This window comes from Synechococcus sp. PROS-7-1 (assembly GCF_014279795.1).
GTDB lineage: Bacteria > Cyanobacteriota > Cyanobacteriia > PCC-6307 > Cyanobiaceae > Synechococcus_C.
The window spans coordinates 2,082,491-2,136,689 of the sequence record NZ_CP047945.1 but is presented as its reverse complement, the minus strand read 5'-3'; the positions used below and the strand labels follow the sequence as shown (position 1 = coordinate 2,136,689).

Genomic DNA, 54,199 nt, shown 5'->3' with positions numbered 1-54,199 from the left:
ATCCCAGCGCGGGGCTGCAGGTCTGCCCTTGAACTGCGCGAGCGCTGCGTCAACCCCATCGGCACTGGTACCGCTCATCAAGCCGAGCACGCGCATGATCGAGAGCTGCTCAGGTTCGGGGAAGATTCTGAAGGTCTTCTGTGAGGCCCATGACGACCAGCACATGGCCGTTCAGAAGAATGTGCGAGGCGGGCGGATTCACCAGCAGTTCCCCTGCAGGGCCTGCAGCAAGAACGTTCACCCTGTGGTTTTTGCGTAAATTCAGATCGCGCAGTGACCGGCCCACAAAGCGTTCAGGAACTTTGATCTCCTCAATCGAGTGATGCTCATCGAGCTCCAGCCGCTCCATCAAATTGGGGCGAACAAGCTCGATCCCCAAACGTTCACCCTGCATCCGTGAGGGGAACACCACTCGATCAGCGCCAACCCGCTTCAGCATCTTCTCGTGCAGGTCGCTTGTGGCTCTTGCAATCACCTGTCGAACCCGGGTTCCTGCGCTGTCCTTCGCGATCAGAGTGGCCGTAATGCTGGCCTCGATCGGTTCACTGATGGCCACCACCACGGTGTCCATATCGAGGATGCCTGCTTCACGCAGTGACTCCTCATCGGTGCAATCCACCACCCGGGCTTCGATGGAGGGTTCGAGCTGGCGTAGTTCCTCAATCGCCTTGGAGGAACGATCGACGGCCAGCACTTCAGCGCCGTTCTGCATCAGCTGACGACAGACCGCGCTGCCGAAACGCCCGACGCCGACAATCCCGAAGCTCTGTGGGTCGCTATCGATGGACTGTGACCAATTCCACCAGTCCCTCATGACGGCCTCTCCAAGGAACCTCGCTCAGACATAGAGATCCTCACGGGGATAACCAACACGATTTTGGCGTTGGATTTGGTTGTGCTCGAAGCTTTCCCAGATGGCGCTGAGCAAGAGCAGGATGCCGAGCCGGCCTACGAACATACCCACGACCAAGATCAGCTGCCCAAGGTGACCGAGTTGTTCGGTCACGCCGAGATCGAGGCCCACCGTGGCGAAGGCAGAGATGCATGTGAACATCAGTTCCAGAAACGACAGCGGGTCTTCGCCCGTGGGGTCACTGATCAGAGCGAGTAGCAGGGCCATCATCAGCACGAACAGCAGGGAGGCCACCGTGATGCTCACAGCCCTCAGCACCACCTTGTCGGGAATCTGGCGATGACGGATCACAACATCATCGTGGCCGCGGAGGGTGGAGCGGGTTGTGGCCATTAATGCAGCCACCGTGGTGGTTTTGATGCCCCCGCCAGTCCCTCCGGGACTGGCACCGATGAACATCAGCGTCATCAGGAGCAGCAGGCCTGAATCCGAAATGCTCTGGATCGACAGAGGCACTGTTGTGAAACCTGCTGTGCGGGCACTCACTGAGCTAAACAACGTACTCATCACTCTCTCCTGCCAGCCCATGGTGGTGAGGGCGTGGCCTTTGGAAAGGGATTCAGTCAGCGTCAGTCCAACCATGCCGATCAGGATCAGGAGCGCTGATGTGCGGAGCACAAGCCTGGTGTGAAGACTCAGGTTTCGACGTTTAAGCCGTTGCCTGTTGCTCCAGAGATCGTTGGTCACTCGCCATCCCAAGCCTCCCAACACGATCAGAAGCATGATCACCGCATTGACCACGCGATTGGTCCGGTAGCCCTCGAGGCTGTCGCTCCAAAGGCCAAAGCCTGCATTGTTGTAGGCGGAAATGCTGTGAAAGAGAGCCGCCCAGGCCCTGGAACCTCCCGCAGGCAGATCTGAGAATCCGAAGGTGTAAAGCACAAAAGCTCCCATCAGGATCAGCACGGCTGCCGTGAGCGCAATGCTTCTAAAGGTGCTGCCGATGCCGCCGACGCCGAATTGATCCAATGTCTGCCCCCGATCCAGTCTTCGGCGAAGGGAGGCCCCACGCACCACGAATCCCTGCAGAAAGGTGGTGATGGCCATCAATCCCAGTCCGCCCACGAGAATCATGAAAGCCAACACCCCTTGGCCGAAGGGTGTTAAGTCGCGACCGACGTCGATCACCGTCAGTCCAGTCACCGTGACGGCGGACGTTGCTGTGAAAAGCGCTTCCCAGAGCCCCACAGTGGTGGCTGAGCAAACGGGGCTTGCCAGAAGAAACGTTCCGGTGGTGATCACCAGCAGGCCCGTCACCACCGTGAACTGAGGCACGGAGAGGCGTCGATACCAGGCCTGGGTTCGGTGAATGGCCTTGGGTAGAGGCATCGGCTTCATGCGCCCCCCATCTGGTTGAGGATCAGCCAAGGCACGAGCAGGGTCATCAAAACTGTGAGTCCCAGTCCGTAGCGGGCCACGTCAAAGAAGCGGTAACGCCCTGGTCCGAACACCATCAGATTGGTTTGATATCCCATCGGTGTGAGGAAGGACTGGCTTGCTCCGAAGAGAACAGTGAGCAGAAGGGCTTGGGGCGGCAGGTTGAGGGGGGCGGCCAGTTGGGTCGCCACTGGAATCAGCAGGGCGACGGATGCGGCGTTGCTGAGGACTTCCGTGAGCAGCGTGGTGCTGAGGAAAATCACAAGCAAGGCGCCGTAATCAGGCCAGTTCACCAAAAGCACACGCAGGGAGGCGGCCAGTCCATCGGCAAGGCCTGTGCGCTGCATGGCCACACTGAAGCTTGGGAGCGCTCCCAAGAGCAGGATCACATCCAGACGGATCGATCGCAGCATCTCCCCAGAGCGCAGACAACCTCCAATCACCATCAGCACCACAGCGAGAAGCACTGAGGCCACGAGTGGAATGGATGTCAGTGTTGGCAGCAACAGCATGCCGGCAGTAATTGCGATTGACAGCGGCTTGCGGCGAACCGTTGGCAGGTCGTTTTCCAGCTCGTCCAGAACGAGGAGATCATGGTTGGACTGCAGGCCTCGAATGGCATCCACTGGCGCTTGAATCAGGAGCACATCGCCTTCTTTGAGAACGGCTTGTCCAAGTCGCTCCTGGACGGTCTGCTGGCCGCGGCGCAGGGCCAAAACTGTTGCGTTGTAACGCTGGCGAAAACGCAGTTCGCGCAAACTGGCACCTGCCAGTGTTGAGCCAGAGGGGAGCAGGACTTCAACCATCGTCTGTCCCCCTTCCTCAGGGGGATGGGCCAGGGAATCTGCGGCTAACAAAACTGTTTCATCCTGCTGAAGCCGCAGGAGGTCATGGCGTGTGATCCTCAGCAGGAGTCGATCACCCGCCTCCAGTTGGCGATCAGCGAGGGGAGGCATCAGCCGTTCTCCCTCCCGCTGCAGCTCGAGAACATCCACATCAAATCGCCTCTGCAGCCTGCTGTGGCGGAGTGTTTGACCCACAAGGCTTGAGCTGCCCGGGATGGTGACTTCAGTGAAGTAACCCTCAAGGTTCTGATCGGGCGTCAGCGAATTGGCCTCGAGTCCGCGATCAGGTAGGAGTCCCCGGGGGGCCAGGAGCATGTAGGCAACTCCTGTAAGCCACACAGGAATTCCGATGCTTGTGAAGCTGAAGAGTTGAAGCGGCCCATATCCAAGCTGTTCACTGATGTCGCTTGCCAGCAGATTCACCGAGCTGCCAAGCAGGGTCAGGGTCCCCCCCAGCAGGGTGGCGAAGGACAGGGGGAGCAGCACCCTCGATGGCGCCACCCGCCGTCGCCGGCACCAAGCCTCCAGGACTGGGAGAAGAGTGGCTACAACTGGTGTGTTGGGCACGACCCCGGACACGGGTGCCACCACCAGACCGAGCAGCGCGATCAGTCGGCGGGGGGAGCGGATCCGGTCGGATGCGATTTGCTCTCGCAGTCGATCGAGGGCTCCGCTGCGGAAAAGGGCCGCGGAGACCGCAAACAGACCCATCAGTGTGATCAGGGCGGGGCTCCCAAACCCGGCCAACGCTTGAAGGGGTGTCAGGACACCCCCGATCATCAGCAGCGCCAAGCTGAGCAGCCCCACTAGCTCGGGAGCAATGACGCCGCTGATGAAGAGAGCAACGGCCAGCACAAGCACCGCAAGGGTGATCTGAGCATCCCCGTTTTGAAGAGCGGCACTGAGCTCAGCCATGGGCGCGTGCGCTGGTCTGGTGGAAGGGGGCTTCGCAGACTTGTTCTGGTGAGGTCTCCCAGAACGTTTGCTCGAGCCATGCTCGCAGACCTTTCAATCCTGTCCCCTGGGTTGCTGACAGATAGAGGGCATGCGGTTCAAGCGTTCTGATCAAATCGAGTTGCGAAGCTTCGCAGCGATCGATTTGATTGGCGATCACCTGCCGCGGTTGGTGGCACTTCAGCCCATCCAGAATGGAATGCACGGCACTCAGTTGGCCTTGCCAGTCCGGATCTCCGAGATCCACCACCAGAAGAAGCTGATCGGCTTCTCGGGTTTCTTCAAGCGTGGCCATGAACGCTTGCAGCAATGGTCCGGGCAGCTCTCGAATGAATCCGACTGTGTCAGTGATCAGAAGCTCTTTGGGGGCAGAGCCTGATTGCGGAAGACACAACCGCCTGGTGGTGGGGTCCAGCGTTGCAAAGAGACTGTTTTTCGCTTCCACAGCACGCTCTTGATCAAGGGCGCAGAGCGCATTGAGAAGCGATGACTTTCCAGCATTGGTGTAGCCCACCAGCGCAACTCTCGGAAGCGTGCTGCGCTGTTGCCGCAGCCGGGCGCGATGCGCCCCCAGCTGCCGCAATTCCCGGCCCAGATGCTCGATGCGGCGGCTGATGGCACGGCGGTCTTTCTCGAGTTGGGTTTCCCCCGGTCCCCGGGTGCCGATGCCACCTCCTTGGCGCGACAGGCTGAGACCGCGGCCGGCCAGGCGTGGAAGCCTGTAGCGCAGTTGGGCCAGCTCCACCTGAAGTCGGCCGGCCGCGCTCGTTGCGCGCTGGGCGAAAATATCCAAAATGAGTTCGCTGCGGTCCATCACAGGGCAATCCAGAAGCCGCTCGAGGTTTCTGGATTGCACGGGGGTTAGTTCTCTGTCTGTGATCACGAGAGACGCAGTATGGCGGCGCACATCAATGGCAGCCTCCTGGAGTTTTCCCGTTCCCCAGAGAGTCTGTGGATTGATCTGGCCGAGGCGCTGACGACACACCGCCACGGGGCAGGCACCGGCACTGCGTGTCAGCCCCTCGAGTTCAGCGAGCTCGCGCTCATTGACGTCAGGGTCTGCGCCAATCAGTGTCAGCAGCAGGACGCGTTCCTCCTGTTGACCAGGCGGGTCGATAGTTTTCTCATCACCGGACAGCTCGGAAATGGGCTCCGTCGTTTCAGCTGCACAGAGCGCAGACAGCGCGTTGATGGCATCACATCGCCAGCCGATCGCGGCAGAGGCATCGGTGCGCCAGATCGCTGCAGGTCGCGTTCCTGAAGTGGTGGCGGCTGCTTGGAGCCGAAGCCAGATGCTGGGGGCAACATCCAACGCGACAACGGCCTCGCGTCCTTCCGGTTTGAGATCCACTCCTTGTGTGCCTGGCAATGCACTCACCAAACGCCAACGCTGGCGGCGTCGCGTTCCTCCGGAAAGATGGCCATCAAGCCGATCGGACTCTCCTAGGGGGCCAACCCAAAGCAGCCTGCTCACGCCGCGTGCATCGATCAGAAGATGCAGAGACTGCTTGAGTTCGAGGGTGAGTTCAGCCAGACGCTCGAGGGTGAACAGATCGGCGCCAACGTTCTGCGGATGACGCCGGTGGCTGAGCCTTTCCAGCTGACGTAGCTGGGATGGCCTGAGGCCGCGCGTGCGTCCTGCTAGGTGGGCCTGCTTCAAGAGCTGAACAACCAGGCCCCTGCAGAGCGGAGTCCGAGTGAAAGTCCTGGCATGCGGGTGAGGTACGCCAAGCGCCTCAAGTTGAAGGCAAGGGGCCCTGCCAAGGTGACACCCATACCGGTGAGTGTGGCGTCGCCGATCCCCAGGCTGAGCATTTCACCGAGATCCTGAAAAACAAAGGGATCTGGAGTGTTGCCGTCCCGACGTGCCTGGAGGCTGCGGGCCGCGGCTTGCCCTTGCTGGATAGCGACCTGCGCCGATAAGGGCCAGGGAGATTGACCTTCGTCGATGGAGTGCTGTCTGGCAATGTCTCCAAGGACAAGAACGTCGGGTTGGCCAAGAAGTCGCAGGCTTCCATCCACGGGCAGGCGCTTGTGATGAGGTGCAACGGAAGGCAGCAAATCAGGGATGTTGGGCCGACTGCCTGCCGTCCAGATCAGACCGTCGTGGGGCTGCTCCATCTCGCCGTCAACGCCACTCCATCGCACAGCATTTGGAACCACATTGAGAACGCGTGTCTTCAGATGAACTGTGATGTCACGTTTTTGCAAGGCGCGCTCAGCTTGCTCTCGGTTGAAGGCCCGTGAGCGAGCCAGGATCTGCTCTCCCTGTTCAACGAGATGAACGCGGGCTGCCCCTTCCAGCAGGTCAACGAGTTTGCACGCGAGTTCGACGCCCGTGGGACCAGCCCCAACAATCACGAGCGTGCTTGTTCCGGAGGGACGGTTGCGCAGGTCTCTCAAGCGCGCATGAAGTGGCGGAAGGTCTTCCAAGGCATGGAAGCGCAAGGCGTGCTCGCGGACGCCAGGGATTCCGAAGTCATCCGGCACTGCTCCAGTGGCCAGCACCAGTTGGCTGTAGGGCAACTGGTGACCACCTGCTGTTGTGACGACGTGATCTTCAAGGTTGACGGAGCAGACCGAGTCCTGAATGTGGCTGATCCCCCGCCCTTGCAAGAGTTGCCCGTAGTCGGGGGCGACTTCCCATCCCTGCAGCTCCCCGCTGAACAGTTCGTAGAGGAGGGGGACAAAGACGAACCTTGATCGGGGTTCGATCAAGACGAGGGGTGGGCGGGGATGCACCCTGCTGAACGCTTGCAGGGTGGATAGCCCTGCGAATCCTCCGCCAACCACGAGGATCGGGTGCTCCTGCGGATTGGGTGCTTGCGTCAATGGATCCGCATGTTCTTGCTCCGACCTTAGGCAGGCCCCCGGTCACCCCGGCGTATGAGAATGCACTGATGAGGAACGGCATCATTCCGATGACTAGCGCTGCCGCCGGCTTGGACTCCGGCGGTGAATCCGCCCAGCTGACGCTTCAGAGGGAGGCGCTTGAGGCACTGGAGCCTGCGCAGCGGTTGCAGTGGGCGCGGGAGCAATTCGGGTCGGGATTCGCAATGACCACGAGCTTCGGGATCCAGTCGTCCGTGCTCTTACACATGCTGGCAGGCTTGCCAGGCGCTGAATCGGTGCCGGTGATCTGGGTGGATACCGGCTATTTACCCCCAGAGACCTATCGCTACGCCGAAACCCTCTGCGACCGTCTCGGCCTCGAACCCGTCGTTGTTCAGTCGTCTCTTTCCCCAGCAAGGATGGAGGCCCTTCACGGGCGACTTTGGGAAACAGGAAGCGACAGTGACCTTGATCTCTACTTGCGCCTACGCAAAGTTGATCCCCTCGAGAGCGCTCTCGATCGCCACGCTGTGCGCTGCTGGGGGAGTGGGGTGCGCAGCGGACAGACCGACCTGAGAAGCACGATGACGGTGCTTGATCCGATTCGTGGTCGCCTCTCCCTGAGGCCGCTCCTGCATTGGACCAACAGAGACATCTTCTATTACATGCAGGAGCACGAGTTGCCCCAGCATCCTCTCTTTGATCAGGGCTATTCCACCGTTGGTGATTGGCATTCCAGTGCTCCAGACGGTGTGGATGCCGAGGGACGCAGCACCCGGTTTGGTGGCCAGAGACAGGAGTGCGGCATTCACGTGCCTGGGGTGATGGGTGACGGCATTTGAGGAGGTGAGTCCCCAGCGATGCCTGCTGATCGGTAATTCACGCTGGCATTGGGCCGAACGCGCTGAATCATCTCCATGGAGTTTTCGCCACACCGATCCGATCGTTGAACCACTGCTGGATGCTTCAGTCCCTGATCGGTGGGCTGCCGTCGGAAAGGTCCCTGCTGCATTCTCACGCCATGGTGACCAGCAACTTCAGCTTGATCAGGTGCCTCTGAACGATGTGCCGCCCTGGCTGGGCATCGACCGTGCTCTCGCCGGATGGGGGGCCTGGCTTCGATCCGGCGGCGGTGACGATTTGATGGTGGTTGATGCAGGAACGGTGCTCAGCCTGACGCGCGTCACCTCCGCTGGATGCTTTGGCGGAGGATGGCTCTGCGCGGGGTTGCGTCTTCAACTGCAGGCCATGAGTGAGGGGACTGTCGCCCTGCCCGTGGTGGAGCCTGATGTGCCCAGCATCGATGTAAGCCCGAACCTCCCGGCTGACACAGCGAGTGCCATGACCCAAGGTGTTCTTCAAAGCCTGTTGGGTTTGATCCAAGGTGCTCATCGCCGTTGCCCTAGCACTGTCTGGCTTTGCGGAGGCGACGCCCCGCTTCTTTTGCCCGAGCTGGTAGCCCGGGGTGTTGATGTCCAGCACACCCCGGATCTTGTGATGGAAACCTTTGTCGACCTCGTCAGCTAGCTGAGGCCAAGGTCTTTAAGGATCTGGTCCGCCATGACTTCTGCTTTCACTTTGCGGTAAATCAGCTCAAGATTCCCCTGAGCATCCACCACGAACGTGTGGCGCATCATGCCCATGTACTCGCGGCCCATGAACTTCTTGAGCCCATAGCTTTCATAGGCGCTGGCGACGACGCAGGGCTCGACGTCAGTGAGCAGGGTGAAGGGCAGCTCCTGTTTGCTGATGAAACGAGTGTGCGATGCGGCATTGTCTTTGCTGATACCCAGCACCCGAATGCCATGGGCCTCGAATTGGTCCCATCGATCGCGGAAATTGCAGGCTTCCTTGGTGCACCCTGGCGTGGCGTCCTTCGGGTAGAAATAGATCACGACCCTCTGGCCTTTGAGTGATGACAAGGTCACAGGCTCTTCTTTCTCGTTCGGAAGCGTGAAGTCCGGGGCTGGATCACCGATCTGCAGGGTCATGGATCAGGGATGGAGTGGCGGAAGCGTAACGGCCCTTTGGTTTCGGCGGATGTCCGCTCCGCTGCCCTGCGATGCAAGCTGTTTATCGATGCAGGAACAGCAGTGGTCGTCGCGCCTGCCAAAAGGTCGCTCCGATGTCTTCATCCATTCGCGGGTCTGGATGCGAGCGTGTCTAGCTGATCGCTTCAGCCTGTCTCCCAAGGCGGTGCCTTTGCAGGCGCCACCTGGTGAACCCCCTTCTCTGCCGAGCGGCTGGGGTTTCCTGAGCCTGAGTCATTGCCGTGATGCCCTCCTGCTGGGCTGTTCTGAGCATCCAATTGGTTTGGATCTCGAGCGCCGCGACCGGATGATTCCTGCGGCCTCGATTCTGCAACGGTCGTATGGCCACGAGGAGCGGAAACGGCTGCAACACCTATGTGTTGAAGACCTCCGACAGGCTGTGTTGAAGCACTGGTTGATCAAGGAGGCCTCGATCAAGTGGCAGAAGGGGTCGATTGCCCGTGATTTGCGCTTTTGGGAGGTCTGTCCTGGGATGAGCAGCGTGGTTCATCAACGCAGCCATCAAAAGCTTGCCGCTGTGCTGCATGGCTATGAATCCTGGGAGTTCGCCGTCGTGGCGGCAGATCAACAAGTTCTGCAATCCATCGCCCTCTGCCTAGCCTGAAGCCAAGCGTTTTTGCCTCGAGTTCAGTGCCTGCCGCCGGCTTGTCCAGCCTTCCGATCCTGGCCAGTGCAGTGGTGCTGGCCGGCTTCGGATTCGCGGCGATGGTGAGCTCTCCATCCAGTCAGGGTTTGGAGAGTGCTTGGAATGGTGCAGACCCCAACTACAGCCGCTTGGATGAAAGGGACGCCACGTTGCATCAACGCAGGGGAGTGGAAGATCTGCTCGCGGCATTCACCAAAGGACAGCTCACACGCCATTACTGGGGACATTTCGCGCCCACGCTTGCCGATCTCGGCCTCACGGCTGATTCGTCTCTTGGGGTTCGCGTTGAGAATGTTGAGGGTGCAACCCGGCTCTGGCTGACTCCTCGGCGGGGTTCCGAGGCCTATCTGGCTCAAGTCAACTTCAACGGCGAAAAGCTTGAACGACTTCATTGCAGGGGGACTTCAGGGGGTGAAGTTGAACCAAAAGCAGATCAATGTCCCCCTGGGTGGAAACCCCTAAAAGAGCCAGCCCTTTAAGAGTTTCAAGAAGAGATTCGCAAGTCTCGCGAGATTCGCGAGCCCCAAGATGCCTGATCCTGTTTGCGCGAGTTTTCGCGACTTCCCGTGCTGATCCTGGGATAGATGTTGGCATTCGTATTTCTTGCGGCTAGGTTTAAAAGGACGTCTTTTCTCGCCGTCCGTGCTCACCCGATTCGCTGCTGGCGCTCTCGCCGCCGCTTCCATTTCCACTCTGGCTGTCGCCGCTGAAGCTGGCACCAAGCGCCCTGTGCGCTGGGTGTCCGGTGGTGCTGTCTGGACCACCAAGTCCAAAGCCTTCAAAAAGTTCTTCAAGAACGGTGAAATCACCGATCGCGCTCTTGAAGCCGGCATCAACAACTCCGGTTGGACTGCCGATGAGATCCAAGAGGGCATGACCAAGACCTATGAAGTTGATCTGGTGGGCGTGTCCCGCTTCCTCTACTCCAAGGATGGTGTCAAGTTCCTGAAGGACCAGACCCGCTCCTACTTCCCCTACTGGCAGAAGAAGAAGACCGCTGTTGTGGCTCTTCGCTCCGCCATCATCCTCGACGCTGCTGACGGCAAGATCTCCTCTGCCGGCATCATGAAGCAGCTGCCCGTTGCCTTCCGTCTGAACGACAACGGCTCCTCCGATGGTTCCCAGAACGTCTGCAAGGACGGCCTTGACGGCGCTCAGGCCACCTCACTGCTGTCCTGGTATGTGTTCCTGCCCGCTTGTGTGCAGGCCAACCAGATCCTCCCCGCAGCTCCTGCTCCTCGCTCCGCAGCTCCCGTTCGCGGCCTCTGGTGATCCACTGAAATCTTTTGATTTCACTGCATCGCATAAACCCCGGCTTCGCCGGGGTTTTTTTATGTCTCTCAGCGACGGCGACCATTGATCCGCCAGTGCTTCAGCCGCATGGGCAGCTGTTGACCGTGACATTTCATCAGTTCATTGTTCAAAGTGACGAGAGCCGAGGAATGGCCACTGGTCTGGCCTTCAACGGCCAAGCGGTAAGGCCGGCCTTCACCCAGCCAGCGGTTCATCAAGGATTGGTCCAGACGAAGGGTGGAGGATTCCTGCCAGTTGGTGCTTTCAAGGCTCCAGCCGCTGGCTTCAAGGCGTTGCCTTAGGGCTTCACGCTCCGATGTCTGGCTGAGCCATTGGGCTTCCAGTTCTTGCAAGCGATTCAGCGCGTTGACGATCTCGGGGGCTAAAGCACCCTGGCTGTGCTCCAAGAGAGCCGAAGCAGGGCCAAGTTCAGATTCACTCAGCAGAAGGCGAAGCTGAGCTCCTGTTGATGTCCGTTTGGCGATGCTGGGCCACAGCTCCATCAGTGTTGACGACTTGAGATCGTCCTGATTGAGGCGTCCGCCGATGATCTCAAAGTTGTGGTTCTGGCTGAGAGCATCGAGATCGCTCGGTTTGCCCATCAGGGTTGGCCTCTGCAGGGGATCCAGCAGGTTGAGCTGAGCTTCCAACCGCGGCTGATCTGTTGCTGAACCGCACAGAATCATCACTCCCCCTTCTGCCACAGCGGCCAAGGGGTCCAAGCTCCAGAGCAGCGACCGGCCACCGAGCATCAAGACACGATCGGTGCGACGCCAGTTCAAATCAGCCCAGAGTCGTTTGCGGAGGGTCTGGAGCCGTTCACCATCAACAGCCAGTTGCCGTTGAAGCCAACGTTCGAGCTGGGGTTGGTCGGGGCCGCTGCTCACCAGAAGTGGATGGGCATCGTCGGCTTCCACTGCGGCGGCGAACTGGGCTGCTCGGCGCTCGAGGATCCGTTCCCGTCGCTGACCTTCCCATCCTTGGTGGCTTGGTCCCCAGAACGCTTCTCCCTGAAGTGCATCGGGTAGGTATTGCTGGGCGACCCAATGCTCCCGGAAGGCATGGGGATAGCGGTATCCCTGGCCATCGCCGAAGGCGTCCCCATCACGATTGGCATCCCTTAAGTGGGTGGGGACGTCTTGGCGCTGGGCGCTCCGAACCTGTCGAAGAGCCTCGAAGAAGCCACTGGTGCTGTTGCTCTTATCGGTGCAGGCCAGGTAGAGAGCTGCCTGGGCCAAGGGGTAGAGGCCTTCGGGCAGGCCAATGCGTTCAAAGGCCGCGGCACAGGCTTCCACAACCACCACGGCCTGAGGATCGGCCAGGCCGACATCCTCACCAGCAGAGATCAGCATGCGCCTGAAAATGAACCGGGGGTTCTCTCCCGCCTCGATCATTCGAGCTAGCCAGAACAGAGCCGCATCAGCATCGGAGCCCCGGATCGACTTGATGAATGCGCTGATCGTGTCGAAGTGGGCATCCCCCTGCTTGTCATAGAGAACAGCCCTCTGCTGAATGGATTCCTCGGCAATTCCCAGGTCGATGCGGATCACGCCGTTGTCATCTGCTGGGGTGCTGTCCACCGCCAGTTCCAGGGCATTCAGAAGACTGCGCGCATCACCGGATGCCACATCCACGAGATGGGCCGCGGCCTCCGGCTCGAGTTTGATCTTGCGACCGCCGTAGCCACGCTCGGGATCCTTCAAGGCGCTCTCGAGGAGCTTGGTGAGGTCGTCGGGCGTGAGCGCCTGAAGACGGAACAGACGGGAGCGGCTGACAAGAGCCTTGTTGACTTCGAAATAGGGGTTTTCAGTGGTGGCACCGATCAGGGTGAGCGTGCCGTTTTCCACCCAGGGGAGCAGCGCATCCTGTTGCGCACTGTTGAAGCGATGCACTTCATCGATGAACAGGATGGTGCGCAGACCATGGCGTTCCAGTCGCTGTCCGGCTTCGCTCACCTCGGTACGCAAGTCCTTCACCCCGGCGAGAACGGCATTGAGGGAGCTGAAATGGGCCCTGGTGTGATTGGCAATGATTCGGGCCAGGGTCGTCTTCCCGACACCCGGTGGGCCATGCAGGATCAAATTGCCGACACGATCTGCAGCGATGGCACGGCGTAGTAATCGGCCCTCCGCAAGGATCGCTCCCTGGCCGACGAATTCATCGAGATTGCGCGGGCGCAAGCGATCCGCGAGGGGAGCCTGTCGCCGCAGCAAGGCCTCCCGTTGATGACTGAATAGATCGGAATGCTGCGATCCGCTCAAGACCGTTTGATGTGCATGAGCCGATTCTTGCCCTAAACGGCCCAGCCAGCTCTTGAATCGCGGTCATAATGCGCCCGACCGTGAATAAATCGTGCGAGCGCTATCTTCCTGCCTGGCCTTGGCACTGACCACCGCTGCACTCAGTGCCTGTGGCGGAAAGGGTGGGGCGCAGAGACCACTGCCCGAAGTGCAGCAGGCTGCAGTAACCGAAGCGTCTTTCACCGACGACATCGACACGGTGAGCACGCTGGAGGCCAACGATCTGGTTCAGCTTGCAGCGCAGGCCACGGGAAGGGTTCTGGAACTGAAGATCGCGCAAGGCGACAAAGTCGAGCCGGGGCAACTGCTGATGGTTCTGGACCAGGCCCAGGAGCAGGCGCGACTGGCTTCGGCTAGGGCTCAGGAACAGAAAGATCTGCTTGAGCTGAAGCGCTACGAGTTTCTTGTCCCCCTGGGAGCAGCCGAGGCGTCTGAACGTGATCAGCGCCGAGCCATCTACATCGCCTCCCGCGCGCAGGTGCAGGCACAGGAAGCCACCCTTGCCTACAGCAATTTGAAATCACCGATTGGCGGCACGGTGGCAGACGTCTCCGTGAAGGTGGGCGATGTGGTGCGTTCAGGAGACCCATTCACCAAGTTGATCCGCAACAACACACTGGAAGCGCGTGTGGAAATTCCCTCCACCTCAGCAACCCGCGTGAAGGTCGGTTTGCCCGTGCTGCTCAGTCTTCCCGGCACCGATGAGGTGATCGCCAAGAGCACTGTGCTTTCGGTGGATCCCAACATCGCCTCGGACACTCAGGCGTTGCTGGCCCTCGCCGTGTTCCCCAACCCTGACGGGAAACTGCGCAATGGTCAGCGTCTGCGAACGCGTTTGCAGCTCGAGGAACGCAAGGAACCTTCCGTGCCGTTTTCCGCTGTGACCCAATCCTCCGGGCAGAGTTTTGTGTTCCGGCTCGGCACCTTCAAGGAACTCGAGGCCCAGCCTGGAAAAGCTGATCTTGCCCGCATCAAAAAGGGAATCGAGGTCGGCAAGATTCCCTCTACAACACTGTTTGCTTTGCAGACTCCGGTCACCCTTGGGTCCCTCCAGAACAACCGTTATCCCGTCACCAAGGGACTCAAACTTGGCCAGAAGGTCATCACCAGCAATTTGCTGAGTTTGCGTCACGGTGTGCCCGTCAAGGTGAAGGGCTGAGGATCTAAATCATGTCTGCATCCAATAATTTCATTACGCGACCTGTTCTCACAACGGTCTGCAGCATTCTCATTGTGATTGTTGGCTTGATTGCCATCCCAATCCTGCCGATTGAGAACCTCCCGGATATTGCACCTCCCACGGTGAAGGTGAGAGCGACTTACACCGGTGCCGATGCGGTGTCGGTAGAAGAAGGTGTGACCACCGTTCTGGAGCAGCAGATCAACGGTGTGGAGAACATGGATTTCATCAAATCCAACAGTTCTTCCGATGGTGTGAGTGCGATCGATGTTGCCTTTGCCAGTGGCACCGATGGCGACATCAACCAGGTGAACGTTCAGAACAGGGTGTCGCTGGCAGAACCGCAGCTTCCCGAGGAGGTGCGAAAGGCTGGAGTCACCGTTAACAAGGCATCCAATTCCATCCTGCTGGTTTACAACTTCGGAAGCGCTGATCCCGACCAGATTCTCTACAGCGCGGAAACAATCAGTGGTCTTCTCGATCTCAAGCTCACTGACTCGATCAAACGGGTCACCGGTGTGGGTGACCTCACTTACTTCGGCAATCGCAAACTGGCCTTCCGTCTTTGGCTCGATCCAAACAAGTTGTCCACATTTGGCCTCACCTCCACGGATGTGGTGAACCAGCTCAGCAGTCAGAACCGACTGGTTCCAGCTGGGCAGGTGGGCGGTGAACCGTCGCCGAAGGGGCAGGAATTCACATTCACCGTTCAGCTTCAGGGGCGTCTGCGCAGCGTTGAAGAATTTGAAAACATGATTGTCCGGACGGCCGATGAAGGTGGTTTGGTGCGGTTGCGCGATGTGGGCAGCGTGCAGCTTGGTGGTGAGTCCTATGCGGTTAGCGCTACGGATCTCCAGGGAGTGCCATCGGTGGGCCTCGCTGTTTATCAGCTCACAGGTAGTAATGCTCTGGAGGTGTCAGACGGTGTCAAGAAGGTGCTGGCTGAATTCGAGAAGACCATGCCGATTGGCATGAAGATGGAGAAGATCTACGACAACACCGACTTCATCACGGCATCGATCAAAGGAGTCGTGAATTCCCTTCGGGATGCTGTGATTCTGGTGGTGCTGATTCTTTTTCTGTTTCTGCAGAACTGGAAGGCCACCCTGGTTCCTGGAATTGCAATTCCGGTCGCATTGATTGGAACCTTCGGGCTTGTTTTGGCCTTTGGTTTCTCCCTGAATCAGCTCACTCTCTTCGGCCTTGTTTTGGCCACAGGTCTCGTCGTTGACGATGCGATCACGGTGATTGAAGACACGTCCACCAAAAAGTCGGAGGGACTGAGCGCACTTGAAGCTGCCAAATCCACGATGGACGAGTTGTTCTCAGCCATCATCGCCACCTCTCTTGTGAAGTTCGCCGTGTTCTTGCCGGTGCTCTTCTTCCCAGGTGCGACAGGAACGATTTACAAGCAATTCGCAGCCACGGTGATTTTCTCGATCGCCATTTCCACCTTCAACGCCCTCACCTTCTCGCCGATGCTCTCGGCACTGTTGCTGGCGCGGGAATCGAAGGACCCAGGTCGCAAGGTTTATGCCATCGCCGGAGCCGTGATCGGTTTCACCTACGGACTTCTGGTGGTGGGTGATGGTGCGGCGCTGGTGTTGGTACCGACCATCGTTGGCGCCCTGATCGGGTTGCTCCTCTCTCGCTTTCTTCAACGTCCAGCTGTTCTCCCCTTCACCATCGGTGGAGCTATTGCCGGGTTGGTGCTCGTGGGTGTGAGCCGGATTCTTCCGGTGATTTTCTACCCCGCCTTGGGCCTCACTCTCGGTTGGTTCACTCCGGTGATCTTTAGCAACTTCAATCGCTTTTATGCGGCGATGGAAACCCGCTATTCCTCTGCTCTGAATTGGGCCCTGGAATCACGCCGGCTTGTGATGGGGATTCTGGGCGTCGGCATCCTCCTCACCGCTGTTGCGTTCCGCGCGATCCCCGGGGGCTTCGTCCCGATTGAGGACCAGGGCTATGCCATCGGTGTTGTCCAGGCTCCTGAAGGTGTCTCCACCCAAATCACTGAAGCCATCAACCAGAAGGTGGCCGCTGTCTTGAGAACCGAGAAAGACATCACAGCCGCATCGGTGTTCAGCGGAGCCAGCCTCGATGGAAACAGCCCGAACAAGGGTCTGTTTTTCTTTGGTACGAAGAATTGGTCTGATCGCAAGGAAAGAGATCAGAACGTGGGCGCCATCGTTGAGCGACTCAATCAGAAACTGGCTGCTTCGATTGATGGTGCACGGGTCATCGTGGTTGAGCCACCTGCCATCCCTGGTTACGGAACCGGAGGCGGCTTTGAATTCCAGCTGTTGGATCAAAGCGGGGGTGCCTACAACCTTGCTGATCTCTATGCCACGGCTGGACGCCTTGTGCAGGCAGGCAATGCTGATCCTGATCTCAACAGGGTCTACACCCTTTTCTCTCCTGAGTCTCCCCAGATCGAGATCAAGGTTGACCGTGAGCGCATGGCGGCCGTCGATGTGGATTTTGGCTCTGCGATGCAGACCTTCAGCGTCAATTTTGGCGGCCTGTATGTGAACGACACCTTCCAGGAAGGCAAGGTGCGACGCGTTTATGTGCAAGCTGATGCGGAGAGCAGGGCCACACCGGAGAAACTCTCATCGATTTACGTGAAGGATCAGGCCGGTGAGCAGATTCCGTTGTCCGAGTTCTTCACCGTTCGCGAAACTCTCGGGCCAACGGTTGTTCCACATTTCAACCTTTACCGGGCGATCAAGATCGAGGGCACGCCAGCCGCTGGTAAGAGTTCCGGCCAGGCGATCACCGCCATGAAGGGCACGTTCGAAACGTTGAATCCCCAAGGGCTCAGTTTCGATTGGACGGGTATTTCCCGTGAAGAGGTCAAAGCGGGAGCTCTGGCGGTCGTGATTTTTGCCCTGGGCATCCTGGCGGTGTACCTGGTGCTCTCGGCTCAATACGAAAGCTATTCAGATCCGTTGATCATCCTGATGACGGTACCGACGGCAATGCTCGGGGCCCTGGTGTTTCTGGCGCTGCGGGGTGAGGTGCTGAATGTGTACGCGCAGGTGGGCCTGGTGATGCTGATCGGGCTTGCTGCGGGTAACGGCATCCTGATCGTGGACATGGCCAATCAGCGCATGCAGGCCGGCGCCAATGCTCTGGACGCTGCACGCTTTGCCGCAGGATCCAGGCTCAGACCGATTCTGATGACGGCGATTTCATCGTTATTTGGTTTTATCCCTTTGGTGTTTGCCAGTGGTGCTGGCGCTCGCAGTCAGACATCGCTCGGTGCGGTGGTGTTCGGCGGTTTGCTGATTGCCACTGTGCTGTCTCTCTTCGTTGTTCCGGTCTTTTACGTGGTGATGAAGACCCTCTTGGGTCAGGCGGAGGGCCAGGCAGAAGCGGAGGTCAGCTCATGAGCCAGCCTCCAGAATTCAATGGCTTCAAAGTGCTTTGGTCGGCGTTTATCGGTGCAGGAATCGGCCTTGTGCTCGCGTTTTTCCTCGAAACCTTCATTCGCAACACCCCTGCGGATCTGTCCAACAATCGCCTCACCTATCTCTACGGCGTCGTGGTGGCATCGGCGGCCCTGTTCGGCTCATCCATCGAGAGCATGCGCCAACTTCAGGAAGCATCACCTGAAAAGGAGTATCACCACAAGCAGCGCGGTCGTCGCAAATAAAAAAAGCCCCCCTGGCGGGAGGCTGGGTTGGTTGCGCGCAGATGCCTCGATCAGGTGATCACCGTGGGCTTGTCCATGCCGGTGCGCGTCTTGATCTCAGCCAGAGCATTGATGCCGCTGATCATGTCCGCAAGGGCGATCTGAGGATCCTGGTTGAGGTTGCCGCCACTCGCGACATAGCTCTCTAGATACACACGGATCGTGGCCCCCTTGGTGCCGGTACCCGAGAGACGCACCACCACCCGGCTGCCGTCTTCGAGAAGGATGCGCAGTCCTTGCCCTTTCGTCACGGACTTGTCGATCGGATCGCAATAGCTGAAATTGTCAGCGCTGCTGATGCTGCGACCTGCAAAGGACTGTCCCGCGAGCGAGGGCAGCATGGTTTCCAATCGGTCGTAAAGACCATGGGCCGCGTCGCTGGGAACGGCTTCGTAATCATGGCGGGAGTAATAGTGCCGCCCAAAACGACTCCAGTGGTTGTTCATGATCTCGGCCACGCTGCAGCGGCGTTCGGCCAGGATCTGCAGCCAGAACAGCACGGCCCAGAGGCCATCTTTCTCGCGCACATGGTTGCTGCCGGTGCCGAAGCTTTCTTCACCGCAGAGCGTGATCTTGCCGGCATCGAGAAGATTGCCGAAGAACTTCCAGCCCGTGGGAGTTTCGTAGCAGTCGATGTTGAGATCCTTCGCCACCACGTCCACCGCAGCACTTGTGGGCATGGAGCGCGCCACACCGGCGAGTCCGCCGGCATAGGCCGGTGCCACCGTGGCGTTGGCGGTGAGCACAGCCAGGCTGTCGCTTGGATTCACAAAGCAGCGCTGGCCCAGGATCATGTTGCGATCACCGTCGCCGTCGCAGGCCGCACCGAAACGGAAGCCATCGCCATTCAGTAAGAGATCCGCCAGTTCATGGGCGTAGGTGAGGTTGGGGTCGGGGTGTCCACCGCCGAAGTCCTCGAGGGGTGTGCCATGGCGCACGCTTCCAGCCGGTGCACCGAGCAGTCCTTCCAGCAGGCGACGGGCATAGGGGCCGGTCACGGCATGCATGGCATCGAAGGCCAGGGGAAAATCGCCGCGGATGAGGTCGCTGATCCGATCGAAATCGAAAAGCTGCTGCATCAGCTCCACGAAATCATCAACGCCATCGATCACCTCCACGTCCATGGCGCCGATGGAATGCTTCCCGGGGGCCTCAAGGCTGGGGGTTTGGGTCTCAACGATGGCGTATTGCTCGAGAGTCTTGGTGCACTCGAAGACGGCATCCGTGAAGGAGGCAGGGGTCGGGCCTCCGTTGGCACCGTTCACCTTCACTCCGAAATCCCCATCGGCACCACCCGGGTTGTGACTGGCCGAGAGGATGATGCCGCCGATGGCCTGACGCTTTCGGATCAGGTTGGATGCCGCTGGAGTGGAGAGGATGCCAGCGGTGGTGACGATCACCTTGCTGAGACCGTGAGCTGCGCCCATGCGCAGAATCACGTCGATCGCCCGGGTATTGCCGTAGCGACCGTCGCCCCCAAGGACCAAGGTGCCGCCCTGAACCCCTGGCAGGGTGCGGAACACGGCCTCAACGAAGCTTTCCAGATAATGCGGTTGCTCGAACTGGCGGCTGCTTTTGCGCAGTCCGGACGTGCCGGGTTTCTGATCAGTGAAGGGAGCGTCCAGACGAACAAGGGTGTGCGTCGGTTCGGCCGAGGCGGATGCGGTCATCCCATCAGGCAGCGGTTCACCGGGAACCTAAACACGTCTGAAGCCGTAAGGGGTGTTCGGCACAACCAGTTGTTGCAGCTACCTTTGATTCATCAGGGACAGTGGCGTCGTATGCAAATCGATCACCCGAATGCCGAACCTCTGTCGGAGGAGCAAAAGGCAGTGCTTGATCAATTCCGCAAGCGCCTGGAATCCATGGTGTCCAGCCATGGTCTGACCAGTGAGGACATGAACGAATTGATCCGAGATCTGAAAAGCCACCCTCTGATTAGTGCGCAGTTGCTGGACGAAGCGCGTTCAGAAGTTTCTCGGCTTCTTCCTGGCCAGCGTTTCAGTTTCGACTGGTCTTAAGAGACTTCAGGCCTTTCCAGGCGATGGGGCGGCTTGTTTCTTGGGCTTGACCGGTTTGGCGCAGACCACTGTGAGGCGACGTGCTGGCCTGTCGATGCTGTCGCGCCGCTGGAAGGAGTTCGGAGTCGCAGGGGTTGATGCCTGAATGAGCTCCCATACAGCGTCCTTGCAGGCCGCGGGCAGTCGGGGGTGGTCCATCAAGGGGTCTGCTGTCTGCCGGGTTGCATCGCAGAGTTCAGCATCGTTCTCCCGGGAACAGGCGTAGGCCTGCAGTTGAAGCGAGCGCAGCTCGTCTTTCGTGGGAAACGGCACGTAGTCAACATTTGCTTGAGCGGCGGGAACCCTCAACACCGCGAGGCTGAGCAGAAGAGTCAGGAAGCGCAAGGTTGAGAGCAGGCCGAGGCTGTCATTCTGCCTCTGATGTCAGAAAATTGGATCCTTCGAGGATCGTCTGGCAAGCGCCTGCCAATGCGTCCTTGAGAGCCGGTATGTGGTGTTTGAAGCCATGTTCGGCTTGAGCGATCCACACCATGTTGATGGATTCGGACAGTGCCAGCCCTGCGACCAGGTTCTTGCCGCCGTAGCGGTCGTCCTCACCCTGAATGATGAACACGGGCTTGCGGACGTGTTGGAGGTGGCGAAGCCGGTCCCAGTGGCTGCCCTCCTTCTGAAATGGATAGCCGAGAACCACGCAGCCAGCTGCTTCTGTTCTATCGAGCGCTTTGGTCACGATGGCTCCTCCCAGTGACTTCCCCACCAGAATCAGAGGTTGGTCATAACGCCGCCGTAAGCGATCGCATCGCTGGATCAGCTGTTCACAGAAAGCATCGACTTGGTGGTCCGTCAGCTCGCGTTTCATTTGGTTGATCTTCTGACCGCTGAAATCGCAGCGGATCACCGTGAATTTCTCAGCGCAAAGCCTGCGGGCGACTCCTTTGTTGAATGGGCTGTAACAGGGGTCGGTCTGACCTGGAATCTGCAGGACGATCGCTCTGGTTTCGTTGTTGTTGCCGTCGACGAAGCTGATGCGTCCTGCCAGAAAGCGGAGATAGAGACCGCGGGCGCTGAAGTTGCGCCGAATTAAAAGCCAAAGGGCCCGTCGGACCTTGCCGGCGAACGTTCGCTCAGACTCTTTCTTCACCACTCCCCAACTTGCTCTGCTGCCGTTCTATTTTGCGGCCTATGCGCTTGGTGGTGGCCATTTCTGCTCCCAGCCATGTCCGATTGATTGCTTCGGTAAATTGTGTTGCTGTTTAGGGTCCCTGTGGCCTGGGGTTTTCCGCGAGACGTTGTTAAATCAAAGGTTTAATTCGACAAAGGTTTAGGCCGTTATTCTTGGGGGCTAAATTTAATCTTAAGTGGTCGATATTGTTTTTCTGGTTTGCTTTGAGGTGCTTTCTGGGTCGGCGGTGGGGGGGGGGGATCGTTGGGTTGTTGATTCATAGATTGACCGTTCTGTAATCATGCGCTGTTGAGCGCAGAGTGACCAGCATTCGATCAATTGAATAGGTGATTAAGAGGATGGCTAAAATGCCTACCGCGGTCTCTAGTATGCAGATGCTTTGGTAGCCAGCTGTGAGTAGGGGATTGCTTTTGAGGTTTTGCGTGACCTGGTCAAATCCAAGATCGACAAGTTCAAAGAAGGCAGCGGCAAGGCTGAAAAGAGCCAGGATGAATAGTCGACTGATTCGCTCTTCTTTTTTGAGGACAGATGTGTGCCTGCTGAGATTGATTTGAAAATTGCAGATCAGGAAAAACATCGCAAATAGGGCGAGGTGCATGACCTCTTTTTGCATGTAGACCTCAATAATTTCGACGGTGATGACCGTGATGGCTGCCACGGCTAGGAACAGCCTCAGGGTGCCCAGTAGGGCGAATAATGTTCTTTTGCTGATGGTCCCATGGGTGAATGAGGTCATCGTCAGGCTTGGGGAGAGCCTTTAGTCTGCTTCGAGTCCTCGGCAAGGTGCGTTTGGTCAATTAAAAATTCAATTTTGCCTTTGATGGCCGCTTGGCCCGAAGCACATTTTTGTCGGCTGCGATCTGCTCCATTCTGTTGACATTGTTCGACTTTCTTGTGCGCTAGTTGTTCACGCGGCTTCCCTGACCTCAAGATTGGATTGTTCGGGATGTTGGTCGCGATCTCCTCTGCTGTTTTTAGCTTCTTTCTTCACCACTCCCGCACTTGCTTTGCTGCCGTTCGAGCTTGCGGCGCATGCGTTCGGTGATGCCCAGGTCTGCACCGCGCCACATGCGATCGATCTCTCGGGTGAAATGGGCTGCCAGTTCGGGTGAGTGAATCACCAGCAACGTTTCGTCGTTCTGATGGGCAGCCGACGGTGACCAATTGAAGGATCCTGTGATCACTTTGCGCTGGTCGATCACCGCGAACTTGTGGTGCAGCTTGTCGCCGCGGGCGAGGCGCGGGCTGCCGACTCCCCTCAGGGGCTTTGCCAAGGGGCGGTTGCCCTTTTCCAACTTGCAGAAACGATCAGGGAGTGCCACCCCGAGTAAGTCGAGCACCTCCGAAAAAGAGCGACTGGCGAAGCCCGGGTCCGCCAGCAGCCGGATCGCCACTCCGGATTGAACACGTTGGGCCAACACATCCGTCAGCGACTGGGCTGAGAACACGAACAAGGCCAGATCAATGCTGCGCTTTGCTGCGCTCAGGTGTTGTGCGATCAGTTGGAGGCCATGGTCTTCCGAGCGCTTGTTGTGGGGAGCGAACAGCACATCCATCCGTGTTCCATCGACCATCACGCTTTTGACAGGCCGGCTCGGTTTTCCTCTGCCAAAGCGACTGTTCTGCAGGCCTCCCGGACCATCCCCCCACAGGATCTGAAATTCCTCTTTGAACACAGCAGCCAGCTCGGTGCTTGTGATGCTCAGCAGATGATTCACATTCCCGCGGGTACGCGGTGCTCCACCATCACCGTGGACGCCAGAGCTTGTGAAGTTGGCACTGCCGGTGATCACCTGGCGCTTGTCGATCACCATGAACTTGTGGTGCATCAGTCCACTGCCGCGGCTGCCGTCCTCGGTGTCGTCGATGACGGGCACTCCTCCCTGAAGAAGCAGCCCCACGGCATCACCAGCGCGACGCTCCGGTGCTGTCACCACGCCATCGCCGTCAAGGTCGGCAAGGGCTTCCAAACGTCGCAGTCTCTGACGAGCGTGGGCTGGCAGATCTGATTCATGCAGGTCTGCCCAGGGTGCGCTGTAGCTGTTTTCAAGCACCACTCTCACGATCACGCCGCGCTGGTGGGCTCTCACCAGTGCGGAGGCTATTTGCGGAAGCGTGAGCTCCTGAATAGCCACCAGCAATTCCTTGCTGGCGCCATCGATCTGTTCGATCAGGTGCCGTTCAAAATCATCGCCATTGCGCCACTGGTCCTGCAAAGGTGAGCGGTAGCGGCTGTTGTCGCGATGGTTGAAGCGAACCTCGATTGCAGCTGGCAGCGGCAGCTCGCTTGGAACCCTGCCGATCACAACTCCGGGCTGGCTGCAGCCAAGCAGTGTGAAGGCCAGTAACGCGATTGGGCCGTGGTTCATCACGCTGGAGCGGATGACAGCAGGGTTCCCCCTCGCTGGCTCAGTGGGGCATTTCAGAGGTACGCAGCATGGTGACGAACCAAAGACTGCTCAGCACTAAGGCGAGGCCGACACCAGCTCCAATCCCAACCTTGGCCATCGTGAGTGGAACGGCCACCGGGAAAATCATGGCCCCTGCTAGAGGGGTGATGGCTACGAACCAGCGCAGCGGGCGATTGGTCATCCCCACCCAATCAGAACCACTCAGCTTTGGCTTCGCTGGCGGGGTTGCTGTTGTCTTCTGGAGTCACCCGTTCGAAGTTGAGCGTGATGTTGCGCTTCTGCTCTCCATCGGCAGCTGTCGCTTCGATGGGGTAGGCCTGCTCGCCGTCGCGGAACGGCACCTGAATGCGGAAGGTGCCGTCGCTGGAAAGAGGTACCTCTTCGCCCCCGATGGTGAGGCGGGCGGAGGGGTCAGTTGCGCCGTACACAATCAGTTCAGCATCAGCGACCAACCAGAAGCTGCGCTGACGGGGTGCGACACCGCCGAGGCCTGACTCATTGCGTCCGCTGGCCCAGAGTCCTGCGCCGGAATCGCTGAGCCCACGCTGATCACTCGATTGGGAGTCGAGCTCATGCAGGACTTCGGAACCCACCCGGCGACTGCGGAAGTGGGTGGTGGCACTTTGGTAGAGACGCTCATGCAGGCCACTGTCACTGGTTTCGATCGGAGTGGTGATCGGCTGAGGAGCCGGCACACTGGCGTCGAGGCTGAAAGGTACGAACTGATCGAGGATCTGATCGCTGGGATGGAGAGCTGGCACCCTGGCAACCGATGAGAAGGCCAAGGAAATCCAGTTGCTGCCGGCACGGAATCCAAGCTCTACTCGGTAATCGCGGTCGCAAAGTGGAACAGGCAGATACCACTCGGTGCTGTGGCTATCGACCGGAACTTCCTGAAGGGTATGAGGATGGGAGGAACCATCCTGCAGCCCGGTGACATCAGCGAGGCGCAAGCTGAGGTGAGAGGCACCTTCGCTTTGGGCCTGCCGGCGGTCTGCATCGGAGATTTCCCAAAACACGTAAGCCCATTGGGGATCGCGTGGCAGGAAGACAACCCGTGTATTCGACTGAGGACGGGCCGGCGCATTGAGTTCAGCTTCAATCGCCTTGAGGTCGCCGCCACGGCGCTCTTGCCTCTCGGCGATGGCTGAAACCAGATCTTCTTTGCTCTTGCGGCTGTAGAGAGTCACACCCAGATCACTCGCCATCTGACGCAGCTGACGTAGTGTCAGACGGGCAAGATTCGTAATGGCTTGCGTCACTGAGCGGTCTCCCGAGTTTCTTTGGGATCAGTCTGCAGGCAAATTCCTTTTTTCAAACAAACGGAGTCCCTGGGGTCAGGATCCTCTGACTGCAGCTGGTCTAGGCCTAAAAAAAAACGGGGCACAGGCCCCGTTGAACAGCGTGATGGCTGGAGGATTTCAGCGTCCGACGCTGCGGTAAGGAACCTTGGAGAGATAGTCGATGTCGGCTGATCCACTGGGTGACGCCCCAGTTGCCCTGGACAGGCCACGCACCCAGGGAAGGTAATCCTCCGGGAAGCCACCGCGGATGCGCTTGGCTCTCGGCGGCAGAGCCTTGGCTGTGCCGGTGTAAACGACCTGAGGGAAGCCCAGGATGCTTCGGTAGTACTCGTCGTAACGGGGCGTGGTGATGTTGAAGGGGGTCTCACCGAGTTCGCGCCCTGGAAGGACCCGGTTGCGCTGATAAGGGACCGTGTCATATCCAAAGGCGTTGAGGTATTCCTCGCTGTCGAGAAGGGCATCCACCATGCCTTCGACGCCCTTGGTCGCGATCACGATCGACCAGGCAATCTCTTCGGACTTTCCATGGGTCTTGCGGCCAAGCACCTTCTCAACCAGGTGGCGGACCACCTTGTAATTGGAGTTGAGGTTGTAAAAGCTGCGTTTGAAGGTGTCGGAAAGACAGAGTCCCCGGATGAAATCCCTGACCGTGATCTGGCCGTTACGCAGCTGGGACTCAAGAAAGGTTTCGCGATCGCTCTTAAACGCGTGAAAAAAGATCTGGCGATAGGCCGACTCGATCACCGTCTTGAGGTTCTCCGCATCCATGGAGATATCCATCTGGCGCGAACGCTGGTTCTCGTCAGAAGCAACCCTGATGGCAGCGACTCGGTTGTTCTGCGTGGTCGGGGCGTACTGCAGAAGGGGGAGTGCCACGCGTTTTGGAATCCACTGGCGTGATCGTAGAAGTGTGAGTCAACGCACTCCTCGACAGCCCTCCTGCGCCTCACAGTCCGTAACAGTGAATCTCACCAGCCGAACGGTGAGCTCACGGTTCCAGAGCTGGCGGCAACGCCTGTGGCTCCTGCTCCCGAGAGGCGTGTCTCGATGCAGAAGGAGGCATTGTTCGACAAGCCTTCAACGGTGCTCGAGCGCACTCTCACATCGGGTCCGCAGAAGCTAAAGCGCTCCCACACCGTCATCATTTCGTAGCTGGTGCGCAGAATCAGGCCGTCGCGGTCATCCATTTCGAAGGTCGATGTCGCAGGAGCTTTCTCGGCATAACCCTGATCTCTGAGCAAGGTGCCACTGCGGTCAGCCTCAGCGTCAGCCATCAGGGCGAAGCAGGTTTCACCGTCGTGAGCATCGCCATCGCGGTCCCAGGCCATGTTGGCGCTCCAGCGCACATGGCTTCCGCCGATGATCCTTGCTGGATCCTGTCCATGCTGCCGGGCCATGGCCACCAGGCGGTCATCGCTCGCCGCTAGGTCTTCAACAACAATGAGTGACCCTCCGGATTCCGCGCGCCGGTGCAGAAGATGGTGGACGCTGCGCTGGGATCGCCATTGCCCGCAACTGAGCTGGAAGAAACTCAGAGCGTCGGGAATCTCCAGAGTCATGGTGGAAGCAGAGCTTCACTGATGATTGCAGGAGGTCTGCAGCGATCGTGCCCTGTCGATTCAGCCGTTCTGGGCGAGGCGTCGGCGACTCGCGGTTTCGGCATGGTCGATCAGTGCCTCAAGGGTGAGCTCGAGGGGGGTGCGTCCGCAGGCCTCCGCCAGGGTGTTGAGCTGATCAGAAATCACCTGAAACTGTCTGAGAAGCTCGCCCTGGAAAGCGGAATCGTCGCGAAGTGCAGGTTGCTGTCCGCACCAGGCCTGAATCTCCTCGTCGCTGGGGAGCGGTCCATGGCAACGCGGCGCTGCAATGGACTTCAAGGTTGCCAAGCAGTGCGCCTGCAAGCGCAAATGATGGCGATCCAAGGTTGGAAGGAGTGTGGCTTCGATCCGCTCGGCGTCCTTGCGGGTGAGGGGGCCTGTGGGTGTTGAAGGCTCCATTACGACAGGGTCTGCGTCTTTGACAGGCTGTCGAGGGGGCTGATCTGAAAGCCACAGGAGTGGCCCGATTCCAGACGCCAGTGCACCCGTTCCACCTGGCAGTCGGGGAACGTCAGCCTGATCAGCTGAAGCTCTTGATCGCAGATGGCCGGGAATTCCTCGGCAATGCGCTGCACGGAGCAGTGAAATTCACTGATGCACCACCCTCGGCCATCCTCAGCAGGCGCCATGTCGCTCACGTACCCCTCACGACTGCGCAGATCAATGAGGGCACGCACCCGTTGCTCGAGTGGAGCATCGCCGAGATGTCGCCTGTATTGATCGGCCTTGTCATGCGCCTGCTGCTTGAGCAGGGCACCCAGCATCTCGGGGGGAAGGCTGTGGGCCAAGGAGTCCAGCAAGCCGAGGGCGAAGGTCTCGCTGCCGTCGGGAAAGTGCTGATGGCCGCGAGAGGTGAGGCGCCAGAGATTGGAAGGGCGCCCTGGCCCCACGGTGACCGCTGTGGATTCCACCAGTCCCTCGTCTTCGAGGGTGCGCAGATGACGCCGCATGGCCTGCACGGAGATGCCCAGTTGGCTGGCCAGTCCGGCCGCGTCAATCTCACCCTGCCTTAACAGCAGGGTAAGCGTCGCTTCGCGGGTGGGTGCCTGGGATGGAGCGCCCATGACATCAGGATGGTCTCCTCACCATGCCACGGGATCTGGGCTCAAGCGATGGTGACCTCGGGACTCAGGTACACGTCCTGAACGGCGTGAATCAGATCCACCCCTTCCTGACGTGGTTTTTGGAACGCTTTGCGACCCATGATCAGACCGCTGCCACCGGCCCGTTTGTTGATGACGGCTGTACGGATCGCTTCATGCATGTCGTCGCTGCCTGAGGCGCCGCCGCTGTTGATCAGGCCGATCCGGCCTGAATAGCAATTGAGAACCTGGTAGCGACAGAGATCAACCGGATTATCACTGGACAGCTCGCTGTAGATGCGATCGTCCGTCATGCCAAAAGACTGGCCGAGAGCTTTGGCCACAGCGGGGTAGCCCCCGTTGTTGGCCGGCAGCTTTTGCTTGATGATGTCAGCGCCAATGGTGACCCCGAGGTGGACCGCTTGACCGGTGAGGTCGGCGGAGAGGTGGTAGTCGGCTTCGGGTTGTTTGAAGATCGGATTGCGCAGGTAGCACCACAGCACCGTGGCCAGGCCGCGATCGTGGGCATGTTCAAACAGGGCCGCAATCTGCTGCAGTTCCCTGTTGCAGTCGTCGCTTCCGAAGTAGATGGTGGCACCGATGGCCACGGCACCCATGTCCCAAGCCTGATCCACCGATGCGAACAAGATCTGCTCGTGCACGTTTGGTGCCGTGAGCAGCTGGTTGTGGTTCACCTTCACCATGAATGGAATGCGGTGTGCCCACTTCCGGGCCACGGATCCCAGAACGCCGAGAGTGGAGCACACGGCATTGCAGCCGGCCTCGACAGCCAGCTCGACAATCGCCTCGCTATCGAAATAGTCGGGGTTGGGAGCGAAGGAATGGGCCGCAGAGTGCTCGATGCCCTGATCGACCGGAAGGATGGACAGGTATCCGGTGTTGGCCAAGCGACCACTCCCATACATCTGCTGAATGCTTCGCAACACCTGCGGATTGCGGTCCGAAAGGCTGAATCGATCCACCACGTGGGCGTTGGGTAAGTGGAGGCGCTCTCTGCTCACCCGTGGCTGGGTGTTCAGGATCAATTCAGCTTCGGCTCCAAGCCAGTCGCTGATCGGACGGTTGGCAATGGCCATGGCGGCAACAGGGGGTGTTGCGCCGAAGGTAATGACAGCCCACGGATCCGTCAGTGCATGGGCGACATCGCCCCAACGAGATGGTGATCTGGCGTCATTCACAATGGGCGGATCCGTCGGGTGATGGATCCGTGCTCTAGGCTCCAAAAACGAAACCAATCTGTTTCGTATCTCCCCCGGTTCCGTTCCCCCAAGCCCCGTTCCGCGCCATGACAGACGCCCCTGCCGGCACTTCAGAACCGACTGCTGAGAGCCTTGAGGTCATCCGTAAATTTGCTGAGACCTACGCCCAGCGCACAGGAACCTATTTCTGTAGTGATCCAGGTGTGACCGCTGTCGTGCTGAAGGGTCTGGCGCGTCACAAGGACGACCTCGGCGGGGCTCTCTGTCCCTGTCGCCATTACGAGGACAAGGAAGCCGAAGTGTCTCAGGCGTTCTGGAACTGTCCCTGCGTGCCGATGCGTGAGCGCAAGGAATGCCATTGCATGCTGTTCCTCACAGAAGACAACCCGTTCAGGGGTGACGATCAGACGATCAGCACCGAAACGATTCACGCCACCGCCGGCTGATTGCTATGACCTCCACCTCCACACGAGATCTTGTGAGTCAGCCGTACAAATACGGCTTCGTGACCGAGATCGAGACCGACAAGATCGCCAAGGGTCTCAGTGAGGACGTGGTGCGTTTGATTTCGGGGAAGAAAGATGAACCCGATTTTCTGCTTCAGTTTCGTCTCAAGGCTTTCCGTCATTGGCTCACCCTCGAGGAACCCGATTGGGCTGCGCTCGGGTATCCGCCGATCGACTACCAGGACATCATTTATTACGCAGCCCCGAAACAGCAGGACAAGAAGGCGAGTCTTGACGAGGTCGATCCCAAGCTCCTGGAGACCTTTGACAAGCTCGGAATTCCTCTTAGCGAGCAAAAGCGCCTGAGCAATGTGGCCGTGGATGCTGTCTTTGACAGTGTGTCCATCGCCACGACTTACAAAGAGAAGCTTGCAGAGCACGGTGTGGTGTTCTGTTCATTCAGTGAGGCGGTCAAGGAACATCCCGCCCTGATCGAGCGCTACCTGGGCACTGTGGTGGCCAGCAACGACAACTATTTCGCGGCTCTCAATTCCGCTGTGTTTAGTGATGGATCCTTCGTGTTCATCCCCAAAGGTGTGGAGTGCCCGATGGAACTCTCCACGTATTTCCGTATTAACTCGGGAGATACAGGGCAGTTCGAGCGCACGCTGATCGTTGCCGAGGAAGGAGCGTCAGTGAGTTATCTCGAGGGGTGTACGGCGCCGATGTTTGACACCAACCAGCTGCATGCGGCTGTGGTCGAGCTTGTGGTTCTAGATGACGCTTCGATCAAATATTCCACCGTTCAGAACTGGTATGCCGGCGATGAGAACGGAGTGGGAGGGATTTACAACTTCGTGACCAAGCGAGGCCAGTGCCGAGGCGCGCGGAGCCGCATCAGCTGGACCCAGGTGGAAACAGGCTCGGCGATCACCTGGAAATATCCAAGCTGCGTTCTCCAAGGAGCTGACTCGGTTGGTGAGTTCTATTCCGTGGCTCTCACTAACAACCGCCAGCAGGCCGACACAGGAACCAAAATGGTTCACGTTGGCCCTCGCACCCGCTCCACGATCGTGAGCAAAGGCATCAGTGCGGGTCACTCCAGCAACAGCTATCGCGGCCTGGTGCAGATCGGCCCGGGTGCGTCAGGCGCCAGGAACTACAGCCAATGCGATTCGATGTTGATCGGTGATCAGGCCGGTGCCAACACGTATCCCTACATCCGCTCCCAGCAGCCAGATTCAGCTGTGGAGCACGAAGCCAGCACCTGCCGAATTTCCGAGGACCAGCTCTTCTATCTGCAAAGCCGAGGAATCGGTTTCGAAGAAGCCGTCTCCATGATGGTGAGTGGCTTCTGCCGCGATGTGTTCAATCAGTTGCCGATGGAATTCGCTGCCGAAGCTGACAAGCTCCTGGCTCTCAAGCTCGAGGGCTCCGTGGGCTGACGTCCGCAGCGCTCCTGAACGAGTTTCATTTCTTTCATTCCGCCCTCTCTTCCACCGTGATCCGCCCCGACGCCGAGCTGCTTCTCGACATTTCAGACCTGCATGCGTCCGTTGAGGATCAGCCGATCCTTAAAGGCGTGAATCTGCAGGTCCGTGCCGGTGAAATTCATGCCGTGATGGGACGGAACGGCAGTGGCAAGAGCACTTTGTCCAAGATCCTCGCTGGTCACCCCGCTTATCGCGTCACTGGAGGGTCCGTGCGTTATCGCGGTGACGACCTCTTCGCGCTCGAACCCGAGGAACGGGCACGCCTCGGCGTGTTCCTTGGATTTCAGTATCCGGTCGAGATCCCCGGCGTCAGCAACCTTGAGTTTCTGAGGGTGGCCACCAACGCCCGTCGGGAGACCCAGGGCCAAGAAGAGCTCGACACCTTCGACTTCGAAGACCACGTGCGCGAGAAGCTCAAGGTTGTGCAGATGGACCCTGCCTTCCTTGACCGCAGCGTCAATCAGGGATTCTCGGGGGGAGAGAAAAAGCGCAATGAAATCCTGCAGATGGCTCTGCTCGAGCCCGTGATTTCCATTCTCGATGAAACCGATTCCGGGCTTGATATCGATGCCCTTCGCATTGTTGCCAGTGGGGTGAATCAGCTTTCAAGCCCAGACACCGCGTCAATCCTGATCACCCATTACCAGCGTTTGCTGGACGAAATCACCCCGGATTATGTCCACGTGATGGCTGCGGGTCGGATCCTGCGGACAGGAGGCAAGGAACTGGCATTGGAACTGGAGCAGATCGGTTACGACTGGGTGGATGCGCAGCTGGCTGCCGAGGGAGTGGCCTGATCATGGTGAACACCGTGTTGGCACCGGTTCAGAAGCGGGGGCAAGCCAACCTCGAGAAGCTCGGTTTGCCGACCCGGCGGCAGGAAGCTTGGCGGCTCACGGATCTCAAGCGGCTGGAGGCCATGGCCTCCCTGCCACCTGTTGAAGGCGCTGATCAGAGCTCCTGGCCTGCGGTCGATCAGGGTGTCACCCGCCTGGTGATCGGCTCAGATGCCGATCCCCTGGAGGGGATTCAGCTTCCCGAAGGCGTGTCGCCTCTGAGCGAGGCTGAGCTTGAGCAGGCTCTTGGACACACTCTGGATCGTTGCGGTTGTGCTGAGGTCTGGCCTGTGGAGCTCAACCATGCCCGCAGCCGGCGTGTTTTGGCCTTGCGTGTGCGTGGCTCGGTGGCCCCCCTTGAGATCGTGCTGGCCGCAGGCGATGGTCTGATTGCTACGCGTGTGCTCCTGCTTCTAGAGGAAAAAGCGGAGCTGGACCTGCTTCAGGTGATCCCAGCCGAGCGTGACAACACAGCTGCACCTTTGGCCCACAGCCACGTGATTGAGGTGCATCTGGGGCAAGAGGCGCATCTACGCCATGGTTTTCTGGCGAGTGCGAGTGGCGACACCTCCCTCCTTGCCCATCTAGCGGTGGAGCAGGAACCCCGCAGCAGCTACGACTTCGTGAGTGTGTGCCGTGGTTGGCGCTTCGGGCGGCTGGAGCCCCGGGTGCTGCAGGTGGATGGTCAGGCCATCACCCGGCTCAACGGTCTGGCGATGACCGGTGGGGATGAACAATTTGCCACCCATACGGGCGTTTGCTTCCAAGGACCGGATGGATCCCTCGATCAGCTGCAAAAAGCTGTGGCGGCTGATCGCTCTCACAGCATCTTCAATGGCGCGATTCAGGTGCCCCGAGCTGCACAGCGCACCGATGCATCCCAGCTCAGCCGCAATCTGCTGCTGTCCAGCCGGGCCCGCGTGGATGCCAAGCCTGAGCTGGAGATCGTGGCCGACGATGTGCGTTGTGCCCACGGAGCCACGGTCACCCAATTGCAGCAGGATCAACTTTTTTACTTGCGCAGCCGGGGCGTGGCCGCCGATGAAGCTGCTGCTCTGCTCTTGAAGGGCTACTGCTGCGAAGTCGTGGATCGTCTTCCTTTAGCGGCGCCCTCTTGGCTGAAATCCGCTGCCGTCAACGATCCCGCTCGCCCCCTATGACCACACTTTCTCGCGACGTTGGCGTAACGCTTGCGGAACGTACGCGTTCCGATTTTCCGATCTTGGCTCTGGCGGGTGCTCAAGGTGATCCCTTGATCTATCTCGACCACGCGGCCACCAGCCAGAAGCCCCAGGTGGTGCTCGATGCCTTGCGCGGCTACTACAGCTGCGATAACGCCAATGTGCACCGGGGGGCGCATCAGCTCAGCGCCCGTGCCACCGATGCCTTCGAGGGAGCCCGCGCTGCCGTGGCCCGATTCGTGGGAGCTGCAGGGCCCAATGAAGTGGTGTTTACCCGCAATGCCACGGAGGCCATCAATCTGGTGGCGCGCACCTGGGGAGATGCCAACCTTCAGCCCGGCGATGAGGTGCTGCTCAGCGTGATGGAGCACCACAGCAATCTCGTGCCCTGGCAGCAACTCGCCCAGCGCACGGGTTGCGTGCTGCGCCATGTGGGGATCACCGAGACCGGAGAGCTCGACCTCAATGATCTGCGCCGGCAGCTCAACAAGCGCACCCGTTTGGTGAGCCTTGTGCACATCAGCAACACCCTTGGCTGCCGCAATCCCGTTGAGGAGATCGCGGCCTTGGCCCATGAGGTTGGTGCGCTGATGCTCGTGGACGCTTGTCAGAGCCTGGCCCACCAATCCACTGATGTGCAGAGGCTGGGAGCTGATTTTCTTGTGGGGTCCTCCCACAAGCTGTGCGGACCCACCGGCATGGGCTTTCTTTGGGCACGGAACGATCTGCTCGAGGCCATGCCTCCGTTCCTGGGAGGAGGCGAGATGATCCAAGATGTCTTCCTTGATCACAGCACCTGGGCTGCCCTGCCCCACAAATTCGAGGCTGGCACCCCTGCCATTGGTGAAGCGGTGGGCATGGGCGCGGCGATCGCTTACCTGGAAGACCTTGGCCTTGAGCAGATCGCGGCCTGGGAAGCCCAGCTCACCCGCCATCTCTTCCAGCAGCTCGACAGCATCGAGGGACTGCGCATTCTTGGCCCTACACCTGAGCAGCAACCGGGACGAGGAGCCCTCGCCACCTTTCTCGTTGATGGCGTCCACGCCAACGACATTGCCTCCATGCTGGATCTCGCCGGCATCTGCATCCGCAGCGGGCACCACTGCTGCCAGCCCCTGCATCGGCACTTCAATGTGACTGGCTCGGCCCGGGCCAGCCTCAGCTTCACCACAACGTTTGAAGAGATCGATCGGTTTGCCGCCGAGCTTCAGGGCGTGATTGCGTTCTTTCGGGAGCACGGCTGAAGCACAGCAAGAGCCTCGCTCCCAGAGGTGCCGCGCCAGGCCCAGCGCCAGCTCCACCCTTCTTGGGCGGCGATCGTCTCAACCGTGCCGCGTTGGGCAGGCCAGTCGCAGTCCTTCATGTGCTCAACAATGGCCTGGATCTGCAGGGTGTTGAGTGCGGGCCAATGGTGCACCCGATCGATGTAACGATCGAGGTAGGTCTCCCGGGTGTCGTCTTCGTTTTTAAACACGTCCACCCGCAGCAGCAAACCGTTCGTCTCGATCCGTTGCCGGGCGCCCCGCAGAAACTGAATTTTCTGGCTGTCGCTGAGGTGATGAATGGCGAAAGCGGAATGAATCACATCCACGCGTTCCGGTTGGTTGCCATCGGCCAGAGGGTTGGGCCGTTCAGCCCAGGCGAGGAGATCACCCTGCTGCCATCGGCAAGGGAATGGCGCCTCACCCATTGCTCTGGCGGCCAGGGGCAGCACCGACGCTGCCAGGTCCAGGCCTGTGTAAGCGCCGAGGGGCAAGGTCCTGAAGAGGTCGGCCATGCGGGCTAGGTCGCCGCAGCCAAGATCCACGAGTGTTGGTGGGGGCCGGTGGGCAGGGCGTTGGGCCAGCCATGCCTGCAGTTCCTTGCCTGTGGCGGCAGCCACCGCCCGGTGCTCCATGGCGTCGTGCTCCAGCACGGTGCGGTAGGTCTGCCACTGCTGTTCAAACAGGCTCTTCATTCCTGTCTCCCGTTCCCTTCAGGCTGACAGCGGTCTCCATTGGCAGGTGTAGGGGATCCCGACCGTCAGCTGCGTTGGCGCTGTCGCCCGAGACGCAGACCCAGCAGCAGCGAAGCCAGGGTGAGCAGCAGGGCAACCATGCTGAAGCGAGGCAACCCCCAACTCACGATCAGCAAAGGGGAGAGGGCCGTCACCAGCCCGCCACCGAGGAAGGGCTCGAACAGCAACTGTTTGAAAGAAAACGCCTCCATGGCGCGGCTGCGTCCGAAGGGGTCGGCCATGCGCAGCAGCAGCAACCCCGTGGCCGTCACGCCTGTGCCCTGGCCGAAGTCGGCAATGCCCCGCTCAAACCAGTGGTCGCCGAAAATGCGAGGGGCCAACCAGAGGAATGCGCAGACATTCCAGGTGAGACCAGCTGCAGCGAGCAGCGCAAAGGGAAGCCAGTTTTCCTCCAGAAGCGGCAAGTTGAGGCTGGCCATGGCGGCGGTGATCAGCAAATCCATCGCCAGGGAGCCGATGCTGGCCTGGGCTACGGGAGACACCAGGCGGGTCTGGCGACTGCGCTGCAGAAGAACCTGAACGATCAATCCCCCCACCATCGCCAGGGGAAAGACGGGAATCGCGGCCAACAGCCTCGCTGTGCCCTCGCCTCCAGTCAGTCCACCCATCTGGGTGAGTCCAGCTTTGAGCAGGATTCCCAGGCCGACAGCACCGCCAGCCAGAGCGACGTTCACCGTGAGCGCATCGATGGTCATCGACTCCGCTTGGCCGGACTCCACGGTTCCAGCAGCCGTTTCCATGGCGAGTCGTTCATCCGCCGACATCGGATCGCCGTCGCCTGTCCGCATCAGCGGGGTGGCAGAGGCGCTGCTGCCGGCTTCGCTTCCACCCTGCGACAACCAGCGGCGACTGCGACCGATCACCACCAGGGTGCTGCCGAGCAGAACGGCGGTCAGAACTCCCACCGTGGCCATGGCGAGACCAAGGGTTTCTCCAGAGGGCAGCCCCAGCTCCGTGAAGGTGGGACCCATGCCGGCGGCGGTGCCATGGCCCCCCTCGAAGCCCACTTCAATCAGGGCGGCCATCAGCGGGTCAGTGCCAAACAGAGGCTGGAGCACAGCCAGCACCAGCAACGCCCCCACCAGGTACTGGCCGAACCCCAGCACCATGCCAAACGCCGTCTGCCCGGCAGCCCGGTTCCAGATCACCCTTGGACTGGGCAGTTGTTGTCCTAGGAACAAGGTGGCAAACACCAGGGAGATCAGCACGCCTGGGGTCTGGCTCCACACCCTGTAGACCGCATCAGGGAAGATCGACCAGGGTCCGAAAGGACCGACCAGCAAGCCCAGAAGGCCTGCGACCAGGGCTTCGGGAATGCCCAGTGCCCGCAGCCAGCGCAGCCTCTGGCGCAGGGTCATCCCTGCCAGCAGCAGCAGACTCAGGCCGGCAAAGGCCACCAGCACGTCGAACAGCTTGAGCCCCATAAAGGTTGCGTGTGTGCCGGCAGGTTGCCATCCCGGTGGCGCCGTTGGTTCGCGGGGGTGACCGGCCAGGCAGATTGGCTGGGTCACCCATTGCGCATCAAATGAACATTGATGGCCAGGCCTGGCGCACCATCGGGCTAGAACCAGGCGGTCGCTCGGTGTGGGTGATCGACCAAACCCAGCTCCCCCATCAGTTCCGAACCCTCACCCTCCGCACCTGTGCAGAGGCGGCCGAGGCCATCCGCACGATGGTGGTTCGTGGCGCTCCGCTCATCGGCGTGACCGGTGCCTATGGGCTGATGCTGGCTCTGCAGGATGATCCCGCGGATGCTGCACTGACAGCGGCTTTTGACCAGCTCAACGCCACCAGACCCACAGCGGTGAATCTGCGCTGGGCCCTGGAGCGCGTGCGCGATCGGGTGCGTCTCCTGCCGCCGGAGCAACGGGCTGGCGCCGCCAGGCAGGAGGCGGGTCTGATCGCCGAGGAGGACGTGGCGATGTGTGCGGCCATTGGCGATCACGGCCTTGAGATTGTCCAGCGGCTTGCGGAAGCCCGTCCTCCTGAACGCAAAGACCAACCCTTCAATGTTCTGACCCACTGCAACGCTGGCTGGCTGGCCACCGTGGACTGGGGCACTGCTCTGGCTCCCATCTACAAGGCCCATCGCGCCGGGCTCAACATCCACGTGTGGGTGGATGAGACCCGTCCTCGCAACCAGGGAGCTTCACTCACCGCCTATGAGCTGGGGCGGGAAGGGGTGCCGCATACGGTGATCGTCGACAACGCCGGTGGCCATCTGATGCAGCACGGTGAGGTGGATGCGGTGATCGTCGGCACCGACCGCACCACGCGCCGCGGCGATGTCTGCAACAAGATCGGCACTTACCTCAAGGCCCTGGCCGCCCACGACAACGGTGTGCCGTTTTACGTGGCACTGCCCGCTTCCACGATCGACTGGAGCTTGGATGACGGTGTGGCTGACATCCCGATTGAAGCTCGGTCTGCTGAGGAGGTGACCCACATCCAGGGGAGCGGCACTGACGGAGGCGTCACCCGTGTTCAGCTCACACCCGATGGCAGCAAGGGGTTTAATCCCGCCTTTGACGTCACCCCAGCCCGTCTTGTGACTGGCCTCATCACGGAACGGGGTTTAGCAGAGGCCAGTGAGGCCGGCCTTAGAAGGTTGTATGCGAATGCCTGAACAGGCGCTGCGTGAGCAGATGGTGGTGTTGGCAAGGCGTATGAATGCCTCGGGGCTTAACCAGGGCACCTCCGGCAATCTTTCCGCCCGCATTCCCGGTGGCTTGCTGATCACACCCAGCTCGTTGCCTTACGAGCAGATGGAGTCTGATGATTTGGTGGCGATCGATTTCAATGGATCGCTTTCGGCCGAGAGTCGTCGGCGCCCTTCGTCCGAATGGCGCCTGCACGCGGATGTGCTTGCGGCTCGGCCAGAGCTTCAGGCGGTGTTGCATTGCCATCCGATCCATGGAACTGCGCTTGCCTGTCACGATCGGGGCATTCCCCCGTTCCACTACATGACTGCGGTTGCCGGCGGCGACGACATCCGCTGTGCGCCCTACGCCACCTTCGGTACGAAGGATCTCTCGCGGTTCACGGTGGAGGCAATGGCCGATCGGAAGGCCTGCCTCTTGGCCAGGCATGGTCTTGTGACTGCCGGTGAAAGCCTTGATCAGGCCTTGAGCATCGCAGTGGAGGTGGAGACTTTGGCTCGGATGTACCTGCAGGCTCTTCAGCTCGGGGAACCGCCTTTGCTGAGCTCGGAACAGATGGAGGCGGTTCATGCCCAGTTCCGTGGACTCCATTACGGCCAGTCGCATGGACTGTCCCAGTGATTGATTCCTGCTAACCACTGTTGAGAGAAGGTTGACGGGGATGCTGCTGAACAGAGTGCACATGCGGACTCTGCAGGATTTACTCCCGTTGCTTGTGTTGGCGGGATTGACATCGTCTGTTCAGGCAGTAGCAGGCGATGTGGAGGGGTTGCAGTGGGGGCCATGTCGGCTGGAGAGGCTTGCCAAGCAGGGCTTTGATTGCTCCACCTTGAAGCGACCGCTTCGCCATAGGAATCCAAACGGGCCTCAGGTTGACCTGGCTGTGTTCCGGTTGCCGGCTACCGGGCCTGCTGATCAGAAAATTGGAACGTTGTTTTTCAATCCCGGAGGCCCCGGACAATCGGGCCACGGCAGTGCCTGGAAAGGGCTGTTGCTACCTGATGCCATCCGTCGCTCGTTTGATTTCATCACCTGGGACCCGCGTGGCATTGGTCAGTCTTCGCCCGCACTTGAGAATTGCTCGGTGGGCATGCCCCAGCGACCGGCCATTGGCAGGGTCACCTGGGATCAGGTGCTGATGACCCGACAGCAGCAGTTGGCTGAGGCCAACCGGGACTGCATCGTGAGACATCGGGAGCTCATTCAGGGCATGGGGACTGTGGAGACAGTCCATGACCTTGAAGCCTTGCGGGCATCGGTCGGTGACCCGACACTCACGTTCTGGGGTGTTTCCTACGGAACCGTCATCGGCTCGACCTATGCCGCGCTGTTCCCAAACCGGGTCAGAGCTCTTGTGCTTGATGGCAACGTGAGCCCTTGGCTGGATTTAGTCGGCCTGAGTCAGTCCAGTCTCGCCCCGGATGACAGTCTCCGTTTTTTCTTGCAGTCCAACCCAGACCTGTCGTTCAAATTTCATCGCGCGTTGAAGTCGCTCGAGCGCCAGTCGTTGCGGCTGCCCGATGGCTCGATTTACACGCGCTGGGATTTTTTGGATCGCCTCATTCAGTTCCTCCCAATTTCACGCTTGGCAGGAAGTTATGGACGCACGCTGATCGTGACCGTGGATCAGGCCCTGTTCAGCAGCGGAACGCAACGGGCGGAAGCGCTGGCGGATCTTCAGCAACCTGTTTTTCGGAGTGAGCCCGTGGATGGGAACGCTGCAGCAGGATTCGCTGCTGTTGTCTGTCAGGACTTTCCGCAGCGTCCTGACATGCAATCTCAACGCCGTGGTCTGTCGGAACTGACGCGTCGCGCTCCTGTTTACGGGGGATCGCTGGCTGTGAATTTTCTTGCCATCTGCAGTGGCTATGAGGAGCTGCCGGCCAGCGCGTCCATTCCACGTGCTCCATTCAATGGCCTCAATGTTTCCGGATTGATCACTGGATCGAGCTGGGATGGGGCAACTCCCTGGCAATGGTCGACGGAGATGGCCCGAGCGTTCCCTTCAATGAGGACGTTGCAGGTTGTCGGGAATGAACACGGCATCTATCTCAACGCTCAGTCGAATTGTGTGGAGAGCGCTGTCACCGACTATTTGTTGACGGCCAGGGTTCCTGAGCAGGATCAGGTTTGTGCCTACGAGCCCGCTAAAGATCTGCAGGCTTTGCCTTAGGTCATCCCTTCAGGTTGATCGAGCCTGAGGTGATGGCGGAAGAAGGCTTCCGTTGCCTCGAGCACATCCACCTGCACGGCACTGTCTCGGAAGCCATGCCCTTCTTCGGCGTAGGTGCGCACCTCCACGGGAACCCCGTTGCTGCGTAGGGCCGCTGCCATCCGCTCCGTTTGCTCCGGCACCACCACCTTGTCCTGCAGACCCTGGAAAAAGATCACCGGACAGCGGATGCGGTCGGCATGGTGCAGGGGTGAACGCTCCTGATAACGAGCGCGTTCCTGGGGCCATGCGCCTACCAGACCGTCGAGATAGCGGGCCTCGAAGCGATGGGTTTCAGAGGCCAGCGCCATGAGGTCGCTGACCGCATAACGGCAGGCCCCCACCTGAAAGACATCCGTGAAGCAGAGGCAGGCCAGGGTTGTGAAGCCGCCGGCGCTGCCCCCTTCGATGGCCACCCGCTGCGGGTGGGCGCGTCCGCTGGCGATCACGGCTTGCGCCGCCGCGGCGCAGTCCTGCACATCCACCACGCCCCATTCACCGTTGAGTCGTTCGCGGTAATCCCGCCCGAACCCAGTGGAGCCCCCGTAATTCACATCCACCACGCCCCAGCCGCGGGTGGTCCAAAACTGAATGCCGAGGCTGAGGCCGCGGCGAGCCATGGCGGTAGGACCGCTGTGGCTCTTCACTAGCAGGGGCGTGTTCGGCGAGATGCCCCCGCTGGGCGGGTAGTACCAGGCGTGGGTGCGCCGGCCGGCCGCTCCCTCGAACCAGAGGGGTTCGGCGATGCTGACGTGCTCGGGCTCCAACACCGCGTCTGAAGCCGGCGTATGGCTCCAGCGTCCACTGGCCATGTGTAGTTCCAACAGCCCCTGCCCGGTCGCGCTGTTGCTGGCGATCGCCACGGCACGGCCTGCGTCGGCATCCAGCTCCGCAAGGTCGTCGAAAGGTTGGTCCACCACGCTGACCGAGCCATCGGCGCTGAGCCGCTTCAACTGCCAACGGCCGTCAGCGCACACTGCGGCGAGCAGCTGCTCACCATCCCAGGCTGTGGTGCTCATGCCGAACACCCATTGCGGCATCGCCGTCTCCGCCTGCATGGGCCAGCGTCGGTCCCAGCTCTGCGAGGGGTCGCAGGGATTCTGGTGCCGCATCAGATTCCACCAGCCACTGCCGTCTTCCGCCACGACCAACTGGCCATCAGGAAGCCAAAGCGGCTGGAAGACGGAGGTTGGACGCGCAGCCCCTGGTGTGCTCCCGGCCAGCATGTCAACGGTGCCGAGATCACCATTGGCGTCGATGGATGCCCAGCGCAGTGCAGCGGCATCCCAGGGCATGGCGGGTTGTTCCCACTCCACCCAAGCGAGCTGGTCTCCATCAGGGCTGATGGCGGGGTATCCCGCAAAATCCGCCGCGGGGTGCAGGATCACTGGCGTCTGATCCAGGCCGTCGAGCGCCACATGCACCAGGTCGTCCCGCCCGCCCCGCTCCATCACGCCGATCCAGCGGTGCCGCTTCGGATCAATCACCCCACCGCCCAGCAGCCCATCTCCCGGGGCCGTCAGGCGCCTGGCAGGTCCTTCCGCCACCACCGATCGAGGGTCTGCGCCAGACAGTCCGCTCCAGGATCGGGCCCACAGACAGCCATCGCTGCCATCGACCCAGGTGAAAAGGAGCCCATGATTGAGGAGGGCCGCCGCACTGGCGCCGCCGCCGTATTCGTGGATCCGGCAACGCAGGTTGCAGGGGGCCGGCGTTAATTCCAGTGGCGGCTGATCAGGCTGTCCCCATCGCCGCAGCAGGGCCGTTGTGCGGCCTTTCTCCTGCGGGCGCTGCTCGAGCCACAGCAGCCAGTCGCCGAGAATCCTGGGTGCTTTTAGGGAGGGTTGCCTCCCGAGTGCTTGACGGGCGGAGAGGGGCTGGCGGGTGGCCATGGCGCGCGATCCGACGGTTGAGGGGACTGCCTAAGATCAGCACAGCAGATTGCAGGAAAGGTCTTGGCCAGGAGCTTTGCCCAATTGGCACGATCGGCTGAGAAGGCGGGTTCTCCGGTGGCCGTTCCGAAAGAGCCTCTGGAGACCGCGCCTCTGCAGATCCATACCCTCGGAGACGACGTGCTGCGGCTTGATGCCCGGCGCATCGGCAAGGTGGATGAAACCGTGCGTGAGCTGGCGCGCGACATGCTGCGCAGCATGTACACGGCCCGAGGCATCGGTCTGGCGGCTCCTCAGGTAGGCGTTCATCAGCAGCTGCTGGTGATTGATCTGGATCCAGAAACAGCCAGCTCGCCACCGCTGGTGCTCATCAATCCGGAGATCATCTCTGCCAGTGCAACCCTCGACACCTATGAGGAAGGTTGTCTGAGTATTCCAGGGGTCTATCTGGATGTGGTGCGCCCCAGCGCCGTGCAGGTGAGTTTCCGCGATGAGATGGGGCGGCCGAGAACGATGAAGGCCGATGGCTTGATGGCCCGATGCATTCAGCACGAAATGGACCATCTCACCGGTGTGTTGTTCGTTGACCGGGTGACCGATGCCGGAGGTCTGAGTAAGGAACTTAAGGACCATGGCTTCCGGCCCAATGACGTTCGCTCTCTGGCCTGACGCCATGCCGATGAAACCCCTCTCAGGCCTGTTCCTGGCCCTGGCCTGTGTGCTTGGCATTGCTGCCACCGGTTGTGTGTTCGAACTGGCCTACGGCGATCCAGACCTCGGTGTCCGCCTCACGCGTCTAATTCTTGGGCTGAGCCTGCCGGCCACCATCGGGTCACTTCTGGTTGCGATTCGGCTCAACAAACCGGCCTGAGTAGGGCAGCTGAACCCGCTCAGGACTTTTACCATCCAGGAACATCACCTTGTTCCGAATGGCCCGTTTCCGGATCGTTGCTGCCGTTCTCACCGCCGCGGTGGCTTCCGGCCTGACTTCTCCGGTCAGGGCTCAGGGTTCCCTGTTCACCACGTCTGAAGTGGATCAGACGAAGTTTGTGATGGTGGCGGCACCGATCGGCAGTGGATCCAGTGCCCAGCTGAATATCTATGAGCAGCGCACCAACGCCAGACCTTGTTTTGAGATGTCGGGAAGTGCTCCGGCTGTGGTGAATCCGATGCTCGCCACCTTTGATTTCACCGGGATCTGTAATCGCTATATCGATGGCAATGGTTACTCCCTGCGGATTGGAGGCGATGACCTGGGCACCCGTTACCGGCTGTCGGTGATCAAGTCGGCGAACGATGTGCAGCTCATGGCCGTGCCAACCAGGGATCCCTCCCAACCCAGCTATCTGATCGCCAAAGCAGGGGGAGCGGGCAATGGCTTCATTCAGTTGGTTTTGGAGCCCGGCTGGCGTCTGATGCGTCGCCAGTACGGCAAACGCACCCTGGGCCATTTGTATGTGTACAGGGACGCTGCCCCTGCAGAGGAAGCCCCCTGACCTCGGCTTGCTAAGTTGATCAGCTGGATATCCCTGCAGGTTGCATGACTCAGGTCACGGTCGGAGAAAACGAAGGCATTGAATCAGCCCTGCGTCGCTTCAAGCGCCAGGTCTCCAAGGCCGGTATCTTCGCTGATCTCAAGCGTCTGCGTCACCACGAAACGCCCATCGAGAAGTACAAGCGCAAGGCCCAGCAGCGCCGCCGCCGTCGCTGAGCTCGCTGTCCGGGAAACCGGTATTTCAACCCGTTGGCACACCCTCACGTTGCCTTGAGACTGAAGTGAGAACGTGAGGTAAGAACCATGGGCCAAAAGCTTGAACAGTTCCGTTGCTGGGTCGCAGAAACCCTTGTCCATGCCATGGGCAATCCCAGCGAAGAGAGGTTGACGCAGCCTCCAACCATTGGAACCCAGCCTTATCGAGATCGTCCTCACACTGCTCGGTGAGACACGGGTGTCGATCACCCCTTGATCTGTGCGTCGAAGCTGCGAAAACACAGCGCTGTTGCAAGGTGTTCCACGGTCACGTTTCCTTGACCCGCTAAGTCCGCAATGGTGCGCGACACTTTCAGAAGCTTCAAGCCGCTGCGCAGGCTGAGCCGACGCGCCTTGAGCACCTGCTCCCAGGACGCGAGGGTTTCTGGCTTGAACGCTCCGTGCCGCTTGAGGTCAGCGGTAGTGAGGTCACGATTGCTGCATCCGTTCGGGTTGCGTTGATGCATCTGATGGCGTGCCGCTTCGATCGTCTCGGGCAGGGGGGCCTTGTCGATCGATCCGTGGTGCTCTTCGATCACCTGGCGCAGCGAGTCCGCTGCCGGAGCTTCGAGTCGCAGCTGCAGATCCATCCGATCGAGCAAGGGACCCGACATCCTCTGCCAATAGCGTTTCACCTGGGACTCGCTGCAGCGGCAGCGAGGATCGCCATGCCAGCCACAGGGGCATGGATTGGTGGCCGCCACCAGAGTGACTCTGCAGGGGAAGGCACAACGCACCCGGGCGCGGCTCAGCATCAGCACGCCTTCTTCGAGCGGTTGCCGCAACTGATCAAGCACTGCGCGTGGAAACTCTCCCAGCTCATCGAGAAACAGCACGCCTCCATGGGCGAGGCTCAGCTCACCGGGTTTGGGATTCGCGCCTCCACCCAGCAATGCGGCGGCTGAGGCGCTGTGGTGCGGAGCCCGGAACGGCCGTTGGCGCATTAAGCCCTCCCTCCTGCCAGGCAACCCGGCGATCGAATGCAGCCGGGTGATTTCGAGAGCCTCAGCATCGTCGAGAGGAGGCAGCAGAGCTGGTAATTGCTGCGCCAGCAGTGTCTTGCCGCACCCCGGAGGACCCACCATCAAAAGGTGATGGCTGCCTGCAGCCGCGAGGGCCAGTCCCTGACGGGCCAGATGCTGGGCCGGCAGATTCAGGGGTGCTGGTGCCGCGGATCGCTCTCCACCAGCGCACTGATCCCTCGGGGCTTGGTGTTGGGGCCGTGCCGCGGTCTGCACCAGGTCGCCTGCGCGGAGGAGGTTCACCAGATCCTTCAGCGATGCCGCCGCCGTCACCTTCAGGCCCTTCACCAGGGAAGCCTCTGCTGCATCTTCGGCGGCGACCAGCAGGCCGCGGGCTCCCTGGGATTTGGCCAGGCAGGCAATGGCGAGAATGCCCCGACAGGGCCGTAGGCGACCGTCCAGGCCCAGCTCTCCTGCGCTCCAGAGGTTTTGCAGGCAGGGTGAATCCAGTTGACCGCTTGCGATCAGCAGGCCGAGGGCAATGGGCAGATCGAAGCAAGGCCCCTCCTTGCGCAGATCGGCTGGCGCCAGATTCACCACCACCTTCACGAGGGGACCACGGAAGCCGCTGTTGCGCAGGGCCGCGCGCACCCGTTCTCTCGATTCCTGGATGGCCGTATCAGCCAGTCCCACCAATTGCAGGCCTGGCAGGCCAGGGGCCAGATCCACCTCCACGGTGACCGGTCTGGCGTCGATTCCAAGGAGCGAAGCGCTGAGGCAACGTGCAAGCATTCATGGTTGAAACGGTTCAGGGATCCAATGCCCAGTCCGTCGCATGCCTTTCTCCAACGAGCCCAGCGCCATGGCCGAGGACACGATTTTTGCCCGCATCCTGCGGGGTGAGATTCCCTGTGATGAGGTCTACAGCGACGATCACTGTCTTGCCTTCCGGGATGTTGCCCCCCAGGCTCCGGTTCACGTGTTGGTGATTCCCCGTGAGCCGATTCCAAGTCTGCGTGAGGCGCAAGACCAGCACGCCTCCCTGCTTGGTCATCTCTTGCTGGTAGCTGCACGGGTTGCCCAGCAGGAGGGACTGGAGGATTGGCGCACCGTGGTCAACACCGGAGCGGGCGCTGGCCAGACCGTGTTTCACCTGCATGTGCATGTGATCGGTGGTCGTGAGCTCGCATGGCCACCCGGCTAGAGCTGAGCTGGTCAGAATGCCGTCATGATCACTCCCTCCATGGCTCCTGTGTCTGGCTTGTCAGGCCAGCTGCGAAGGCTCCGTAACCTCGCGCAGCCATTTTTTCTCCCCCTCGATCAGGCCACGGGCTGGCAGTTCTCTGGGCTGCTGCTGTCACTTCTCTTCTGCGTTGGTGGGCTTGTGCTGGTCGCTCTGACCGGCCTGATCAATCTTTCTGAGCAGCTGCTCCCAGCGCTAACAGAGAAATATTTCGGTGGCATCAGCACAACGATTGATGGCATCTGGAGCGGCTGGTGGGGCATTGTTTTTTCAGCATTGTTCCTGCTCGGGGCAGGCTCATTCCTGTTGATGCGTCAGCAGCTGCGCAACAGGCGTTGGCTGCACTGGCTGCTGCTTGGCGCCATTGTTTTGATGCTGCTGACGGTGAATGGAATTAATGCTGGTATTGGATTTATTGCGCGTGATATCACCAATGCCTTGGTGGCCAAGCAGGAAGCTGGTTTTAATCGGATCCTTGCGATTTACGCAACTTGTTTTGTTGTTGCGTTGCCGATCCGCACGGCTCAGATTTACTTTACGGCCAAGTTGGGCCTGATTTGGCGCGAGTGGTTGTCGAGTGGATTGATCGATGAATATTTGAGCAATAGGGCTTATTACATCTTGAACCCCAATGATGAGCAGGCGACGGGTCTTGACAATCCTGACCAGCGAATCACAGACGATGTGAAGGCTTTCACGGAGCAAAGTCTTCTTTTCACGCTTGGAATCTTTGATGCCGTTCTGACATTTTCTTTGAATATTATTATCCTTTGGAGTATAAGCCAAAGGCTGACTTTTTCGCTTTTTGCCTATGCTCTCTTTACGACTGCATTGCTTGTTTACGCGGGTCGCCGTCTGGTTCGCATCAACTTCGACCAGCTGCGATATGAGGCGAATTTCCGCTATGGACTGGTGCACATCCGCAATAATGCTGAATCCATTGCCTTTTATTCAGGAGAGGAGCCGGAGAGGCAGGAAACCACGCGAAGACTGGGCACGGTCGTTAGCAACTTCAATCTTCTGATTGTCTGGCAGGTGATCATCAGTGCCATGCAGCGATCCGTGGGATATGCCGGTGTCTTTTTCCCATATCTGATTATGGCTGGACCATATTTCGCAGGAGAGATTGACTATGGACGTTTTGTGCAAGCTGGCTTTGCTTTCAACATGGTTGAAGGGTCGCTGTTGTTTGTTGTCAACCGCATTGATGAGCTCGCCAAGTTCACAGCGGGTGTGACACGTCTTGAAGGATTCCAGAGTCAGGTTGAGCAAGTCAGTCGCGACTCCATTGATGCGTCTGTCGTCCAGCAGGCGTCCAATGCAATTGTGGTTCGTCATGCCGATCTCACGCCTCCAGGGAGTGACTTGCCGATCTTGCGTGATCTCAGCCTCAGCGTTGGCGAGGCTGACCGTTTGCTGGTTGTTGGCCCCTCCGGTTGTGGCAAGACATCGCTCTTGCGCATGATCAGCGGTCTTTGGTCGCCGAGCCATGGGGAAGTGGAGCGTCCCGCCACGGGAGATCTCCTTTTTATCCCTCAGAAGCCCTACATGCTGCTGGGATCGTTGCGAGAGCAACTGTGTTATCCCACCGATGAAAGTCGCTACAGCGATGACCAGCTGCGCCATGTGCTCGAGGAGGTCAATCTCGGGGGGTTGGTCAGCCGCTATCCGGATCTGGATGTGAAGCAAGACTGGCCGAGAATTTTGTCGCTGGGTGAGCAGCAGCGCCTCGCCTTCGGTCGCTTGCTTCTCAATGCACCGCGTTTCGTGGTGCTGGACGAAGCCACAAGTGCTCTCGATGTGGCCACGGAAGATCGTCTGTACAAGCTCCTGCGCCAGCGCGAGCTATCCGTGATCAGCATTGGTCACAGGCCCACACTCAAGTCGTACCACGACACTGTTTTGGCTCTGGATGGCCTGGGTGGATGGCAGCTTCTCCCCGCCGCCAGCTATGACTTTGGACATTCCTGATCCCTACGCATGACGACCAGCAGTGCCGACGCGAGTGTTAAGGGGCCTGAGTCCGAGTCGACTCCTACCACCAGTGCGACGACGAGTGATATTCCGGCCTTTGGCTGGAGTGCATACGCCGAACGGGTCAATGGACGCTTCGCAATGATTGGTTTTGTCGCTGTGCTGGCGGTCGAAGCCATCAGCCACGACACCTTTTTGCACTGGGCTGGTTTCCTGCGCTGATCAGGGGAGTCGGATCACATCCACGTCCCAGCGCCCCTGGCGACTCACCTGGACGGCCAGACGCTTGCCTTCGCCATCAAGGCTCACCTCCCTCGGAACTCCTGACGGTTCGACTGGCAGTCGCTGAAGAGCTCCGGCGCTTCGTCGGTAGAGCATCAGCTCTGTGCGTCCCTCCCGGGTGCGAACGAGAGCAATGCGCTGGCCATTGGCGCTCACGCTCACGCTCACCGGTTGGCTTCCGGCTTGATTGAGTCCAGGCAGAGGCACCGGTTGGCGCGTGCGCAAATCCACCAGCTCAATGCGTTCCCGTCCGTTTCGGTTTGCGATCGACACCAGCCACCGCTGCCCTAGGGCTGGTTGCCGGCGACTGTCTGCACTGCGCCGCAGTGCGGAATTCAAGCCCGGTTGCGGACGCATGCCGGAACCGGAGCACCCCGCGATGCTGATGCCCAGCACTGAAGCCAGGATCACTGGTCCCCACCACCCCTTCAAGGTTCCTGCGGGGTTGTTGTTTCGCGACGCCCTCCAGGACGATCGGGTTCAAGCAGTTCGCTGAGGTCGAACACCTCAACCTGCCAACGCCCCTGCTCAGCCGTTTGAACAGCCAGTTCGCGTCCATTCGGTGCCAGGCTGAGGTTCACAGGATCACGTCCTGCAGGAAGCCTCAGTGGATGGGCCCGGCCTGTGAGACGGTCTTCGATCAGCACAAGTCGGCGGTTGCCCCGCTGAATCACAGCGGCGAGGTAGCGACCGTTCCAACTCAGCGACGGTGAGCTGTGAGGCTGGTGGTGAGAAAAGTGGCGGAGTTGCAGAAGCTGCCCGCTCTTGAGATCCCTCAGTTGCACGGTTGGTCGCCCGCGTTGATCGACGATTACGGCCAGTTTGCTGCCATCCCCACTCAGGCTGGGTTGCTGCTGTTGGGTTGGTGCCAGTCCACTCGGAGCTCGGCGGCTTCTGCCGCTGCAGCCAGCTTGGGTAAGACCAGCCAGCAAGAGCACCAGGATCAGACGCTTCAGTCGTCGAAACGGGAACTGTTGTCCCGTGGACGGGAACTGCGTGGTGGCGTGCGATCAGCGCTATCAGTTCTGGCAGCAGTGGGTCCTGAAGGCCTGCGCGCTGGTGTGGGCGTCGTGCGCTCACTCGGGGTGAAGGAAGCGTCCTCGGCCTTTTGGCGCAGAGGAGTGCCTTGGGGGACGCCGGCTTGGGAACGGCCCACAGGCCTGCTGCCTTGGGGCTGTTGGGTTGGAGCACTGCTCCGTTCCGCTGTTGGGGTCGGATTGGCTGAACGACTGGCTGCGGGATTGGGTCGGCTGCCGCGGCGCTGATCTTCCCTTTGGCTGCGTCGGTCGCCGAAGCTGGGGCCAGAGCGAAGGGGCTCATCCTCACGATTGCCGAATCGCGCCATGCGTCGATCCTGCTCTGAATCACCGTTCCAGCCACTGGAGGCCTCGCTGCGGCCTCGCCTGCGGCTTGCAGCCTCTTCAGGGATGGCAGCGCGGGGGTTCCGCCGCGGTCTGTAGAAGTCTTGGTCTTCCGGCTCAGCCTCGTCGAACTCTCTGCCGGCGAAGCGGCGCCTCAGGGGTTGAGGTTCGTCGAAGCGGTCATAAGCATCGTCGTATCCCCCGCGCAGGCCACCGGCGGGAGCGCGGGTCGGGGGCTCGTCATCGAAATAGGCCGAGCGTTTGGCCTGCTCTGCGGAAATACCACGGAGGCGCACGCTTTCGTAGGCGAAAAAGACCGTGGTGCCAGCGAGGAGGAACTGACCGAACTGGAGGATTGGGTCCAGACGCCATCCCTGGAAGAACAGAATTCCTCCACAGAGAAGACCGATGGCCGCAAAAAAGACGTCGTAATCGCGAGCCAGCGCTGGCTTGAAGCTGCGCATGAAATACAGCATTGCGCCGCCAACGGCCAGCACGATTCCAACAATGCTGGCCCAATTAAGACTGGCGTTAACCACGTTGAGGCCCCCGGGAAACGGTTGTCAGCTCTCGATCAAACAAGCACTGACCTAATAAGTCTACGAAGCGCGCCAGAGCGATCAGAGTTTGCGATCGACGCGGTCGGTCTGGCTCAAGAAAAAGAGACCGATGGAGGCCGGGACAACAACGATGACGGCACCCCAGACCAGGCTGCTGAGGAAATTGGCGAGGGAGGGGGTCATAGCGAGCGCGCCGGGGCTGACGATCTGGACGGAAACGCAACGATCCTAGGGATCGCTGGCATGTTTCTACGATGTCGCTTCGATTGCTTTGAGGTTTGTGACGCCCACCTTGCTCCAGGTGCTGTCTCTTTTGAATCCGCTGTTGGGATTGCTGCTGGCAGCCTGGAGTCTGATGTTCCTTCTGCGCATCGTGCTCACCTGGTATCCCCAGGTGGATTTGAAGGCCGCACCCTGGGCGGTGATCGCCTTGCCCACTGAACCGGTGCTTGCGCTGACCCGTCGCGTGGTGTCCCCCATCGGTGGGGTTGATGTGACCCCTGTGATCTGGGTTGGGATCGTGAGTTTGATCCGTGAGTTGCTGGTGGGGCAGCAGGGGCTGTTCACGATGGTGTTGCAGCGCGCTCAGACGATCGCTTGAGACTGCTTGCGGCCCGCTGTGTTCAGAGCATCTCCTGTTCCACGAATTTGGTGTGGACGTCACCCTGCAGGAACTCTGGCCGCTCCAGCATGCGCAGGTGAAAATCCACAGTGGTGGGAATTCCCGTGATGGCGCATTCGTTCAAGGCTCTGCGCATGCGGCTGATGGCCGCTTCCCGATCAGGTCCCCAAACAATCAACTTTCCGATCAGTGAGTCGTAGAAGGGTGGGATGTCGTAGCCGGTATACACGTGGCTGTCGACGCGGACACCTGGGCCTCCTGGAGGAAGCCATCCGGTGATCCGCCCGGGAGCAGGCCGGAAATTGTGGGTTGCATCTTCGGCGTTGATCCGGCACTCGATGGCATGCCCGCGCAGTTCGATCTGGTCCTGAGAGACGCTGATGGGCTCACCCCCAGCGATGCGCAGCTGCTCCGCGATCAGGTCGATGCCTGTCACCATTTCTGTGACGGGATGTTCCACCTGGATGCGGGTGTTCATCTCCATGAAATAGAAGCCGCCGCTGCGATCGAGCAGGAATTCAACGGTGCCTGCACCCTCGTAGTTGATGCTGCGTGCTGCCGCGACGGCCGCTTCGCCCATGCGCAAGCGCAGGTCCTCATCCAGAGCAGGGCTGGGCGCTTCCTCCAGTAGCTTCTGGTGCCGTCGCTGAATCGAGCAGTCGCGCTCACCGAGGTGCACCACATGGCCGTGGCGGTCAGCGAGCACCTGAACCTCAACGTGGCGGGGCCTGTCGATGAATTTCTCCATATAGAGCCCAGGGTTGCCGAACGCTGCTTCGGCCTCCCCCTGGGCGGCCTTGAACAAATTCTCCAGTTGATCCGCTGACTGAACGAGACGCATGCCCCGGCCACCACCGCCGGCTGTGGCCTTGATCATCACGGGATATCCCATGGCCATGGCCAGGTCGGCCGCTTCGTCTGGTCCAGACAGAAGGCCTTCGCTGCCCGGCACGGTGGGAACCCCCACGGCCTGCATGGTGGTTTTGGCCGTGGACTTATCCCCCATGGAGCGGATCGCGTGGGGGGATGGGCCTACGAACGTGATCCCGTGATCTCTGCAGATCTCCGCAAAACGGTCGTTCTCCGCGAGAAAGCCGTAGCCGGGATGGATGGCATCAGCCCCACGTGAGGTGGCCGCGGCCAGGATGTTGGGGATATCTAGGTAGCTGCGGTTGCTGGGGCCCTCACCAACGCACACTGCTTCGTCTGCCAGTTGCACGTGTAGGGCATTGCGATCAACGGTGCTGTAGACAGCGACCGTGGCGATTCCCATCTCACGGCAGCTCCTCAGGATCCTCAGAGCGATTTCGCCGCGGTTGGCGATCAGCACCTTGCCGATGGACATCCCGCAGTTTCCAGGCCAGGGCGGATCGTATCAGCGTCCGTTCTACGCATCCTTTTTCACCCTGCCTGACAGGGGCTTCAGGAGAGGGCTGCACCATGAGCCGGTATGATCGATCCTCGACAAGGCCCGAGCGGCTGCGTCGACCACGCGGATGTGGTGGAATTGGTAGACACGCACGTTTGAGGGGCGTGTGGCTTCGGCCTTGCGAGTTCAAGTCTCGCCATCCGCACTTCTTTCCTCTCTGATCTGTCGCGCGTGACGACGAGACTCACAGATCAGACGCTCTCCATCATTTTTGTTTCCAACGGGCCTGGAGAGCTCGCTACGTGGGTTCGGCCCTTGGCAGAACAGCTGCATCGTCGCCTCTTGATGCGGCCCAGGGCTCCTGGTTCTCAGATCAGCCTTCGTCTGGTGTTGGTTCCCTGCCCGAATGCCACGGGCACAGAGGCTGAAGCAGCTGCGCGCTGGGGGCAGTTTGATCGCATTGTTCCGGCGCGACGTTTCTGGCGTCTCTTGCTGAATCCCGCTCGCTACGGCCCCTGGCCATCTCGCGGTGTGGTGGTGTTTCTGGGTGGTGATCAGTTTTGGACTGTGTTGTTGTCCGCTCGGCTTGGGTATCGCCACATCACCTATGCCGAGTGGGTGGCACGTTGGCCCCGTTGGAACGATCGGATCGCCGCCATGGCTCCAGCGGTGCTTGAACAGCTGCCCAGGCGTTTCCGGCCGCGGTGCCGTGTTGTTGGGGACTTGATGGCGGATCTGTCCGATGACGCCAAAGGCAGGGACCCATTGCCTGAAGGGCTCTGGGTGGCGTTGATGCCCGGGTCAAAACCTGCCAAGTTGTGTGTGGGCATGCCGTTCCTGCTGGAGACTGCCGATCGTTTGGCCGCCCAGCTGCCCAACTGCCAATTCCTGTTGCCGGTGGCACCCACCACCAATCCAGACGAGCTCATGCGCTTCTCTGGTGCAACCAATGCGATTGCCTCCAACTACCGCGGTGGTATTCACTCCCTGTTGCCCGCCGATGAGCACTGGCCATGGCGACGCCTGCTGACCCATGCCGGCACGGTGATTCACCTGCAGGAAGACCCGCCTGCGCACGCTGCACTCAGTCAGTGTGCGCTTGCTCTCACCACCGTGGGAGCCAATACCGCTGAGCTCGGGGCCCTTGGGGTGCCGATGATCGTGCTGGTGCCAACGCAACATCTGGGCGTGATGCAGGCCTGGGATGGCTGGCTGGGTCTGCTCGCCAGGCTTCCAGGACTGCGACGGCTCATCGGACTTCTCCTCAGCGCCTGGCGCATGCGAAACCATGGCCTGCTGGCTTGGCCGAATATTGCTGCCGGACGGATGGTGGTTCCTGAGCGTGTCGGGCCGATCACGCCTGAGGAGATCGCCGGAGAGGCCATGGAGTGGCTTCAGGCCCCGCAACGTCTGGATGGTCAGCGTGAGGATCTGCGCCGATTGCGCGGCCAGCCCGGTGCCGTGGCGGCTCTGGCCGAGGAAGTGAGGGAGCTGCTCCCGAGAGCGCTTTCCGATTAGGGTCCGCGCCAATTGCCTCAAGATGATGTCCAGCTCTTTACCAACCGAAGGCGACCGCATGGAGCGTTCTCCTGACGAATGGAGAGAGCAGCTCACCCCTGAGCAGTTTCAGGTTGCCCGTCAGGGGGGAACTGAACGCGCTTTCACAGGGGCTTATTGGAATCACAAGGACGACGGCACGTATCACTGCATCTGCTGCGATGCGCCGCTGTTCAGTTCGAGCACCAAGTTCGAGTCCGGGACAGGCTGGCCGAGTTTCTGGGATGGGGTGAGCTCAGGGGCGATTCGCACTAAGGAGGACCGCGCCCATGGCATGGTGCGTACCGAAATTCTCTGTGCCCGCTGCGATGCCCATCTGGGACATGTGTTCCCAGATGGTCCTGCGCCCACAGGGCAGCGTTACTGCGTGAACAGCGCGTCCCTCCAGTTCAAGGGGTAGGACCCCAGCCCAGCTTTTTAACCACTGGATTTACCAGGGGTCATCCATCGGTTCCCTGGGTGATCTGGGCTGGGGATCCTGATCCAGGGGCTCTACATCCAAAGGTTCGCCTGGTCGCTCGATCGGCCGCCGCGATGCCGGCCGCGGTCGTTGATCGCTGCGGGGCTGCGCTGGGGCTTCGTCGTAGAGAGGCGGCTCGGCGTCAAAGTCCCGATCCTGATCAAGGTCTCGGGGCAGATCGTTGCTGGGTGGCTGATAGCGCTCTTGAGGCTGATAGCGATTGCGGGACTGATAGCTCTCCTGAGATGGGTAGCGTTCAGGGTCTTCCTCGAGTGGCAGTTCATCGAGATAACGCCTGCGGCGGGCCTCGTCCTGGCGGGGTTGCTCGAGTTCCACGTACTCCAGCTCGGCCTGGTCCACGTCAAACCTCTGGGAGGAGGAAGCTTCCAGCTGCCGGGGGGTGTCTTCAGTG

At 60.1% G+C, this 54,199-nt stretch carries 57 protein-coding genes and 1 tRNA gene (2 of these 58 cut by a window edge); 28 read left to right on the top strand and 30 right to left on the bottom strand.

From position 1 onward, the window contains the following. The 6 genes in view from SynPROS71_RS11675 to SynPROS71_RS11650 are tightly spaced (at most 24 nt apart) and all read right to left on the bottom strand, a layout consistent with a single transcriptional unit that may run on beyond the window. A protein-coding gene (locus SynPROS71_RS11675; protein ID WP_186595262.1) for an anhydro-N-acetylmuramic acid kinase crosses the window boundary here: on the bottom strand, positions 1 to 96 show its beginning. 1,068 nt of this gene lie to the left of the window's left edge; the window shows 96 of its 1,164 coding nt (coding positions 1-96); its start codon is at positions 94 to 96; the stop codon falls past the left edge of the window. Between the two features lie 13 nt (positions 97 to 109). Beyond that, entirely contained in the window at positions 110 to 814 is a 705-nt protein-coding gene (locus tag SynPROS71_RS11670) for a TrkA family potassium uptake protein (RefSeq protein WP_186595260.1), read from the bottom strand. Between the two features lie 24 nt (positions 815 to 838). Continuing rightward, entirely contained in the window at positions 839 to 2,242 is a 1,404-nt protein-coding gene (locus tag SynPROS71_RS11665) for a TrkH family potassium uptake protein (RefSeq protein ID WP_186598066.1), read from the bottom strand. 5 nt (positions 2,243 to 2,247) lie between these two features. Then, complete coding sequence (locus SynPROS71_RS11660; RefSeq protein ID WP_186595258.1) at positions 2,248 to 4,050, bottom strand: SLC13 family permease; 1,803 nt, start codon at positions 4,048 to 4,050, stop codon at positions 2,248 to 2,250. Continuing rightward, entirely contained in the window at positions 4,043 to 5,749 is a 1,707-nt protein-coding gene (hflX, locus tag SynPROS71_RS11655) for a GTPase HflX (RefSeq protein ID WP_186595256.1), read from the bottom strand. The genes SynPROS71_RS11660 and hflX overlap by 8 nt, the downstream gene beginning before the upstream one ends. Continuing rightward, on the bottom strand, positions 5,746 to 6,921 hold the full coding sequence (locus SynPROS71_RS11650) for an NAD(P)/FAD-dependent oxidoreductase (RefSeq protein WP_186595254.1): 1,176 nt from the start codon (positions 6,919 to 6,921) through the stop codon (positions 5,746 to 5,748). Before SynPROS71_RS11650 ends, hflX begins: the two co-directional genes overlap by 4 nt. An 89-nt stretch (positions 6,922 to 7,010) precedes the next feature. On the opposite strand from SynPROS71_RS11650, the gene SynPROS71_RS11645 reads away from it, so the two are divergent. Next, positions 7,011 to 7,763: a phosphoadenylyl-sulfate reductase gene (locus SynPROS71_RS11645; RefSeq protein WP_255442157.1), complete on the top strand. Its 753-nt coding sequence runs from the start codon at positions 7,011 to 7,013 to the stop codon at positions 7,761 to 7,763. Continuing rightward, a complete protein-coding gene (locus SynPROS71_RS11640) occupies positions 7,750 to 8,448 on the top strand; it encodes a type III pantothenate kinase (protein ID WP_255442156.1) in 699 nt (232 codons plus the stop codon). The genes SynPROS71_RS11645 and SynPROS71_RS11640 overlap by 14 nt, the downstream gene beginning before the upstream one ends. Here the strand turns inward: SynPROS71_RS11640 and bcp are convergent. Beyond that, on the bottom strand, positions 8,445 to 8,912 hold the full coding sequence (gene bcp / locus SynPROS71_RS11635) for a thioredoxin-dependent thiol peroxidase (protein WP_186595250.1): 468 nt from the start codon (positions 8,910 to 8,912) through the stop codon (positions 8,445 to 8,447). The genes SynPROS71_RS11640 and bcp overlap by 4 nt on opposite strands. Positions 8,913 to 8,961: 49 nt before the next feature. Here bcp and SynPROS71_RS11630 point away from each other — a divergent pair, with 49 nt between their 5' ends. The 3 genes from SynPROS71_RS11630 (at position 8,962) to SynPROS71_RS11620 (ending at position 10,890) form a co-directional block, all read left to right on the top strand. Further along, positions 8,962 to 9,576, top strand: a complete 615-nt coding sequence (locus SynPROS71_RS11630) for a 4'-phosphopantetheinyl transferase superfamily protein (RefSeq protein ID WP_255442155.1) — start codon at positions 8,962 to 8,964, stop codon at positions 9,574 to 9,576. A 41-nt stretch (positions 9,577 to 9,617) separates the two neighbouring features. Next, entirely contained in the window at positions 9,618 to 10,097 is a 480-nt protein-coding gene (locus SynPROS71_RS11625) for a thymidylate synthase (protein WP_255442154.1), read from the top strand. A gap of 163 nt (positions 10,098 to 10,260) precedes the next feature. Then, the gene (locus tag SynPROS71_RS11620) at positions 10,261 to 10,890 is read left to right on the top strand and encodes an alpha/beta hydrolase (RefSeq protein ID WP_186595247.1); all 630 of its coding nucleotides are present in this window, start codon (positions 10,261 to 10,263) and stop codon (positions 10,888 to 10,890) included. Positions 10,891 to 10,958: 68 nt separating this feature from the next. Here the strand turns inward: SynPROS71_RS11620 and SynPROS71_RS11615 are convergent, their stop codons facing one another. Continuing rightward, on the bottom strand, positions 10,959 to 13,172 hold the full coding sequence (locus tag SynPROS71_RS11615; protein WP_186595246.1) for an AAA family ATPase: 2,214 nt from the start codon (positions 13,170 to 13,172) through the stop codon (positions 10,959 to 10,961). A gap of 118 nt (positions 13,173 to 13,290) precedes the next feature. Between SynPROS71_RS11615 and SynPROS71_RS11610 the strand changes: the two genes are divergently transcribed. From SynPROS71_RS11610 to SynPROS71_RS11600, 3 genes are read left to right on the top strand one after another with little or no spacing between them, the layout of a single operon-like run. Continuing rightward, positions 13,291 to 14,370: an efflux RND transporter periplasmic adaptor subunit gene (locus tag SynPROS71_RS11610; protein ID WP_186595245.1), complete on the top strand. Its 1,080-nt coding sequence runs from the start codon at positions 13,291 to 13,293 to the stop codon at positions 14,368 to 14,370. A gap of 11 nt (positions 14,371 to 14,381) precedes the next feature. After that, positions 14,382 to 17,789, top strand: coding sequence for an efflux RND transporter permease subunit (locus tag SynPROS71_RS11605; protein ID WP_186595244.1), 3,408 nt, complete (start codon positions 14,382 to 14,384; stop codon positions 17,787 to 17,789). Continuing rightward, positions 17,786 to 18,052 carry a hypothetical protein gene (locus SynPROS71_RS11600; RefSeq protein ID WP_186595243.1) on the top strand — a complete coding sequence of 89 codons (267 nt, stop codon included), beginning with the start codon at positions 17,786 to 17,788 and terminating at the stop codon, positions 18,050 to 18,052. Before SynPROS71_RS11605 ends, SynPROS71_RS11600 begins: the two co-directional genes overlap by 4 nt. A 50-nt stretch (positions 18,053 to 18,102) precedes the next feature. Here the strand turns inward: SynPROS71_RS11600 and SynPROS71_RS11595 are convergent, their stop codons facing one another. After that, on the bottom strand, positions 18,103 to 19,761 hold the full coding sequence (locus SynPROS71_RS11595; RefSeq protein WP_186595241.1) for an alpha-D-glucose phosphate-specific phosphoglucomutase: 1,659 nt from the start codon (positions 19,759 to 19,761) through the stop codon (positions 18,103 to 18,105). 72 nt (positions 19,762 to 19,833) lie between these two features. Here SynPROS71_RS11595 and SynPROS71_RS11590 point away from each other — a divergent pair, with 72 nt between their 5' ends. Continuing rightward, the gene (locus SynPROS71_RS11590) at positions 19,834 to 20,112 is read left to right on the top strand and encodes a hypothetical protein (protein WP_255442152.1); all 279 of its coding nucleotides are present in this window, start codon (positions 19,834 to 19,836) and stop codon (positions 20,110 to 20,112) included. A gap of 6 nt (positions 20,113 to 20,118) precedes the next feature. Here SynPROS71_RS11590 and SynPROS71_RS11585 read toward each other — a convergent pair whose 3' ends face one another. The 11 genes from SynPROS71_RS11585 to SynPROS71_RS11535 all read right to left on the bottom strand — a co-directional run bounded on the left by SynPROS71_RS11585 (position 20,119) and on the right by SynPROS71_RS11535 (position 28,787). Then, the gene (locus SynPROS71_RS11585; RefSeq protein ID WP_370586824.1) at positions 20,119 to 20,496 is read right to left on the bottom strand and encodes a hypothetical protein; all 378 of its coding nucleotides are present in this window, start codon (positions 20,494 to 20,496) and stop codon (positions 20,119 to 20,121) included. 22 nt (positions 20,497 to 20,518) lie between these two features. Next, positions 20,519 to 21,253: an alpha/beta family hydrolase gene (locus tag SynPROS71_RS11580; protein ID WP_186595239.1), complete on the bottom strand. Its 735-nt coding sequence runs from the start codon at positions 21,251 to 21,253 to the stop codon at positions 20,519 to 20,521. A gap of 298 nt (positions 21,254 to 21,551) precedes the next feature. Beyond that, entirely contained in the window at positions 21,552 to 22,031 is a 480-nt protein-coding gene (locus tag SynPROS71_RS11575; protein WP_186595237.1) for a hypothetical protein, read from the bottom strand. Positions 22,032 to 22,269: 238 nt separating this feature from the next. After that, entirely contained in the window at positions 22,270 to 23,664 is a 1,395-nt protein-coding gene (locus SynPROS71_RS11570) for a phosphatidylserine/phosphatidylglycerophosphate/cardiolipin synthase family protein (protein ID WP_186595235.1), read from the bottom strand. Positions 23,665 to 23,704: 40 nt separating this feature from the next. Further along, on the bottom strand, positions 23,705 to 23,887 hold the full coding sequence (locus SynPROS71_RS11565; protein ID WP_186583422.1) for a hypothetical protein: 183 nt from the start codon (positions 23,885 to 23,887) through the stop codon (positions 23,705 to 23,707). Positions 23,888 to 23,897: 10 nt separating this feature from the next. Continuing rightward, complete coding sequence (locus tag SynPROS71_RS11560) at positions 23,898 to 24,968, bottom strand: DUF4912 domain-containing protein (RefSeq protein ID WP_186595233.1); 1,071 nt, start codon at positions 24,966 to 24,968, stop codon at positions 23,898 to 23,900. Positions 24,969 to 25,127: 159 nt separating this feature from the next. Then, complete coding sequence (locus SynPROS71_RS11555) at positions 25,128 to 25,886, bottom strand: phycobilisome rod-core linker polypeptide (RefSeq protein ID WP_186595231.1); 759 nt, start codon at positions 25,884 to 25,886, stop codon at positions 25,128 to 25,130. A 92-nt stretch (positions 25,887 to 25,978) separates the two neighbouring features. Continuing rightward, complete coding sequence (locus SynPROS71_RS11550; protein WP_186595229.1) at positions 25,979 to 26,569, bottom strand: phycobiliprotein lyase; 591 nt, start codon at positions 26,567 to 26,569, stop codon at positions 25,979 to 25,981. 60 nt (positions 26,570 to 26,629) lie between these two features. After that, entirely contained in the window at positions 26,630 to 27,007 is a 378-nt protein-coding gene (locus SynPROS71_RS11545) for a hypothetical protein (RefSeq protein ID WP_186595227.1), read from the bottom strand. Continuing rightward, positions 27,007 to 27,672, bottom strand: coding sequence for an iron-sulfur cluster biosynthesis transcriptional regulator SufR (gene sufR / locus SynPROS71_RS11540; RefSeq protein WP_186595225.1), 666 nt, complete (start codon positions 27,670 to 27,672; stop codon positions 27,007 to 27,009). Before sufR ends, SynPROS71_RS11545 begins: the two co-directional genes overlap by 1 nt. Before the next feature lie 41 nt (positions 27,673 to 27,713). Beyond that, entirely contained in the window at positions 27,714 to 28,787 is a 1,074-nt protein-coding gene (locus tag SynPROS71_RS11535; RefSeq protein WP_186595223.1) for a class I fructose-bisphosphate aldolase, read from the bottom strand. A gap of 209 nt (positions 28,788 to 28,996) precedes the next feature. Here SynPROS71_RS11535 and SynPROS71_RS11530 point away from each other — a divergent pair, with 209 nt between their 5' ends. From SynPROS71_RS11530 to SynPROS71_RS11510, 5 genes are read left to right on the top strand one after another with little or no spacing between them, the layout of a single operon-like run. Then, positions 28,997 to 29,356: a ferredoxin-thioredoxin reductase catalytic domain-containing protein gene (locus SynPROS71_RS11530; RefSeq protein WP_186583415.1), complete on the top strand. Its 360-nt coding sequence runs from the start codon at positions 28,997 to 28,999 to the stop codon at positions 29,354 to 29,356. A gap of 5 nt (positions 29,357 to 29,361) precedes the next feature. Continuing rightward, positions 29,362 to 30,801: a Fe-S cluster assembly protein SufB gene (gene sufB, locus SynPROS71_RS11525; RefSeq protein WP_186595221.1), complete on the top strand. Its 1,440-nt coding sequence runs from the start codon at positions 29,362 to 29,364 to the stop codon at positions 30,799 to 30,801. Between the two features lie 56 nt (positions 30,802 to 30,857). Continuing rightward, positions 30,858 to 31,646, top strand: coding sequence for a Fe-S cluster assembly ATPase SufC (gene sufC / locus SynPROS71_RS11520; protein ID WP_186595219.1), 789 nt, complete (start codon positions 30,858 to 30,860; stop codon positions 31,644 to 31,646). 2 nt (positions 31,647 to 31,648) lie between these two features. Continuing rightward, a complete protein-coding gene (locus SynPROS71_RS11515; protein WP_186595217.1) occupies positions 31,649 to 32,845 on the top strand; it encodes a SufD family Fe-S cluster assembly protein in 1,197 nt (398 codons plus the stop codon). Further along, on the top strand, positions 32,842 to 34,110 hold the full coding sequence (locus tag SynPROS71_RS11510) for a SufS family cysteine desulfurase (protein ID WP_186595215.1): 1,269 nt from the start codon (positions 32,842 to 32,844) through the stop codon (positions 34,108 to 34,110). Before SynPROS71_RS11515 ends, SynPROS71_RS11510 begins: the two co-directional genes overlap by 4 nt. Here SynPROS71_RS11510 and SynPROS71_RS11505 read toward each other — a convergent pair. Together SynPROS71_RS11505 and SynPROS71_RS11500 are read right to left on the bottom strand one after the other, a co-directional pair. After that, on the bottom strand, positions 34,074 to 34,823 hold the full coding sequence (locus SynPROS71_RS11505) for a class I SAM-dependent methyltransferase (RefSeq protein ID WP_186595213.1): 750 nt from the start codon (positions 34,821 to 34,823) through the stop codon (positions 34,074 to 34,076). The genes SynPROS71_RS11510 and SynPROS71_RS11505 overlap by 37 nt on opposite strands. A gap of 65 nt (positions 34,824 to 34,888) precedes the next feature. Next, entirely contained in the window at positions 34,889 to 36,394 is a 1,506-nt protein-coding gene (locus SynPROS71_RS11500) for a sodium/glutamate symporter (protein WP_255442151.1), read from the bottom strand. Between the two features lie 14 nt (positions 36,395 to 36,408). On the opposite strand from SynPROS71_RS11500, the gene mtnA reads away from it, so the two are divergent. The 3 genes from mtnA to SynPROS71_RS11485 are packed head-to-tail and all read left to right on the top strand — an operon-like array spanning position 36,409 to position 39,716. After that, complete coding sequence (gene mtnA / locus SynPROS71_RS11495; RefSeq protein WP_186595211.1) at positions 36,409 to 37,509, top strand: S-methyl-5-thioribose-1-phosphate isomerase; 1,101 nt, start codon at positions 36,409 to 36,411, stop codon at positions 37,507 to 37,509. Continuing rightward, positions 37,502 to 38,164, top strand: a complete 663-nt coding sequence (locus tag SynPROS71_RS11490) for a class II aldolase/adducin family protein (protein WP_186595209.1) — start codon at positions 37,502 to 37,504, stop codon at positions 38,162 to 38,164. The genes mtnA and SynPROS71_RS11490 overlap by 8 nt, the downstream gene beginning before the upstream one ends. A gap of 40 nt (positions 38,165 to 38,204) precedes the next feature. Further along, a complete protein-coding gene (locus SynPROS71_RS11485) occupies positions 38,205 to 39,716 on the top strand; it encodes an alpha/beta fold hydrolase (RefSeq protein WP_186595207.1) in 1,512 nt (503 codons plus the stop codon). Here the strand turns inward: SynPROS71_RS11485 and SynPROS71_RS11480 are convergent. Then, complete coding sequence (locus SynPROS71_RS11480; RefSeq protein ID WP_186595205.1) at positions 39,713 to 41,647, bottom strand: prolyl oligopeptidase family serine peptidase; 1,935 nt, start codon at positions 41,645 to 41,647, stop codon at positions 39,713 to 39,715. The genes SynPROS71_RS11485 and SynPROS71_RS11480 overlap by 4 nt on opposite strands. A 63-nt stretch (positions 41,648 to 41,710) precedes the next feature. Between SynPROS71_RS11480 and def the strand changes: the two genes are divergently transcribed. Genes def through rpsU form a run of 4 tightly spaced genes read left to right on the top strand, consistent with a single transcriptional unit; the run spans position 41,711 to position 43,358 of the window. Beyond that, entirely contained in the window at positions 41,711 to 42,316 is a 606-nt protein-coding gene (gene def / locus SynPROS71_RS11475) for a peptide deformylase (RefSeq protein ID WP_186595204.1), read from the top strand. Between the two features lie 4 nt (positions 42,317 to 42,320). Then, complete coding sequence (locus SynPROS71_RS11470) at positions 42,321 to 42,518, top strand: hypothetical protein (RefSeq protein ID WP_186585978.1); 198 nt, start codon at positions 42,321 to 42,323, stop codon at positions 42,516 to 42,518. Between the two features lie 58 nt (positions 42,519 to 42,576). Continuing rightward, entirely contained in the window at positions 42,577 to 43,143 is a 567-nt protein-coding gene (locus SynPROS71_RS11465; protein ID WP_186595203.1) for a DUF3747 domain-containing protein, read from the top strand. A gap of 44 nt (positions 43,144 to 43,187) precedes the next feature. After that, positions 43,188 to 43,358, top strand: a complete 171-nt coding sequence (gene rpsU, locus SynPROS71_RS11460; RefSeq protein WP_006043142.1) for a 30S ribosomal protein S21 — start codon at positions 43,188 to 43,190, stop codon at positions 43,356 to 43,358. A gap of 245 nt (positions 43,359 to 43,603) precedes the next feature. Here rpsU and SynPROS71_RS11455 read toward each other — a convergent pair whose 3' ends face one another. Continuing rightward, the gene (locus SynPROS71_RS11455; protein ID WP_186595202.1) at positions 43,604 to 45,151 is read right to left on the bottom strand and encodes a YifB family Mg chelatase-like AAA ATPase; all 1,548 of its coding nucleotides are present in this window, start codon (positions 45,149 to 45,151) and stop codon (positions 43,604 to 43,606) included. 70 nt (positions 45,152 to 45,221) lie between these two features. Between SynPROS71_RS11455 and SynPROS71_RS11450 the strand changes: the two genes are divergently transcribed. From SynPROS71_RS11450 to SynPROS71_RS11440, 3 genes are read left to right on the top strand one after another with little or no spacing between them, the layout of a single operon-like run. Continuing rightward, positions 45,222 to 45,563, top strand: coding sequence for a histidine triad nucleotide-binding protein (locus SynPROS71_RS11450; RefSeq protein WP_186598061.1), 342 nt, complete (start codon positions 45,222 to 45,224; stop codon positions 45,561 to 45,563). Positions 45,564 to 45,587: 24 nt separating this feature from the next. Beyond that, complete coding sequence (locus SynPROS71_RS11445) at positions 45,588 to 47,573, top strand: ABC transporter ATP-binding protein/permease (RefSeq protein ID WP_255442148.1); 1,986 nt, start codon at positions 45,588 to 45,590, stop codon at positions 47,571 to 47,573. 9 nt (positions 47,574 to 47,582) lie between these two features. Further along, positions 47,583 to 47,798: a chlorophyll a/b-binding protein gene (locus SynPROS71_RS11440; RefSeq protein WP_186595201.1), complete on the top strand. Its 216-nt coding sequence runs from the start codon at positions 47,583 to 47,585 to the stop codon at positions 47,796 to 47,798. Here SynPROS71_RS11440 and SynPROS71_RS11435 read toward each other — a convergent pair whose 3' ends face one another. From SynPROS71_RS11435 to psbX, 4 genes are all read right to left on the bottom strand, one after another. Next, entirely contained in the window at positions 47,799 to 48,290 is a 492-nt protein-coding gene (locus tag SynPROS71_RS11435) for a hypothetical protein (protein WP_186595200.1), read from the bottom strand. Further along, a complete protein-coding gene (locus tag SynPROS71_RS11430; protein ID WP_370586877.1) occupies positions 48,287 to 48,787 on the bottom strand; it encodes a TolB family protein in 501 nt (166 codons plus the stop codon). The genes SynPROS71_RS11435 and SynPROS71_RS11430 overlap by 4 nt, the downstream gene beginning before the upstream one ends. A 23-nt stretch (positions 48,788 to 48,810) precedes the next feature. Next, positions 48,811 to 49,758, bottom strand: coding sequence for a Ycf66 family protein (locus SynPROS71_RS11425; RefSeq protein WP_186595197.1), 948 nt, complete (start codon positions 49,756 to 49,758; stop codon positions 48,811 to 48,813). Positions 49,759 to 49,839: 81 nt separating this feature from the next. After that, positions 49,840 to 49,962, bottom strand: coding sequence for a photosystem II reaction center X protein (gene psbX, locus SynPROS71_RS11420; protein WP_006043150.1), 123 nt, complete (start codon positions 49,960 to 49,962; stop codon positions 49,840 to 49,842). A 97-nt stretch (positions 49,963 to 50,059) separates the two neighbouring features. Between psbX and SynPROS71_RS11415 the strand changes: the two genes are divergently transcribed. Further along, entirely contained in the window at positions 50,060 to 50,380 is a 321-nt protein-coding gene (locus SynPROS71_RS11415) for a YggT family protein (protein ID WP_186595195.1), read from the top strand. A gap of 22 nt (positions 50,381 to 50,402) precedes the next feature. Here the strand turns inward: SynPROS71_RS11415 and accC are convergent, their stop codons facing one another. Next, a complete protein-coding gene (gene accC, locus SynPROS71_RS11410) occupies positions 50,403 to 51,746 on the bottom strand; it encodes an acetyl-CoA carboxylase biotin carboxylase subunit (protein WP_186595193.1) in 1,344 nt (447 codons plus the stop codon). Positions 51,747 to 51,893: 147 nt separating this feature from the next. Here accC and SynPROS71_RS11405 point away from each other — a divergent pair. The 3 genes from SynPROS71_RS11405 (at position 51,894) to msrB (ending at position 53,727) form a co-directional block, all read left to right on the top strand. After that, a tRNA-Leu gene (locus SynPROS71_RS11405) sits at positions 51,894 to 51,975 on the top strand. Between the two features lie 26 nt (positions 51,976 to 52,001). Continuing rightward, positions 52,002 to 53,288, top strand: a complete 1,287-nt coding sequence (locus SynPROS71_RS11400) for a glycosyl transferase (RefSeq protein WP_186595192.1) — start codon at positions 52,002 to 52,004, stop codon at positions 53,286 to 53,288. Positions 53,289 to 53,313: 25 nt separating this feature from the next. After that, positions 53,314 to 53,727, top strand: a complete 414-nt coding sequence (gene msrB / locus SynPROS71_RS11395) for a peptide-methionine (R)-S-oxide reductase MsrB (RefSeq protein ID WP_186595190.1) — start codon at positions 53,314 to 53,316, stop codon at positions 53,725 to 53,727. Positions 53,728 to 53,757: 30 nt separating this feature from the next. Here msrB and SynPROS71_RS11390 read toward each other — a convergent pair whose 3' ends face one another. After that, positions 53,758 to 54,199, bottom strand: partial view of a PRC-barrel domain-containing protein gene (locus tag SynPROS71_RS11390; RefSeq protein WP_186595189.1) — the 3' portion only. It continues 668 nt past the right edge of the window; only the last 442 of its 1,110 coding nucleotides appear in the window; the start codon falls outside the window, past its right edge — the gene reads right to left on this strand; its stop codon occupies positions 53,758 to 53,760.

What these genes read in the sequence shown, in the direction of transcription:
- SynPROS71_RS11670 (WP_186595260.1), bottom strand. Translation starts at nt 814, where the DNA reads ATGAGGGACTGGTGGAATTGGTCACAGTCCATCGATAGCGACCCACAG.
- SynPROS71_RS11665 (WP_186598066.1), bottom strand. Translation starts at nt 2,242, where the DNA reads ATGCCTCTACCCAAGGCCATTCACCGAACCCAGGCCTGGTATCGACGC.
- SynPROS71_RS11660 (WP_186595258.1), bottom strand. Translation starts at nt 4,050, where the DNA reads ATGGCTGAGCTCAGTGCCGCTCTTCAAAACGGGGATGCTCAGATCACC.
- SynPROS71_RS11645 (WP_255442157.1), top strand. Translation starts at nt 7,011, where the DNA reads ATGACTAGCGCTGCCGCCGGCTTGGACTCCGGCGGTGAATCCGCCCAG.
- bcp (WP_186595250.1), bottom strand. Translation starts at nt 8,912, where the DNA reads ATGACCCTGCAGATCGGTGATCCAGCCCCGGACTTCACGCTTCCGAAC.
- SynPROS71_RS11630 (WP_255442155.1), top strand. Translation starts at nt 8,962, where the DNA reads ATGTCCGCTCCGCTGCCCTGCGATGCAAGCTGTTTATCGATGCAGGAA.
- SynPROS71_RS11605 (WP_186595244.1), top strand. Translation starts at nt 14,382, where the DNA reads ATGTCTGCATCCAATAATTTCATTACGCGACCTGTTCTCACAACGGTC.
- SynPROS71_RS11600 (WP_186595243.1), top strand. Translation starts at nt 17,786, where the DNA reads ATGAGCCAGCCTCCAGAATTCAATGGCTTCAAAGTGCTTTGGTCGGCG.
- SynPROS71_RS11595 (WP_186595241.1), bottom strand. Translation starts at nt 19,761, where the DNA reads ATGACCGCATCCGCCTCGGCCGAACCGACGCACACCCTTGTTCGTCTG.
- SynPROS71_RS11575 (WP_186595237.1), bottom strand. Translation starts at nt 22,031, where the DNA reads ATGACCTCATTCACCCATGGGACCATCAGCAAAAGAACATTATTCGCC.
- SynPROS71_RS11570 (WP_186595235.1), bottom strand. Translation starts at nt 23,664, where the DNA reads ATGAACCACGGCCCAATCGCGTTACTGGCCTTCACACTGCTTGGCTGC.
- SynPROS71_RS11565 (WP_186583422.1), bottom strand. Translation starts at nt 23,887, where the DNA reads ATGACCAATCGCCCGCTGCGCTGGTTCGTAGCCATCACCCCTCTAGCA.
- SynPROS71_RS11550 (WP_186595229.1), bottom strand. Translation starts at nt 26,569, where the DNA reads ATGACTCTGGAGATTCCCGACGCTCTGAGTTTCTTCCAGCTCAGTTGC.
- SynPROS71_RS11545 (WP_186595227.1), bottom strand. Translation starts at nt 27,007, where the DNA reads ATGGAGCCTTCAACACCCACAGGCCCCCTCACCCGCAAGGACGCCGAG.
- sufR (WP_186595225.1), bottom strand. Translation starts at nt 27,672, where the DNA reads ATGGGCGCTCCATCCCAGGCACCCACCCGCGAAGCGACGCTTACCCTG.
- SynPROS71_RS11535 (WP_186595223.1), bottom strand. Translation starts at nt 28,787, where the DNA reads ATGGCCATTGCCAACCGTCCGATCAGCGACTGGCTTGGAGCCGAAGCT.
- SynPROS71_RS11530 (WP_186583415.1), top strand. Translation starts at nt 28,997, where the DNA reads ATGACAGACGCCCCTGCCGGCACTTCAGAACCGACTGCTGAGAGCCTT.
- sufB (WP_186595221.1), top strand. Translation starts at nt 29,362, where the DNA reads ATGACCTCCACCTCCACACGAGATCTTGTGAGTCAGCCGTACAAATAC.
- SynPROS71_RS11515 (WP_186595217.1), top strand. Translation starts at nt 31,649, where the DNA reads ATGGTGAACACCGTGTTGGCACCGGTTCAGAAGCGGGGGCAAGCCAAC.
- SynPROS71_RS11510 (WP_186595215.1), top strand. Translation starts at nt 32,842, where the DNA reads ATGACCACACTTTCTCGCGACGTTGGCGTAACGCTTGCGGAACGTACG.
- SynPROS71_RS11505 (WP_186595213.1), bottom strand. Translation starts at nt 34,823, where the DNA reads ATGAAGAGCCTGTTTGAACAGCAGTGGCAGACCTACCGCACCGTGCTG.
- mtnA (WP_186595211.1), top strand. Translation starts at nt 36,409, where the DNA reads ATGAACATTGATGGCCAGGCCTGGCGCACCATCGGGCTAGAACCAGGC.
- SynPROS71_RS11490 (WP_186595209.1), top strand. Translation starts at nt 37,502, where the DNA reads ATGCCTGAACAGGCGCTGCGTGAGCAGATGGTGGTGTTGGCAAGGCGT.
- SynPROS71_RS11485 (WP_186595207.1), top strand. Translation starts at nt 38,205, where the DNA reads ATGCTGCTGAACAGAGTGCACATGCGGACTCTGCAGGATTTACTCCCG.
- SynPROS71_RS11480 (WP_186595205.1), bottom strand. Translation starts at nt 41,647, where the DNA reads ATGGCCACCCGCCAGCCCCTCTCCGCCCGTCAAGCACTCGGGAGGCAA.
- SynPROS71_RS11470 (WP_186585978.1), top strand. Translation starts at nt 42,321, where the DNA reads ATGCCGATGAAACCCCTCTCAGGCCTGTTCCTGGCCCTGGCCTGTGTG.
- SynPROS71_RS11465 (WP_186595203.1), top strand. Translation starts at nt 42,577, where the DNA reads ATGGCCCGTTTCCGGATCGTTGCTGCCGTTCTCACCGCCGCGGTGGCT.
- rpsU (WP_006043142.1), top strand. Translation starts at nt 43,188, where the DNA reads ATGACTCAGGTCACGGTCGGAGAAAACGAAGGCATTGAATCAGCCCTG.
- SynPROS71_RS11455 (WP_186595202.1), bottom strand. Translation starts at nt 45,151, where the DNA reads ATGCTTGCACGTTGCCTCAGCGCTTCGCTCCTTGGAATCGACGCCAGA.
- SynPROS71_RS11450 (WP_186598061.1), top strand. Translation starts at nt 45,222, where the DNA reads ATGGCCGAGGACACGATTTTTGCCCGCATCCTGCGGGGTGAGATTCCC.
- SynPROS71_RS11445 (WP_255442148.1), top strand. Translation starts at nt 45,588, where the DNA reads ATGATCACTCCCTCCATGGCTCCTGTGTCTGGCTTGTCAGGCCAGCTG.
- SynPROS71_RS11440 (WP_186595201.1), top strand. Translation starts at nt 47,583, where the DNA reads ATGACGACCAGCAGTGCCGACGCGAGTGTTAAGGGGCCTGAGTCCGAG.
- psbX (WP_006043150.1), bottom strand. Translation starts at nt 49,962, where the DNA reads ATGACCCCCTCCCTCGCCAATTTCCTCAGCAGCCTGGTCTGGGGTGCC.
- accC (WP_186595193.1), bottom strand. Translation starts at nt 51,746, where the DNA reads ATGTCCATCGGCAAGGTGCTGATCGCCAACCGCGGCGAAATCGCTCTG.
- msrB (WP_186595190.1), top strand. Translation starts at nt 53,314, where the DNA reads ATGTCCAGCTCTTTACCAACCGAAGGCGACCGCATGGAGCGTTCTCCT.